Origin of the sequence: Kitasatospora sp. NPDC059827 (assembly GCF_042731675.1) — a bacterium.
Lineage (GTDB): Bacteria > Actinomycetota > Actinomycetes > Streptomycetales > Streptomycetaceae > Kitasatospora.
Window position 1 is genome coordinate 1 of record NZ_JBHWIV010000038.1, and the last position, 56,762, is coordinate 56,762.

At 73.8% G+C, this 56,762-nt stretch carries 50 protein-coding genes (1 of these 50 running past the window's edge); 34 read left to right on the forward strand and 16 right to left on the reverse strand.

The features are described 5' to 3' along the window. Positions 1-97 precede the first annotated feature (97 nt). Positions 98-484, reverse strand: a complete 387-nt coding sequence (locus ACFV8H_RS23300; RefSeq protein ID WP_380403073.1) for a VOC family protein — start codon at positions 482-484, stop codon at positions 98-100. 4 nt (positions 485-488) lie between these two features. Then, positions 489-656, reverse strand: a complete 168-nt coding sequence (locus ACFV8H_RS23305; protein WP_380403076.1) for a hypothetical protein — start codon at positions 654-656, stop codon at positions 489-491. 281 nt (positions 657-937) lie between these two features. Here ACFV8H_RS23305 and ACFV8H_RS23310 point away from each other — a divergent pair, with 281 nt between their 5' ends. From ACFV8H_RS23310 to ACFV8H_RS23320, 3 genes are read left to right on the forward strand one after another with little or no spacing between them, the layout of a single operon-like run. Continuing rightward, positions 938-1,705, forward strand: coding sequence for an SDR family NAD(P)-dependent oxidoreductase (locus ACFV8H_RS23310; protein WP_380403079.1), 768 nt, complete (start codon positions 938-940; stop codon positions 1,703-1,705). Between the two features lie 30 nt (positions 1,706-1,735). Further along, on the forward strand, positions 1,736-2,101 hold the full coding sequence (locus ACFV8H_RS23315; RefSeq protein WP_380403081.1) for a MerR family transcriptional regulator: 366 nt from the start codon (positions 1,736-1,738) through the stop codon (positions 2,099-2,101). A 51-nt stretch (positions 2,102-2,152) separates the two neighbouring features. Beyond that, positions 2,153-3,688 (forward strand): AMP-binding protein, encoded by a 1,536-nt coding sequence (locus ACFV8H_RS23320; RefSeq protein WP_380403083.1) that lies wholly within the window; start codon positions 2,153-2,155, stop codon positions 3,686-3,688. On the opposite strand, the gene ACFV8H_RS23325 is transcribed toward ACFV8H_RS23320, so the two are convergent. Next, positions 3,681-4,502 (reverse strand): LuxR C-terminal-related transcriptional regulator, encoded by an 822-nt coding sequence (locus ACFV8H_RS23325; protein WP_380403086.1) that lies wholly within the window; start codon positions 4,500-4,502, stop codon positions 3,681-3,683. The genes ACFV8H_RS23320 and ACFV8H_RS23325 overlap by 8 nt on opposite strands. A gap of 148 nt (positions 4,503-4,650) precedes the next feature. Here ACFV8H_RS23325 and ACFV8H_RS23330 point away from each other — a divergent pair, with 148 nt between their 5' ends. Both ACFV8H_RS23330 and ACFV8H_RS23335 read left to right on the forward strand, forming a co-directional pair. After that, positions 4,651-5,502, forward strand: a complete 852-nt coding sequence (locus ACFV8H_RS23330) for a TIGR03084 family metal-binding protein (RefSeq protein ID WP_380403089.1) — start codon at positions 4,651-4,653, stop codon at positions 5,500-5,502. Between the two features lie 65 nt (positions 5,503-5,567). After that, positions 5,568-6,125 (forward strand): Uma2 family endonuclease, encoded by a 558-nt coding sequence (locus ACFV8H_RS23335; protein ID WP_380403092.1) that lies wholly within the window; start codon positions 5,568-5,570, stop codon positions 6,123-6,125. 23 nt (positions 6,126-6,148) lie between these two features. Here ACFV8H_RS23335 and ACFV8H_RS23340 read toward each other — a convergent pair whose 3' ends face one another. Genes ACFV8H_RS23340 through ACFV8H_RS23350 form a run of 3 tightly spaced genes read right to left on the reverse strand, consistent with a single transcriptional unit; the run spans position 6,149 to position 12,146 of the window. Beyond that, positions 6,149-9,430: an error-prone DNA polymerase gene (locus tag ACFV8H_RS23340; protein WP_380403095.1), complete on the reverse strand. Its 3,282-nt coding sequence runs from the start codon at positions 9,428-9,430 to the stop codon at positions 6,149-6,151. A 60-nt stretch (positions 9,431-9,490) separates the two neighbouring features. Then, entirely contained in the window at positions 9,491-11,245 is a 1,755-nt protein-coding gene (locus tag ACFV8H_RS23345) for a DNA polymerase Y family protein (protein ID WP_380403098.1), read from the reverse strand. Between the two features lies 1 nt (position 11,246). Further along, the gene (locus tag ACFV8H_RS23350; RefSeq protein ID WP_380403101.1) at positions 11,247-12,146 is read right to left on the reverse strand and encodes a hypothetical protein; all 900 of its coding nucleotides are present in this window, start codon (positions 12,144-12,146) and stop codon (positions 11,247-11,249) included. Positions 12,147-12,314: 168 nt separating this feature from the next. On the opposite strand from ACFV8H_RS23350, the gene ACFV8H_RS23355 reads away from it, so the two are divergent. From ACFV8H_RS23355 to ACFV8H_RS23390, 8 genes are all read left to right on the forward strand, one after another. After that, on the forward strand, positions 12,315-12,971 hold the full coding sequence (locus ACFV8H_RS23355) for an ArsR/SmtB family transcription factor (protein WP_380403103.1): 657 nt from the start codon (positions 12,315-12,317) through the stop codon (positions 12,969-12,971). Continuing rightward, positions 12,968-13,714, forward strand: coding sequence for an SRPBCC domain-containing protein (locus ACFV8H_RS23360; protein WP_380403105.1), 747 nt, complete (start codon positions 12,968-12,970; stop codon positions 13,712-13,714). Before ACFV8H_RS23355 ends, ACFV8H_RS23360 begins: the two co-directional genes overlap by 4 nt. Positions 13,715-13,825: 111 nt before the next feature. Further along, on the forward strand, positions 13,826-14,398 hold the full coding sequence (locus tag ACFV8H_RS23365; protein ID WP_380403108.1) for a dihydrofolate reductase family protein: 573 nt from the start codon (positions 13,826-13,828) through the stop codon (positions 14,396-14,398). A gap of 110 nt (positions 14,399-14,508) precedes the next feature. Further along, positions 14,509-14,817: a DUF6191 domain-containing protein gene (locus ACFV8H_RS23370; RefSeq protein ID WP_375891202.1), complete on the forward strand. Its 309-nt coding sequence runs from the start codon at positions 14,509-14,511 to the stop codon at positions 14,815-14,817. 101 nt (positions 14,818-14,918) lie between these two features. After that, positions 14,919-15,509 carry a DinB family protein gene (locus ACFV8H_RS23375; protein ID WP_380403110.1) on the forward strand — a complete coding sequence of 197 codons (591 nt, stop codon included), beginning with the start codon at positions 14,919-14,921 and terminating at the stop codon, positions 15,507-15,509. A 143-nt stretch (positions 15,510-15,652) separates the two neighbouring features. After that, the gene (locus ACFV8H_RS23380; protein ID WP_380403113.1) at positions 15,653-16,093 is read left to right on the forward strand and encodes a hypothetical protein; all 441 of its coding nucleotides are present in this window, start codon (positions 15,653-15,655) and stop codon (positions 16,091-16,093) included. Positions 16,094-16,422: 329 nt separating this feature from the next. Then, on the forward strand, positions 16,423-17,595 hold the full coding sequence (locus ACFV8H_RS23385; RefSeq protein WP_380403116.1) for an SUKH-4 family immunity protein: 1,173 nt from the start codon (positions 16,423-16,425) through the stop codon (positions 17,593-17,595). A 55-nt stretch (positions 17,596-17,650) separates the two neighbouring features. Further along, positions 17,651-18,031, forward strand: a complete 381-nt coding sequence (locus ACFV8H_RS23390; RefSeq protein ID WP_380403119.1) for a hypothetical protein — start codon at positions 17,651-17,653, stop codon at positions 18,029-18,031. On the opposite strand, the gene ACFV8H_RS23395 is transcribed toward ACFV8H_RS23390, so the two are convergent. Both ACFV8H_RS23395 and ACFV8H_RS23400 read right to left on the reverse strand, forming a co-directional pair. Beyond that, positions 17,946-19,469 carry an MFS transporter gene (locus tag ACFV8H_RS23395; RefSeq protein ID WP_380403122.1) on the reverse strand — a complete coding sequence of 508 codons (1,524 nt, stop codon included), beginning with the start codon at positions 19,467-19,469 and terminating at the stop codon, positions 17,946-17,948. The two genes, ACFV8H_RS23390 and ACFV8H_RS23395, sit on opposite strands and share 86 nt — an antisense overlap. Next, positions 19,462-20,451, reverse strand: a complete 990-nt coding sequence (locus ACFV8H_RS23400) for a DMT family transporter (protein WP_380403249.1) — start codon at positions 20,449-20,451, stop codon at positions 19,462-19,464. The genes ACFV8H_RS23395 and ACFV8H_RS23400 overlap by 8 nt, the downstream gene beginning before the upstream one ends. Positions 20,452-20,619: 168 nt before the next feature. Between ACFV8H_RS23400 and ACFV8H_RS23405 the strand changes: the two genes are divergently transcribed. Together ACFV8H_RS23405 and ACFV8H_RS23410 are read left to right on the forward strand one after the other, a co-directional pair. Next, a complete protein-coding gene (locus tag ACFV8H_RS23405; RefSeq protein ID WP_380403252.1) occupies positions 20,620-21,510 on the forward strand; it encodes a LysR family transcriptional regulator in 891 nt (296 codons plus the stop codon). A 223-nt stretch (positions 21,511-21,733) separates the two neighbouring features. After that, the gene (locus ACFV8H_RS23410; RefSeq protein ID WP_380403125.1) at positions 21,734-22,498 is read left to right on the forward strand and encodes a MerR family transcriptional regulator; all 765 of its coding nucleotides are present in this window, start codon (positions 21,734-21,736) and stop codon (positions 22,496-22,498) included. A 187-nt stretch (positions 22,499-22,685) separates the two neighbouring features. On the opposite strand, the gene ACFV8H_RS23415 is transcribed toward ACFV8H_RS23410, so the two are convergent. Both ACFV8H_RS23415 and ACFV8H_RS23420 read right to left on the reverse strand, forming a co-directional pair. Further along, positions 22,686-25,076 carry an FtsX-like permease family protein gene (locus ACFV8H_RS23415; RefSeq protein WP_380403127.1) on the reverse strand — a complete coding sequence of 797 codons (2,391 nt, stop codon included), beginning with the start codon at positions 25,074-25,076 and terminating at the stop codon, positions 22,686-22,688. Beyond that, entirely contained in the window at positions 25,073-25,798 is a 726-nt protein-coding gene (locus tag ACFV8H_RS23420; RefSeq protein WP_380403129.1) for an ABC transporter ATP-binding protein, read from the reverse strand. The genes ACFV8H_RS23415 and ACFV8H_RS23420 overlap by 4 nt, the downstream gene beginning before the upstream one ends. A 271-nt stretch (positions 25,799-26,069) precedes the next feature. Between ACFV8H_RS23420 and ACFV8H_RS23425 the strand changes: the two genes are divergently transcribed. From ACFV8H_RS23425 to ACFV8H_RS23440, 4 genes are all read left to right on the forward strand, one after another. Continuing rightward, the gene (locus ACFV8H_RS23425) at positions 26,070-27,521 is read left to right on the forward strand and encodes a histidine kinase (RefSeq protein WP_380403132.1); all 1,452 of its coding nucleotides are present in this window, start codon (positions 26,070-26,072) and stop codon (positions 27,519-27,521) included. Then, positions 27,473-28,120: a response regulator gene (locus tag ACFV8H_RS23430; RefSeq protein WP_375891184.1), complete on the forward strand. Its 648-nt coding sequence runs from the start codon at positions 27,473-27,475 to the stop codon at positions 28,118-28,120. The genes ACFV8H_RS23425 and ACFV8H_RS23430 overlap by 49 nt, the downstream gene beginning before the upstream one ends. 429 nt (positions 28,121-28,549) lie before the next feature. Then, positions 28,550-29,596 (forward strand): isopenicillin N synthase family dioxygenase, encoded by a 1,047-nt coding sequence (locus ACFV8H_RS23435; RefSeq protein ID WP_380403134.1) that lies wholly within the window; start codon positions 28,550-28,552, stop codon positions 29,594-29,596. Between the two features lie 261 nt (positions 29,597-29,857). Further along, positions 29,858-30,664, forward strand: a complete 807-nt coding sequence (locus ACFV8H_RS23440) for a MerR family transcriptional regulator (protein WP_380403136.1) — start codon at positions 29,858-29,860, stop codon at positions 30,662-30,664. 121 nt (positions 30,665-30,785) lie between these two features. Here ACFV8H_RS23440 and ACFV8H_RS23445 read toward each other — a convergent pair whose 3' ends face one another. From ACFV8H_RS23445 to ACFV8H_RS23460, 4 genes are all read right to left on the reverse strand, one after another. After that, positions 30,786-32,999: a 3-hydroxyacyl-CoA dehydrogenase NAD-binding domain-containing protein gene (locus ACFV8H_RS23445; RefSeq protein WP_380403139.1), complete on the reverse strand. Its 2,214-nt coding sequence runs from the start codon at positions 32,997-32,999 to the stop codon at positions 30,786-30,788. Between the two features lie 39 nt (positions 33,000-33,038). After that, positions 33,039-34,253: an acetyl-CoA C-acetyltransferase gene (locus tag ACFV8H_RS23450; RefSeq protein ID WP_350508193.1), complete on the reverse strand. Its 1,215-nt coding sequence runs from the start codon at positions 34,251-34,253 to the stop codon at positions 33,039-33,041. 130 nt (positions 34,254-34,383) lie between these two features. Then, entirely contained in the window at positions 34,384-35,526 is a 1,143-nt protein-coding gene (locus tag ACFV8H_RS23455) for an acyl-CoA dehydrogenase family protein (RefSeq protein ID WP_380403142.1), read from the reverse strand. 2 nt (positions 35,527-35,528) lie between these two features. Next, positions 35,529-36,671 carry a CaiB/BaiF CoA transferase family protein gene (locus tag ACFV8H_RS23460; RefSeq protein WP_380403254.1) on the reverse strand — a complete coding sequence of 381 codons (1,143 nt, stop codon included), beginning with the start codon at positions 36,669-36,671 and terminating at the stop codon, positions 35,529-35,531. Positions 36,672-36,986: 315 nt separating this feature from the next. Between ACFV8H_RS23460 and ACFV8H_RS23465 the strand changes: the two genes are divergently transcribed. The 9 genes from ACFV8H_RS23465 to ACFV8H_RS23505 all read left to right on the forward strand — a co-directional run bounded on the left by ACFV8H_RS23465 (position 36,987) and on the right by ACFV8H_RS23505 (position 46,965). Then, positions 36,987-37,460, forward strand: coding sequence for a hypothetical protein (locus ACFV8H_RS23465; RefSeq protein ID WP_380403145.1), 474 nt, complete (start codon positions 36,987-36,989; stop codon positions 37,458-37,460). Between the two features lie 21 nt (positions 37,461-37,481). Beyond that, complete coding sequence (locus ACFV8H_RS23470) at positions 37,482-39,599, forward strand: hypothetical protein (RefSeq protein WP_380403148.1); 2,118 nt, start codon at positions 37,482-37,484, stop codon at positions 39,597-39,599. Between the two features lie 4 nt (positions 39,600-39,603). Further along, the gene (locus tag ACFV8H_RS23475) at positions 39,604-40,650 is read left to right on the forward strand and encodes a hypothetical protein (protein ID WP_380403151.1); all 1,047 of its coding nucleotides are present in this window, start codon (positions 39,604-39,606) and stop codon (positions 40,648-40,650) included. A gap of 74 nt (positions 40,651-40,724) precedes the next feature. Further along, complete coding sequence (locus ACFV8H_RS23480; RefSeq protein WP_380403153.1) at positions 40,725-41,264, forward strand: GNAT family N-acetyltransferase; 540 nt, start codon at positions 40,725-40,727, stop codon at positions 41,262-41,264. An 87-nt stretch (positions 41,265-41,351) separates the two neighbouring features. Beyond that, positions 41,352-42,398: a hypothetical protein gene (locus tag ACFV8H_RS23485; protein WP_380403156.1), complete on the forward strand. Its 1,047-nt coding sequence runs from the start codon at positions 41,352-41,354 to the stop codon at positions 42,396-42,398. Then, on the forward strand, positions 42,395-43,669 hold the full coding sequence (locus ACFV8H_RS23490) for a sensor histidine kinase (RefSeq protein ID WP_380403159.1): 1,275 nt from the start codon (positions 42,395-42,397) through the stop codon (positions 43,667-43,669). The genes ACFV8H_RS23485 and ACFV8H_RS23490 overlap by 4 nt, the downstream gene beginning before the upstream one ends. Beyond that, positions 43,666-44,391 carry a response regulator gene (locus ACFV8H_RS23495; RefSeq protein ID WP_380403162.1) on the forward strand — a complete coding sequence of 242 codons (726 nt, stop codon included), beginning with the start codon at positions 43,666-43,668 and terminating at the stop codon, positions 44,389-44,391. The genes ACFV8H_RS23490 and ACFV8H_RS23495 overlap by 4 nt, the downstream gene beginning before the upstream one ends. 159 nt (positions 44,392-44,550) lie before the next feature. Then, entirely contained in the window at positions 44,551-45,204 is a 654-nt protein-coding gene (locus ACFV8H_RS23500) for a Pr6Pr family membrane protein (protein ID WP_380403165.1), read from the forward strand. Positions 45,205-45,438: 234 nt separating this feature from the next. Then, positions 45,439-46,965: a S41 family peptidase gene (locus tag ACFV8H_RS23505; protein WP_380403167.1), complete on the forward strand. Its 1,527-nt coding sequence runs from the start codon at positions 45,439-45,441 to the stop codon at positions 46,963-46,965. A gap of 9 nt (positions 46,966-46,974) precedes the next feature. Here ACFV8H_RS23505 and ACFV8H_RS23510 read toward each other — a convergent pair whose 3' ends face one another. Continuing rightward, positions 46,975-48,582: an ABC-F family ATP-binding cassette domain-containing protein gene (locus tag ACFV8H_RS23510; RefSeq protein ID WP_380403170.1), complete on the reverse strand. Its 1,608-nt coding sequence runs from the start codon at positions 48,580-48,582 to the stop codon at positions 46,975-46,977. Positions 48,583-49,133: 551 nt separating this feature from the next. Between ACFV8H_RS23510 and ACFV8H_RS23515 the strand changes: the two genes are divergently transcribed. The 4 genes from ACFV8H_RS23515 to ACFV8H_RS23530 all read left to right on the forward strand — a co-directional run bounded on the left by ACFV8H_RS23515 (position 49,134) and on the right by ACFV8H_RS23530 (position 53,570). After that, positions 49,134-50,339, forward strand: a complete 1,206-nt coding sequence (locus ACFV8H_RS23515; protein ID WP_380403173.1) for a trypsin-like serine peptidase — start codon at positions 49,134-49,136, stop codon at positions 50,337-50,339. A 113-nt stretch (positions 50,340-50,452) separates the two neighbouring features. Next, positions 50,453-52,090 (forward strand): ABC-F family ATP-binding cassette domain-containing protein, encoded by a 1,638-nt coding sequence (locus tag ACFV8H_RS23520; protein ID WP_380403176.1) that lies wholly within the window; start codon positions 50,453-50,455, stop codon positions 52,088-52,090. An 83-nt stretch (positions 52,091-52,173) separates the two neighbouring features. Continuing rightward, on the forward strand, positions 52,174-52,848 hold the full coding sequence (locus tag ACFV8H_RS23525) for a nitroreductase family protein (RefSeq protein WP_375891153.1): 675 nt from the start codon (positions 52,174-52,176) through the stop codon (positions 52,846-52,848). A gap of 119 nt (positions 52,849-52,967) precedes the next feature. Beyond that, on the forward strand, positions 52,968-53,570 hold the full coding sequence (locus ACFV8H_RS23530; RefSeq protein WP_380403180.1) for a GNAT family N-acetyltransferase: 603 nt from the start codon (positions 52,968-52,970) through the stop codon (positions 53,568-53,570). Between the two features lie 37 nt (positions 53,571-53,607). On the opposite strand, the gene ACFV8H_RS23535 is transcribed toward ACFV8H_RS23530, so the two are convergent. Next, entirely contained in the window at positions 53,608-54,561 is a 954-nt protein-coding gene (locus ACFV8H_RS23535; protein WP_380403183.1) for an aldo/keto reductase, read from the reverse strand. 425 nt (positions 54,562-54,986) lie between these two features. On the opposite strand from ACFV8H_RS23535, the gene ACFV8H_RS23540 reads away from it, so the two are divergent. Then, positions 54,987-55,598, forward strand: coding sequence for a choice-of-anchor C family protein (locus ACFV8H_RS23540; RefSeq protein WP_380403186.1), 612 nt, complete (start codon positions 54,987-54,989; stop codon positions 55,596-55,598). Between the two features lie 228 nt (positions 55,599-55,826). Beyond that, a protein-coding gene (locus ACFV8H_RS23545; protein ID WP_380403189.1) for a carbohydrate binding domain-containing protein crosses the window boundary here: on the forward strand, positions 55,827-56,762 show its 5' portion. The gene runs 561 nt beyond the window's last position; 936 of the gene's 1,497 nt are visible here — the first part of the coding sequence; the start codon lies at positions 55,827-55,829; its stop codon lies beyond the right edge, outside the window.

Consider the following 56,762-nt stretch of genomic DNA (forward strand, 5'->3'; position numbering starts at 1 on the left):
GTCCCGCACGGGGCGCGGAACCACCCCCGGGCCGTACCCGGCCCGTACGTGACCCGGGCCGGGTACGGGGCGGTCGGCTCAGGCGGGGGCGGTCGGCTCAGGACGCGCCGGTGGCGATGCGCTCGGCCTGGCTGCGCTCGACGCACAGTTCGTTGCCCTCCGGGTCGGCCATGGTGACCCAGCCGGTGCCGTCCGGGCGGCGCTGGTCCGACACCACCGTGGCGCCCAGGGCGAGCAGGCGCTCGACCTCCTCGTCACGGCTGCGGTCCTGCGGCTGGAGGTCCAGGTGGACCCGGTTCTTCACCGTCTTGCCCTCGGGCACCTGGATGAACAGCAGGTCGGCACCGGCGGACTTCACCAGCGCCTCCGGGTCACCCGGGTTGTCGTCCTCGGCGAGGGTGCCGTCCAGCACCTTCGCCCAGAAGTCCGCGAGGGCGAACGGGTCCGCGCAGTCGATCGTCACATGTCGTACCAGAGAAGCCATGGGCTCACTCTGGCCGGTGCCGTTCGGACGTGTCCAGCCTTTTCCGGCAGTGCCGGTGCCCGTCCAGCGGGTACGACGGCGGGAAGGCCGGGACGATCTCCGCGAACGCGTAGCCGCTCTTCTCCGCGACCCGGCAGGAGGCGTCGTTGTCGCCCTCGTGCAGCAGCTCCATCCGGACCAGGCCGTCCGCGGCGAAGACCTCGAAGGCCCAGACGGTGACGTGCCGTCCCGGTAGGCCTCGATCAGGGCCGGGGCGTCGGCGTCCTCGAAGGGACGCCGCAGCAGGCCGTCCGCCGTCGGGAAGGTGGTCAGGGCCGGGTCGGGTCGGTGGTGGTTCATGGTGCTCTCCCCCTGGGTTCGAACCGCTGCACGATCTTCCTGACGGACGGCCGACCACCGGTCGACGGTTGCGGCTTGACCTTGACGCTGGCGGCAGGGTCGGAGAGTGCTCCCATGAGCGAACAGAACGAAGCGGGGACGGGTCGGGTCGTGGTGGTCACCGGGGCCGGGACGGGCATCGGGCGGGAGACCGCGCGGGCCTTCGCGGCCGAGGGCGCCCGGGTGGTGGCGGTCGGGCGGCGCCCCGGGCCGCTGGCGGAGGCGGCGGCCGCGTACCCGGGACTGATCGAGCCGCTGGTCTCGGACGTCACCGGACCGGACGCCCCGGAGCGGATCGTCGGAACGGCCCTGGAGCGGTACGGGCGGCTCGACGTACTGGTGAACAACGCCGGCATCGTGCAGAACACCCAGCGCCTCGGCGACTTCCACCAGAACGGCATCGAGACGCTGTTGGCCACCAACCTGGTCGCCCCGGTGCTGCTCGGCCAGGCCGCGCTGCCCGCACTGGCCGAGAGCCGGGGAGTGGTGGTCAACGTCAGCACCGCCGTCGGACAGCGCGGCGGGCCGACCAACTCGGTGTACGCGGCGGGCAAGGCGGCGCTGGAGACGATCACCCGCAGCTGGGCGGTCGAGCTGGCGCCGCGCGGCATCCGGGTGGTCGCGGTGGCGCCCGGGGCGATCGACACCCCGATCGGCGAGCACTCCGGTTTCAGCCCCGAGCTGTCGGCGGCGATCCTGGAGTGGCAGTTGAGGCTCACCCCGCTGGGCCGGATCGGGCGGCCCGCCGAGGTGGCCTGGGCGATCACCCAACTCGCCTCGCCGCAGGCCTCGTTCGTGACCGGCGTAGTGTTGTCCGTGGACGGGGGCGCGCTGGTGGCCTGAGGAACCGACGGACGGGCGGGCGGGGCGGCGGTGCGGATCGGTGAACTGGCGCGGCGGACGGGCAGTACGGCCCGGGCGCTGCGGCACTACGAGCAGGCCGGGCTGATCGACTCCGAGCGGGCGGCCAACGGCTACCGGGAGTACCGGGATTCGGCGGTCCCGCGGGTACGCAACATCCGCGCCCTGGTCGCCGCCGGGCTCACCATGGAGGACCTCCGGCCGATGCTCACCTGCCTGGACGGGGACGTCCTCGCCCGGCCGCCGTCCGAGCGGGTGCTGGGGATCGTCCGGGAGCGGCTGGCGGCGCTGGAACGCCGGATCGCCGCCCAGACCGAGGCCCGGGACCGGCTGCTGGTGGCGCTGACGGCGGCCGAGCGGCTGGGTTCGAACGGGTGACACCCCCGATCGGGGGTGTGCAGCGGGCGTGCGGGATAGGACAGTGGGCGCATGCAGATTCCACTCTCCGTGATGGACTTCCTCGACCGGGCCGAGCTGGTCTACGGCGACCGGGTCGGCATCGTCGACGAGCCGGTGCAACCGGCCGAATCCTGGGGCGAGCTGAGCTACCGGCGGATCGCCGAGCTCGCCCGGGCCCAGGCCGCCGGGCTGGACCGGCTCGGCGTCGGTCCGGGCGAGCGGGTCGCGGTCGTCTCGCACAACTCGGCCCGGCTGCTCACCGCCTTCTTCGGGGTGAGCGGGTACGGCCGGGTACTGGTGCCGGTCAACTTCCGGCTGCGGGCCGAGGAGGTCGCGTACATCGTCGAGCAGAGCGGTGCCTCCGTGCTGCTGGTCGACCCCGAACTCGCCGACGCGCTGCACGGGGTGGTGGCCAAGCACAAGTTCGTGCTCGGCGCGGACAGTGACGCGCTGCTGTACGACTTCGACCACGCGCCCCGCCGGTACGCGATCTCCGAGAACGACACCGCGACCATCAACTACACCAGCGGAACCACCGCCCGCCCCAAGGGGGTTCAGCTCACCCACCGCAACGTGTGGCTGAACGCGACGCTGATGGGCCTGCACTACGGCGCGAACGACCGGGACGTGTACCTGCACACCCTGCCGATGTTCCACGCCAACGGCTGGGGCCTGCCGTTCTCGCTCACCGGACTCGGCGCCCGGCACATCGTGCTGCGCAAGGTGGACGGCGCCGAGATCCTGCGCCGGGTCGAGCGGCACGGGGTGACCTTCCTGTCCGGCGCGCCCGCCGTGGTGCAGATGGTGCTGGACGCGGCCGCCGACTGGGACGGCCCGGTGCCCGGCCGGGACAGGGTGCGGATGATCGTGGCCGGCGCCCCGCCGCCGACCTCGGTGGTGCAGCAGGTCGAGGAGCAGCTGGGCTGGGAGTTCATGCAGCTCTACGGCCTGACCGAGACCGCGCCGATCGTCACCGTCAACCGCTCGCGCGCCGAGTGGGACGCCCTGCCGGCCGCCGAACGGGCCGAGAAGCTGGTGCAGGCCGGCGCGCCCGCGCTCGGCACCCAGCTGCGGGTCGACGCCCAGGGCGAGGTGCTGGTGCGCTCCAACACCGTGCTGGACGGGTACTGGCAGCAGCCGGAGGCGAGCGCCGAGGCGCTGCGGGACGAGTGGTTCCACACCGGCGACGGCGGCACCCTCACCGACGGCCAACTGTCCATCTCGGACCGGAAGAAGGACGTCATCATCAGCGGCGGGGAGAACGTCTCCTCGATCGAGGTGGAGGACTGCCTGTACGGCCACCCGGCGGTGGCCGAGGTCGCGGTGATCGGGGTGCCGCACGAGAAGTGGGGCGAGACGGTCAAGGCCCTGGTGGTACTCCGGGAGGACCGGGCGGCCGTCACCGAGGCGGAGTTGATCGCGCACTGCAAGCAGCGGCTGGCCGGCTACAAGTCGCCGACCTCGGTGGAGTTCCGGGCCGAGCTGCCGCGCACGGCCACCGGGAAGCTGCAGAAGTTCCGGCTGCGCGAGCCGTACTGGAGCGGGCGGGAGCGCCAGGTCAACTGACGAGTCCGGTCTCCCTGGCCGCCAGGGCGAGTTCGGTCCGGTTGCGGACGCCGAGCTTGTGCATAGCGGACTTGAGGTAGCCGGTCACGGTGTTGCAGGTCAGGCCCAGGTGGGCGGCGATCTCCGGATTGGTCCGGCCGGTCGCCGCCCAGCGAAGCACCTCGTGCTCGCGCCGGGTCAACGGCCGTGCGGGCGGCACCGGTTCGGGCTTCGTACGGCTCCAGGCCGCCGCCCCGGCGAGCGCCCGGGCGGCCGTCGCCGCCAGTCGGCCGACGGCGGAGATCCGGACGTCCCCGAACGGGACGACGGTGCGCAGCGAGGCGTACACCACGCCGTGCACGGTGTCGCCGTCCAGCAGCGGGACGGTGAGCATCGCGTACAGGTCGTCGGCGGCCACGGCCGCGTCGTACTGGTGCGAAATGGTCGTGGCCGCACGGTAGTCGGGCACCCAGGTGGGCGCGCGCTCGGCGAGCGCCCGGCCGCCGAGGCCGAGGCCGGCCGGGACGGGCACGTCGTGCAGCAGGTCCGCCCGGGTGCCGGCCCAGTGGCGCAGCACCATGCCCTCGCTGCCGGGGCGGCGGCCGGGCAGCGGCTCGGGCACGCCGACCAGCCCGACATCGGCGCCGCACTCGGCCACCACCCGGCGGGCGAGGTCACCGAGCACCGCGCGGCGCACCAGCTCGGCGGCGCGGGCGGCGAGTTCGGGGTCGTCGGAGTCGGTGGGGTGGTGAAGGCGGTGGGGGCGCTCGGGGTGGTGGGGGCGCTCGGGGGCGCCGAACGGCACGGCAGTGAGGGGGTCCGCAGCCCTGGTCATCGCGGAATTGTCACACGCGGTGCGACCGGAGGCGAGAGTCCTGACGTGCGTGTTCCGTGGAGTGGCGGGCGTCGGCGCCGGTCGGGGCGTAGGGTGCGGCCGCGGGCTACCGACGAGTAGCAACCGCGCCGAGCGGAGGGAAGAACCGATGACCGACCCCGACACCCCCGACACCCCGGGCACGCCGGGCGCCCCGGGCCACGTCCTGCCCGGCCTGCTGGCCGACCTGCGGGCCGAGAGCGCCGTCCTGGACGGGCTGGTGGCCGGACTGTCGGCCGCGGACTGGGCCGCGCCCACCCCGGCCGAGGGCTGGACGGTCGCGCACCAGATCGCCCACCTGGCCTGGACCGACGACTGGACGGCACTGGCCACCCGCGACCCGGAGGGCTTCACCGCCTCCCTCGGCGGCCGCTTCACCCAGCTGCTGGCCGCCGGCGCCGACCCGGTCGAGGACGGCGCCCGGGAGGGTGCGGCCGCCGAACCCGCCGCCCTGCTCGCCCGCTGGCGGGCCGGGCGGGCGCAGGTACAGGCCGCCCTCGCCGCCGCCCCCGCCGACGTCCGGCTGCCCTGGTTCGGCCCGCCGATGAAGCCCGCCTCGATGGCCACCGCCCGACTGATGGAGACCTGGGCGCACGGCCAGGACGTCGCGGACGCGCTGGGCACGACCCGGGAACCCACCGACCGGCTGCGGCACATCGCCCACCTGGGCCTGCGCACCCTCGGCTTCGCCTTCGCGGCACACGGCCTGCCCGCGCCGCAGCGCCCGGTGCGACTCGAACTGACCGCACCCGACGGGGGTTCCTGGGCCTTCGGCCCGACCGACGCGATGGACGTGGTGACCGGCCCGGCCCTGGACTTCTGCCTCCTGGTCACCCAGCGCCGCCACCGCGACGACCTCGCCCTGACCGCCACCGGCCCGATCGCCACCATCTGGCTGCCGATCGCCCAGACCTTCGCCGGCCCTCCCGGCAAGGGCCGGCAGCCCGGCGCCGGAGCCTGACCGGCCCGGAGCGGGTCCGCGCATAGACTGCGAGGCGGCCGAACGCACTTACCGGAGGCGGCACCATGAGCTTCTACGAGCGGTACCGCGACTTCGTCGAGGAGGTGCTGCGCACGGCCCCCGACGGCGTCCGCGTCGAATGGTCCGGCGACACGCTGATCATGCAGGCAGCCCCTTCCAACATTCATCAGCTGGACCTCGGACTCGTCCAGCGGCAGTTCGAGCGCCATGCCCCGAACGGCTACATGTTCAGCGGCAACAGCGCGCTGACCACCCCCGACATGACGAAGGAGCGCTCCCCCGATCTGACCTGTCTTCCGATCGCCTCCCTGGCCCGGGAGGGCAACACCACTCCCGCTGAGGAGGCCCTCGTCGCGGTCGAGGTGGTCTCGCCGTCCAATGCGGGGAACGACTGGGTGGACAAGCTCCGCGACTACGCGGTGATGCGCGTCCCGCTCTACCTGATCATCGATCCGCGGGAGGGCACCGTCACGCTGTTCTCCGAACCGAACCACGACCGCTACCACGTGCGGCACGACCGGAAGTTCGGGGACAGCATGCGCGTTCCTGAGCCGTTCGACTTCGAGCTGGACCTGAGCGGGCTGGTGCGCTACCCCGACTGAGCGCGACCGAGTGGCACAAGGGCTCAGAGGCCGATCCGGAGTGGGGTGAGGCGGGTGGCGATCAGGTTGGTGGCGCCGCGGTCGCGTTCGATGTGGCCGTGCACCAGGAGGCCGGCCCGGTCCAGGGCGGTGCGGCGCTGGGACTCCCAGACCGGGCGGTTGCAGATCACGTTGATCAGGCCGGTCTCGTCCTCCAGGCTGAGGAAGAGCACCCCGCCGGCCGTCGGCGGGCGCTGGCGGTGGGTGACCAGGCCGCCGACCACCACGGCCGTTCCCGGTGGCACGTCCGGGAGTTGGGCGGCGCTGAGCGCGCCGCCGCGGTCCAGGTGGGCGCGCAGGTGCTGGAGCGGGTGGCTGGTGGCGGAGGTGCCGGTGGCCCACAGGTCGGCGATGGTCTCCTCGACCGGGCTCATCCCGGGCAGTTCCGGCGCCTCGGTACCGGGCGTGGTGCCGGGGAGCAGTTCGGCCGAGATCCCCGCGAACGCGCCCGCCGCCCACAGCGCCTGACGTCTCGTCAGGCCGAAGCAGTCGAAGGCCCCGGCCGTCGCCAGCGCCTCCAGGGCGGGCGCGGGCAGGCCGGTGCGGCGGGCGAAGTCCTCCAGGTCGGCGTACGGCTGCCCGGCCGCGATCAGCTCGGCCTGCGGGGTGCCGATGCCGCGCACCGTCTCCAGGCCGAGCCTGATGGCCGGTTGGGGCCGGCCGGCGGTCAGCGGCGGCGCGGGGGTCGGGCCCCGGTACGGCTCCAGGGTGGGGCGCGGCCCGCTGGCGTTGACGTCCACCCCGCGCACCCGTACGCCGTGCCGGCGGACGTCCGCGACCAGGCTGAGCGGCGAGTAGAAGCCCATCGGCTGGTTGGCCAGCAGGGCGCAGGTGAAGGCCGCCGGGAAGTGGTGCTTGAGCCAGGCGCTGGCGTACACCAGGTAGGCGAAGCTGATCGCGTGCGACTCCGGGAAGCCGTAGTTGGAGAAGGCCTCGATCTTGCCGTAGACGTCCTCGGCGACCTCGGCCGGGATGCCGCGCTCGGCCATCCCGGTGAGCAGCCGGTCGCGCAGCCGGGCGACCCGCTCGTGCGAGCGCTTGGCGCCCATCGCCTGGCGCAGCCGGTCGGCCTCGGCGGGCGTGAACCCCGCGCAGTCGATGGCGAGTTGCATCATCTGCTCCTGGAACAGCGGCACCCCGAGGGTCTTGCCGAGGGCGTTCTCCATCAGCGGGTGCGGGCAGCCGGGCGGCTCCGCCCCGGCGCGGCGGCGCAGGTACGGGTGGACGGAGCCGCCCTGGATCGGGCCGGGGCGGATCAGCGCGACCTCGACCACCAGGTCGTAGAAGTGGTCCGGCTTGAGCCGGGGCAGGGTGGCCATCTGCGCCCGGGACTCGACCTGGAACACGCCCACGGTGTCGGCACGGCGCAGCATCGCGTACACGCCCTCGTCGTCGCCCGGGATGCCGGCCAGGTCGTAGCGCAGGCCGTGGTGGAGCGCGATCAGGTCGCAGGCGTCGTGCAGCGCGGCGAGCATGCCGAGGCCGAGCAGGTCGATCTTCACCAGCCCGGCGCCCGCGGTGGACTCCTTGTCCCACTGGAGGACGGAGCGCCCGGGCATCCGGGCCCACTCGGTCGGGCAGATCTCCCCGATCGGCTCCCTGGTGAGCACCATGCCGCCCGAGTGGATGCCCAGGTGGCGCGGCAGGCCGTGGAGTTGGGCGGCGAGCGAGAGCACGTCGGCGGGGATGACGGCGTCCGCGCCGGGGGCGGAACGGAAGTCGGTCTGCCGGCTGAAGGCGTCCACCTGCCCCTGCGGGTAGCCGAGCACCCGGGCGGCGTCGCGGATCGCCAGCCGGGGGCGGTAGGTGATCACGTTGGCGACCTGGGCGGCGTGCTCGCGCCCGTAGCGGCGGTAGACGTACTGGATGACCTCCTCGCGGCGGCGGTTCTCGATGTCCAGGTCGATGTCGGGCGGGCCGTCCCGGGCGGTGGACAGGAAGCGCTCGAACAGCAGCTTGTAGTGGATCGGGTCGACGGCGGTGATCCCGAGGGCGTAGCAGACCGCCGAGTTGGCGGCCGAGCCGCGGCCCTGGCACCAGATGTCCTGGCTCCGGCAGAAGTCCACGATGTCGTGGACGATCAGGAAGTAGCCGGCCAGGTCGAGGTCCTCGATCACGTTCAGCTCCTTGGCGAGCTGACGGCGGGCGGCGGCGTTGCCGGGGCCGAAGCGGGCCGGGCCGCCGGCCGCGACCAGGGCGCGCAGGTGGCCGATCTCGGTCTCCCCCTCGGGGACGGGGTAGCCGGGCAGTTCCGGGTCCAGCTTGGCGAAGTCGAAGGCGCAGGCCCGGCCGAGTTCGGCGGTGGCCCGCCGCACGCCGGGGAAGCGGGCCAGCCGGGCGGCCATCTCCCGGCCCGAGCGCAGGTGCGCGGTGCCGGAGGCCCTCGTCCAGCCGGCCGCCTCCTGGAGCGTGCGGCGCCCGTGCAGGGCGGCCAGGCTCTGGGCGAGCCGGCCCTGGGCGGGGCCGGCGTGGTGGGCGTTGGTGGAGGCGACGACGGGCAGCCGCAGCTCTCCGGCGAGCGCGGCGAGGGCGTCGTTGCGCCGGTCGTCGCCGGGCAACCACTGGTCGATCAGCTCGACGTACACGTTCTCGCGGCCGAACGCCTCGGTGAGGGTGCGCAGTCGCTGCTCCGCCCCGCCGGTCGCGAGGGCCGCCGGGACCCGGCCGAGGCGGCAGCCGGTGAGCACCGCCCAGTGGCCGTCGTGCGCCCCGGCGAGCGCGGCGAAGTCGTACGCCGGACGGCCCTTGGCGCCGCCGGCCAGTTGGGCGGCGGCGATCGCGGCGGAGAGACGGCGGTAGCCGGCCGGGTCACGGGCCAGGACGAGCAGATGCTCGACGTCCTCGGCACCCGCGCCCTTCGCACCGTGACGGATCGTCAGCTCGGCACCGAAGGCGGTGGCCACGCCCGTCCCCCGGGCCGCCTCGGCGAGCCGGACCGCTCCGTACAGGCCGTCGTGGTCGGTGATCGCCAGGGTCTCCACGCCCAGCCGGGCCGCCTCGGCGACCAGGTCCTCCGGGTCGCTGGCGCCGTCCAGGAAGCTGAAGGCGGAGTGGACGTGCAGTTCGGCCCAGGGTTCGGTGGGGGGTTCGGTGGGAGCTTCCTCGGTGGGGGTCTCTTCGGTGAGGGTCTCTTCGGTGGAGGTCTCCGAGGTGGGGGCTTCCTCGGTGGGGCGGCGCAGCGGGACGACCGTGCGGTCCGGCGCGGCGCCGGTCAGCCGGCGGTGCAGTTCGCTCCAGGGGACGGTGGGGTGGCTGGTGAAGCCCATCGGGGTTGCCTTCGTCGTTCTCGTACTGGTCCTGCCCCCCTGCCGCGGGCCTTCGGGCCGCTAGTCGTAGCCGGCCTCCAGGTACCACGCACCCCCCTCCACGGTGAGCAGCAGCGCCCGGCCGCCGTCCACCACCACCTGGAACCGCGCCCGGCGGCGGGCGAGCGACTGGTCCCACCAGTACTCGACCGCCGGCCAGGGCCCGGTCCAGGCCGCCACCCGCTCCTCGCGGCCCCGGGCCACGACCAGGGCCGGGCGGCCCGACACCCCCGCCCGGCCGTCCACCGTGACCGGTCGGCCGGCCTCGTCCAGCACCCGGACCGGCGCCGGCTCGCGCAGCACCACGGCCGGCCAGAGGTCCGCCGACCGCTCCGCCAGCCGCCCCGGCCAGGGCGCGTCCGCCGCGGCCGCCGCCTCGTACGGCTCGCCCCACGGCACCCGGACCTGCTGCTCGCCCGGACCACGCCCACCGGCCGGCTCGATCCGGCGCAACCCGGCGTGCCCGAGCACCGCCTGCACCCGGGCCACCGCGCGCTCCACCCGGTCGTCCGCGACGGCCTGGCCCCACAGGGCGAGCTGGCGGCCCTGGTCCGGGGAGAGGCCGTCGGGGGCGAGGCGGAGCAGGGCGAAGCCCTCCTCGGCCCCGGGGCTGCCGGGGCTGCCGGGGTCGCTGGGGCTGCTGGGGCCGCTGGTGAAGGTGCCCATGCCCTGCCAGGCCTGGAGCTGCCAGCGGACCCGTTCGGCCAGGGCCGTCGCGGACAGCCGGCCCTCGTGCCGCCACAGCCGGGAGACCGTCCGGCCGTCCGCGCAGGCCACCTCGACCGCCACCCGACGGCAGGTCAGCCCGGCTCCGGCCAGCCGCCGGTGCAGCTGCTCGGCCAGCGTGCGGGCGACGAACACCAGCGGCTCGGTCGACGGCTCCGGCGGGTCGAAGCGCTGCTCGACGGCGAGGTCCGGTTCCTCGCCGCGCGGCACCAGCGGGCGCGGCTGCAGGCCGCGGGCCAGCCGGTGCGCGACCGTCCCGGTCGGGCCGAAGCGGTCCGCGACCGCCTCGGGCGGCAGCGCGGCGAAGGCCCCGACGGTGGGCAGGCCGAGCCGCCCCAGCAGCTCGGCCAGCGTCTCGTCACCCAGCGTGGCCACCGGGTAGGGGGCGAGGAACTCCGCCGTACGACCGGCGGGCACCAGCACCCCGGCGCGGGCGGCGAGCACAGCGGCGAACAGGCCGTCGGCGACGCCGATCCGGGCGCGGGGGGCGGTCGGAGCGGCGGGTTCGGTGGCGGGTTCGGTGGCCGGTGCGGCGGTGGGTCCGGAAGCCGGTGCGGCGGGCGGGCCTGGGGTGGCGGGCGGGTCGGGCGGGCCTGGCGTGGCGGGCACTGCCACCGCGCCGGGGACGGCATCCGGGACGGGCGGTCGCCCGAGGGCGTCCGCCACCGCCGCGCCGACCAGGGCCGCGAGCGCCTCCTCGCCGCCGAAGTAGCGGCCCGGCCCCTTCACCGGAATGGCGCACAGACCCGGGCGGATCACCTCCACCCGGGGCGTGAACGCCTCCACCGCCGCGACCACCGGCTCGAAGCGGCGGGTCTCCGCCTCCGGGTCGCGGTCGCGCAGCTCCAGTTCCGGGCAGAGCCGCTGGGCCAGCTTGAGCCGCTGCCCCTGCCGTACCCCGGCGGCCCGGGCGCCCGCGGAGCAGGCGAGGATCCGGCCGGCCTCGGTCACGGCCACCGGGTCGTCACCGGTGACGGCCACCACCGGCCAGTCCGGGCACCAGACCACCAGGACCCTGGGGGTCCGGTCGCCGTCGGGCGTCGTCGGCATGTCACACCACCGCCGCCACGAGCGGGGCCGCCGCGGGCACGGCGGGTACGGCGGGTACGGCGGCGGGGACGGCAGGAACGACCACAGGCACGACGGCGGGAACGGCGGGGACGGCTGCGGGGCCCGGGGGAACGGCGAGGGGCTGCGGCTGCTCCCGGACCGGGCGCACCGCGCCGTGCTCGTCCGGCAGCCAGAGCCGGGCCGTCCGGCCGCGCACCGCCGAACCGCGCCCCTCGGCCACCACCTCCACCTGCCGCCCGGCGAGCTGCCCGTAGCCGTCCCCCAGCCCGAACCAGCGCCCGGACCGCACCCCCAGCCGCAGCACCGCCCCCGGCCACGGCCCGGCCACCAGCAGCACGCAGCCGGTGCGCCGCAGCACGGCGGCCAGACGGGCGGCCAGCTTCGGGGGCACCGGCCCGTCCGGGCGCAGCATGATCAGTTCGACCGCGCCGGCCAGCACCGACACCACCTCGGGCCAGTGCCGCCCCGGGTCGTCGGCGACCAGCAGGCGGCGCAGGTCCAGCCCGTACCCCTCGGCGGCGGCGAGACCCAGCTCCGGCAGCCCGACCGCGGCCGCCCAGCCGCCCCCGGTCTCCCGGACCCCGGCGGCCAGCGCGAGCAGCAGTCCGGCCTCCCCGCCCGCCACCGACACCGCCGTCCCGCGCCGCAGTCCGCCGTCCGGCAGCACCTCGCGCAGGGCGGGCACCACTGGCACCAGTCCGCGCCCGGCCGCCTGCCCAGCCGTCGACCCGTCCGTCCGCCCGTCCGTCAACCCGTCCGTCAACCCGTCCGTCCGCCCGTCCTCGGACGCGGGCACGGCAGCCGGGAGCGCCACCGGCCGCAGCACGGGGCGTGCGGGCTGCTCGACGGTGGATTCGAAAAAAGGTTCGAAAACGGGCACAGCCCCAGGATCGAACATCCGTTCGCAAAGATTCAAGTCCACCTCACCACCCCCATCCATCACGCTCCGTGTCGGATGCGCCGAATGCCGGAGCCCCCTTGGCTCTTTCAGGTGACCGACAACCCTTTTTTCCTTGACAAATTTTTTTGTCGGTCGGATGCTGGAGGGGTGCTGGACGTAGCCGTCATCGAAGAACCCGCCGCGGCCGAGGCCTCCCTGGACCCGATCCGGTCCCGGATCCTCGCCGCCCTCGCCGAGCCCGGCTCGGCCGCCATGCTGGCCACCCGGCTGGAACTGCCCCGGCAGAAGGTCAACTACCACCTGAAAGAACTGGAACGGCACGGACTCGTCGAACTCGCCGAGGAACGACGCAAGGGCAACGTCACCGAACGGGTGTACCGCGCCACCGCCGCCTCCTACGTGATCTCCCCCAGCGTCCTGGCCGCCGTGAGCCCCGACCCCTCCCGCTCCCCCGACCAGCTCTCCGCCCGCTGGCTGCTCGCCCTGGGCTCCCGGCTGGTGCAGGAGGTCGGGGCCCTGCTCACCGGCGCCTCCCGGGCCGGGCGGCGGGTCGCCTCCTTCGGCATCGACGCCCAGGTGCGGTTCGCCTCCGCCGCCGACCGGACGGCCTTCGCCGAGGAACTGTCCCTGGCCGTGGCCACCCTGGTCAGCCGCTACCACGACGAGTCCGCCCCCGGGGGCCGCAGCCACCGGGTGGTCGTCGGACTCCACCAGATCCCCTCGGCAGCGCAACCCGAGGACGACCGACCGCAACCCGCGGACAACCGACCGCAGCCCGAGGCCGACCAGGAGAACCGGACATGACCCACCCCTTCGAGATCGAACTGGAGACGACCCTCCCAGCGAGCCCGGAACAGGTCTGGGAGGCCATCGCCACCGGACCGGGCCTCGACTCCTGGTTCATGGGCCGCAACGAACTCGATCCGCGCGAGGGCGGAACCGCCGGCATGGAGATCGGCGGCCACCGCACGGAGGCGGTGGTCACCGCCCACGAGCCCGGCAAGCGCCTGGCCACCCGCACGGCCACCGCCGAGGACGGCCGGTTCATGGCCTTCGAGTACCTGATCGAGGGCCGGGACGGCGGCAGCACCGTGCTCCGCATCGTCCACAGCGGCCTGCTCGGCGACGACTGGCAGGACGAGTACGACGCGCTGCGCCGCGGCTGGCCGTTCCACCTGCACACGCTCCGCGAGTACCTCACCCACTTCCCCGGCCGCACCGGCACCCCGGTCTTCGCCGCCGCGCCCGGAGGCGGACGCCCGGACCCGGAGGTCCGCGGCCTGCTCGCCGACGCCCTGTCACTGCCGCTCCCGGTCACCGTGGGTGCCCGGGCCCACGCCGAACCGGCCGGACTGGCCGGACCGGCCGCACTGGACGGGGAGGTGGTCTGGGCGGACGACGAACGCTTCGAACTCCGTACCGCCGACGGGCTCTACACCTTCCACCACGGCGCGGGGACGGTGCTGATGTTCCACCACCTCTTCGGGCCCGCGACGGACGGGGCCGAAGCCGCCTGGCAGCGGTGGCTGGCCGGGCTCCTCGCCTGACCGACGCGCACGCATCGCCCGTCCGACATCCGCAGGCCCACGAGAACCGCAGAGCCACAAGAACCGCAGAGCCACGAGAACCGCAGACCCACGAGAACCGAGGAACCACCCATGCGCACCCTGATCAGCACCGCCTTCGTCTCGCTCGACGGCGTCGTCGAGGCCCCCGGCGGCGAACCCGGCTACCGGAACTCCGGATGGACCTTCAAGGACGTCGAGTTCGTCCCCGAGGCCTACGAGATCAAGGGACAGGAGCAGGAGGAGGCCACCGCGATGCTGCTGGGCCGGGTCAGCTACCAGGCGTTCAGCCCGGCCTGGCCGGACATGCCGGAGTTCGCCCGCTACAAGACGCTGCCGAAGTACGTCGTCTCCACCACCCTCACCGAGGACGACCTGGTGTCGAACTGGGGCGAGACCACCATCCTGCGCTCGGTCGACCAGGTCGCGGCCCTCAAGGAGACCGAGGGCGGGCCGATCATCCTGCACGGCAGCGCCGCCCTGAACCACAGCCTCTCGGACGCCGGCCTGATCGACCGCTACCACCTGCTCGTCTACCCGCTGCTGCTCGGCGCGGGCAAGCGCCTGTTCAGCGCCACGGACAAGGACGCCCAGAAGCTGGAGCTGGTCGAGCACCAGGTCTACGGCAACGGCCTGCAGAAGCAGATCTTCGACGTCGTGCGCTGACCGGCGTTCCCGCCGCGCGTTCCCGCCGCGCGTTCCCGCCGCACGTTCCCGGCGCGCGTTCCCGGCGTCCGGGCCTGTTGCGAACCGCCGGGGACACGGATACTCGACCCATGGGACTCCTCGTCTTCGTCACCCTGCCCGGGCTGGTGGTGCTGCTCACCGTGCTGGCCCTGGTCGACCAGTTGCTGCTGCGCGCCGGACGGGCCGGGCTGCTGCCCTGGCGGACCCCGGCGCGACAGGGCCAGATCTCCGCCACCGGCTTCGAGCAGCTGCACGCCAGCTTCTCGGCGGGCAAGCAGCACGAGCTCAAGGAGCGGCAGTCCTCGCTGATGCAGCGCGACGACGACGAGAACGGCGCACCGCGCAACCCCACCGGGGTGGACCTCGCCCGGGGCACGGCGGTGATCCGGCGGGGCTGACCGGACAGGATGGCTGACGTCCCGTCAGGCTTGAACCGGTCGGACCCACGGGTCGGGCTCAAACCGGTGGACAGGTTCCCGGCCGTCACCAGACTGATCCCATGACGGCGAACGACGACAAGAACGACCTGCGGATCTACGTCCAGGACGCCCGCGACGCCCTGTTGTGGAAGCTGGACGGCCTCTCCGAGTACGACCTCCGGCGACCGCTCACGCCCACCGGCACCAACCTGCTGGGGCTGGTCAAGCACGTCACCGGGGCCGAGGCGCTGTACCTCGGCGAGACCTTCGGGCGCCCCTTCCCCGAACCGACCCCACTGTGGATCGTCGGCACCGACGAGCCGAACGGCGACCTGTGGGCCCGGGCCGAGGAGAGCACCGAGGAGATCCTCGGGCGCTACCGCCGGGTCTGGGCGCACTCGGACGCCACCATCGAGGCGCTGCCGCTGGACGCCGTCGGCCGGCTCCCGTTCGGCGACCGCCCGCAGCAGACCCTGCACCGGGTACTCGTCCACCTGATCGCCGAGACCCACCGGCACGCCGGCCACGCCGACCTGGTCCGCGAACTCATCGACGGCACCACCGGCCAGCGCTCCGACGGCGCCAACACGGCCCCCGGCGACGCATCGTGGTGGCGGGCCCACCACGACCGGGTGGAGCAGGCGGCCCGACGGGCCGGCGGACTCGCTTGAGCCCGGGGATGGGATCGGGAGCGGGAGCGGGGACAGAGGCGGAGGCGGACACGGGGCGGGGCGTCAGGACGTCCGTACGGTGCGCGCAGTGCGGGGGCTCCGCCGTCCGGAGCATCGGCCAGTTCCTGCACCAGGGGCGGGAGTTGTGGTGGGACGCCGAGCTGCACTGCCCGTCCTGCAACCTGTACATGTGCGAGCACTCCGGGCCGGAGGCGATGCCGGCGGACGTTCGGGCGGCACTGCTGGCCGCCCACGGTCCGGCCCGGTTGCGGCTCTCCGGTCCGCTCTCCGGTCCGCTCGGCGATCCGGTGGCGGCCCTGCGGGTGCTGCGGGACGGGGCCGGGGTCACGCTCCGCGAGGTTCGCGAACTGCTGGACGAGATCCGGGAGTTCGGGCTGAGCGGGACGGCCGTCGAAATGGCGTGGTGGCAGGTGCGGCTGGCCGAGCAGGGTGTCGCGGCGGAGGTCGAGGAGGGCTTCGGGCGGGCGTACCGCTATGTGGGGCCACCGGAGTTGTACCCGTCGGGGCCGCGGTCGGCGGAGTTGCGGCCAGCGGGGATGCAGCCGTCGGAGTTGCGGCCGTAGGCCCCCGGGAATCCGGGCGGCCGACCCGTACGCGCCGAGGGCGAGTTCGCCGCCTGGACGGGCGGGCGGTGCGGCATCGTCCGGGAGGGGCACCACGTCTGCGTCTTCTGCGACGCGGACCTGCCGGAGCGGTGGAACGTGGACGAGGTGGTGCACCCGTAGGCACTGGCACGAAGGGGTGGGTGCGGACTCGCAGCTCCGGGGGGCGGGCCCGGGGGTCGGCTGCCGGCGGCCGGGGAAACCGCCGTGGCGCTGTCGGGTCGGCCCGCTAGGGTCGGGTGGGACAGGGGGCGGAACGGGGAAGGGCGGGGCACGTGGAGTGTGTGCGGGTGGCCGGGGTGCCGGGTGGCGTGGTGCACGAGGGGAGCCGGGAGTTCCTGGTGCGGGAGGGGCTGCCGGCGGCCGGGGCGTTCCTGGACTTCCGGGTGCTCGGCGGCGGCTCGCTGAAGGCCTTCCCGACCGCCGGCGCGGAGCGGCTCTTCATCCTCGGGGAGACGGACTACTGCGCCCCCTTCGCCCCCGTCGGCGACCTGGTGCTGCTGGACGGGACCACCGGCGAGGTGCTCCTCGGCAACGGCGGCCCCCGGCGGGACCGGCTGGCCTCCGACCTGCCCGCGCTGGCCGCGCTGGTACGCGAGGTGGAGGCCGTGGGCGAAGCGGCCCGGCGCCCGGAGGCGCTGGACGGACGGCGCGGGCCCGCGGTGGTGGCCGAGGTGACGGCCGGTGCCGAGCGGCGGATGCGGGAGATCGACCCCGGGCTGTTCGGGCGCGACGCCACGCCCGCGCACTGGGGTACGGCCCTGCTGGTCCGCGCACTGGGCTGGGGCGCGCTGCCCGGCGGCCCGGGCGGCCCCGCGTACCGGGTCGGCACCGAACTGGTCGCCGAGCTCGCGGCGCTGACCGACGAGGACGGCGGGGCGGGCCGGGTGCACCGGTTCCGGCCGGAGTCGCTGCCCGCTGCCCTCACCCACGAGCCGACCCGCCGGCTGCTGACCGAGGTCGGCCTGCCGCTCGGCGGCGCGATGTTCGGGGTGTGCGAGGAGCCGCTGGTCACCATGGCGGAGGCGTACCCCGAGTACTTCGACGGCGAGGAGGAACGCCCGTACCAGCGGGACTACCTCGCGCTCGGGGACTGGCCGTCCGACCTCACCATCGCCCTGGACGGCGCCACCGGGCGGCTCGAACTGCCCGACTGGTACGACGACGGGCAGCCCGAGGCCTACCTCAACCGCGACCTGACCGCCCTGCTCTACGCCCTGTGGACGTACGAGCGGCTGCGCGCCGAGTGGGAGCGCTGGGAGCACGGCCGGGAGCGCGGCGGCGAGCACAGCGACGAGCACGGCCGGGGCCGGGACACCTGGGCGGTGTTCGACCCGCAGTCGCTGCTGAGCACCGTGGTGGACCGGCTGGTCGAGGGCGTCGACCCGGAGGCCTTCGCCTCGCCCGGGCGGTCCTGGCGGCTGCTCGCGGAGGACGGGCACCTGGGCGGGCTTCTCGGCTGAACGGCGGGGGACGCTCCTCCCTCGGCCGGTACCGCCGCGCCGGTACGCTGCCCCGGTGACGAACATCCGTACGGCGGCCGGGCGAAGACGGGTGGTGCTCCTCGGCATCGGCGCCGGCCTCTCCCTCGCCTCGGCGGGCGCGCTGTACGCCCTGCTGTACGTGCGGTCGTTGGACTACGGGGAGCGCTGCGAGCGCGGCCTGGTATCGGGCGGCGGGCGGCTGCTGGAGACGGGCGCCTCCTGGCTCCCGCCGGACGCCTGGTGCCGGTTCGAGGACCGGAGCCTGTCCACCACGCCGTTCTGGGCGCTGCTGCTGTTCTACGCGTTGCTGACCGTGGTGGTCTGGTCGGTCATCGCCCTGGTGCACACCGTCCGTCCGCGTCCGGACCCGGGACTGGACTGGCAGCCGAGGCACGGTACCGGGCCGGGCTGGTAGGCGCGCAGGTGGTTGTGCCGACGGCGGCGGCGGTGCCGGTGGGGGCGGTGCGGGTGAGGGCGGCGCGGGTGGCGGCCGCGCCGCTGTGGGCGGTGCGGGTGGGGGCCGTACTGGTGGCGGTGTCGGTGGCCGTGGTCACCGGCGCTGCGGACGGTCGGCGGCGGGTGCGCAGCGGGGACAGGTAGACCGGCAGGAAGGCCGTCGCGAGGACGGCCCCGCCGAGCCAGAGCGTGGTGCGCAGGCCGAGGAGTTCGCCGAGCAGCCCGGAGAGCGCGGAGCCGATCGCGAGCGCGCCGAAGAGCAGGAAACGGAAGGTGGCGTTCATCCGGCCGAGCAGGTGGTCCGAGGTCATCCGCTGACGCAGGCTCACCCCGAGCACGTTGTCCATGCCGGTCTTGAGCGAGACCAGCAGCCAGCCCGCCCCGGCCAGGAACAGCCCCGGCCCGCCGACGATCATCGGCACCAGCAGTCCGGCGGGCGCCAGGCACAGACCCGCCAGGGCGAGGGTGCGACCGTCACCGAACCGGGCGGAGACCGGGCGGGCGCAGCGCGAACCGAGCAGGATGCCGACCCCGCCGACCGCCCAGAACAGGCCCAACGCCCAGGCCGGGAGGTTCAGTTCACGGACGAACAGCACCGGGAGCAGGGTGTTGACCAGTTGCGAGCCGAGGTTGTTGAGGGAGGCGGTGGCGGCCAGGGCCCGCAGCTCCGGGTTGCCGAGGACGTGCCTCAGGCCCTCCGCGATCTGCGCGCCGAGGCCGGGGACGGGGATAACGGGGCGGGTGGCGGTGTCGGGGTGGGCGGCGGTGGGGAGGTGGGCGGCGGTGGGAACGTCATCGGCGGGGGTGCGGCGCAGCGCGGTGAGCCGCAGGGCGGAGCCGAGGTGGCTGAGCGCGGTCACCGCGATCGCCAGTGGCGCGGTGAGCAGCTGGACCAGCATCCCGCCCGCACCGCGTCCGGCGACGTTGCCGACCGCCATCAGCCCGACCACGGCGGAGTTCGCGTCCACCAGATGCTCCCGGCCGACCAGCCCGGGTAGCACACTCTGCGAGCCGACGTCGAAGAAGACCGTGGCACCGCCGGTGAGCAGCGCGACCGCGTACAGCTGCCCGAGGGTGAGCCCGCCGAGCCACCAGGCCAGCGGGACGGAGGCGTAGAGCGCGGCCTTCACCAGGTCGGCCACGATCAGGACGCGACGGTGGTGCATCCGGTCGACCCAGGCGCCGGCGGGCAGCCCGATCAGCAGGAACGCGAGGGTGCTCAGGGTGGCGAGCAGACCGGCCTGTCCGGGGCCCGCGTCGAGGGCCTCGACGGCGACCAGGGGGACGGCGACGTAGCCGACGTTGGTGCCGAGTTGGGTGAGAGCGGTGGCGGTGAAGAGGGTGCGGAAGTCGGGGATCCGCCAGAGGGAGTCGGGGCGCATGGTCCGTTCAGTCACGTGCGAGGTCCGGGAGGACGGGGGCGGGGGCGGGGCCCGTTGGTACGGGGGCGGAGGCCGGGGCGGAGGCGGAGGCCGGGGCGGGGGCGGGCTTCGGCCGGTGCTTCACGAGGAACACCCCGGCCAGGACGACGGCCATCCCGGCCACCGCCCGTACGGTCAGCTGCTCACCGAGGAACAGGGCGCCGAGCGCGGTGGACACGACCGGCAGCAGGTAGCCGACGGTGGCGGCACCGGTCGGGCCCTCGGTGGCGATCAGGCGGTAGTTGAGGTGGAAGGTCAGCCCGGTGCAGGCGATGCCGAGGACGGTGACGGCGGCCAGGCCGAGCGGATCGGCGCCAGCGAGCGGGTTCAGCGGGCCGACCGTGGGCAGGGCGATCACGCTCAGCCCGGCGGCGGCGGAGAGCTGGGCGGCGGAGAGGGCGAGCGGGGCGGTGTCCGTCCCGGCGAATGCCCGGGCCATGTAGGCGAAGGCGATGGCGTAACTCGCCGCCGCGCCGAGCAGGGTGAGCGCCCCGGGGATGCTGATGCCCCCGCCGGAGCCGCCGCCGATCCCGTCACCGATTCCGCCGCCATTGCGCCACGGGGCGAGGATCAGCAGCACTCCGGCGAAGCCGAGCAGCAGACCGACGAGGCGCAGTGGGCCCCGGGCGCGCTCGGTCCCGAGGGCGAAGCCGATCAGCAGCGACCAGAGCGGGGTGGTGGCGTGCAGCACCCCGGCCAGGCCGGAGCCGACGCTGCGTTCGCCGTAGGCGGTCAGCAGGAACGGCAGGGCGTTGCAGAAGAACGCGGCCACGGCGAGCCGCCGCCAGAGCGCGCCGCCGCGTGGCAGACGTTGCCCGGCGGAGCGGGCGAGCAACAGCAGGACGGCGGCGCCGAGGGCGGCGCGCAGCACGGTGATCTGCACCGGGGTGAGCCCGTGTTGCAGCGCGATCCTGATCCAGAGGAAGCCTGAGCCCCAGAGCAGGGCGAGGACAGCCATCCGCAGCACGGTCCAGCTCCTTGTCGGTGGTGGTGTCGGTCGGGTGTGGGTCGGTCGGGTTTCGGGGTGCCCGATGACGGTCGCGCGCGGTGATCACTTAGCACAAGCGAAAAGTTCTGAACCACCTTTAAGCTGCGCTGCATGATTGCCTCACTCGACGTCCGCCGGATGCAGGTGCTGCGCGCCGTGGTCGACCACGGCTCGGTGAGCGCGGCCGCCGGCGCGCTCGGCTACACCCCGTCCGCCGTCAGCCAGCAGGTGGCGACGCTGGAGCGGGAGACCGGGACGGCCCTGCTGGAACGGATCGGGCGCGGCGTGCGACCGACCGCCGCCGGACTGCTGCTCGCCGGGCACGCGGCAGCCATCGACCGGCAGGTCGCCGAGGCGGGCGCGGCACTGGCCGACCTGCGGGCCGGACGCACCGGCTGCCTGACCGTCCGATACTTCACCACGGCCGGCTCCGCCCTGGTGGCACCCGCGTTGGCCGTCTTCCGCCGCGAGTACCCGGGCGTGCGGCTCGACCTGGGCCTGACCGACCCCGTCGACCCGCTCATCGAGGTACGGGACGGCCGGGCCGACCTCGCGGTGGTGTTCCGGGCCGAGGACGCCCCGACCGGGCTGCGGTTGGTGCACTTGCAGGACGATCCGTACCGCGCTGTGCTGCCCCGGGGCCACCGGCTGGCCGGGCGGCGCGTGCTGGACCTGTCCGAGCTGGCGGACGAGCCCTGGGTCGGCGCCGAGCCGCCCGGCCCCTGTCGGAGCCTGGTGGAGGACGCCTGCGACGCGGCCGGGTTCCGTCCGGCACTCGCGGTGGACGGCGCGGACTACGTCACCGCGCAGGGCTTCGTCGCGGCGGGGCTGGGAGTGTCACTGCTTCCGGAACTGGGCCTGACGCAACGCCACCCGGGCGTCACGGTCTGCCGGGTGCGCGGCCCGGAGCCGGTACGGACCCTGCACGCCGCCGTACGGGAGGGCGCCTGGGGACAGCCGGTGCTCGGGGCGCTGGTGGCAGCACTCCGATCGGTGGCAGCTCCCGCGTCGGCGGTGCGGACGGTGTAGGCGGCGCGGGGTGGGTTGTCGGCGGCGCGGGCGGCGGAGGCGGCGCGGGCAGTGCGGGCGGCGGAGGCAGTGCGGGCGGCGATCGGGCTGTGGCGGTCGGACTTGAAGTTGCCGCAGCGGCAGCTCCTACGGTCGTGACCGGGGCCGGAGGAACCGGCCCCGGTCCGAGCGAACGTGCACGGTGACGGAACGGGGCGACAGCCCCGCAGGAGAGGAGACGGTGATGGCCTGGCCGATCGCGGAGGTCGCCCGGATGTCGGGCGTGACGGCCCGCACCCTGCGGCACTACGCCGAGATCGGGCTGCTGCCCCCGGCCTGGATCGGCTCCAACGGCCACCGCTACTACGAGGAGCGGCAGTTGCTGCAGCTGCAGCAGATCCTCGTTCTGCGGGCACTGGGCGTGGGGCTGACCGAGATCTCCCGGATCGTCGGCGCCCAGGTCGACGAGCTGGAGGCCCTGCGGGGCCACCACCGCCGACTGGTCGCCGAGCGCGACCGGCTCGACACCCTGGCCGCCACCGTCTCGCGCACGATCGCCGACCTGGAACGCTCCCGGAAGGACGGCACACCCATGACCAGCATCAACCGGCCCGAGAACCTGTTCGACGGCATCCAGCCCGCCGACATCGAGAGCAGCCTGCGGGACTTCCCCGAGCACATCGAGGCCACCCGGCTCGCGACCGCCGAGATGACCCCGGCGGAGATCGAAGCCGGCCAGCGCGAGCGGACCGCGCGGATGGTCCGCCTGGCGGAACTGATGGCCTCCGGCCACCCGGCCGAGGGCGAGCGCACGCAGCAGATGGTCGCTGAGGACTACCGAGTGCTCATCGGTCTGCGGACCGGTGTTCCGCTGGACGAGTACCTCGCCCTCGCCCGCTCGTGCACGGAGAACGAGCAGTGGAGTGCCGCGTACGAGGCCATCGCTCCCGGGCTGGCCGCCTACCAGCGCGCCGCCATGGAGGCGTACGCGGCGGCTCGGCTCTCCTGAGTCGAGGCACCGGGCTCGGGCCGACAGCCCGACCCCGCCCGGTGGGGTGGGGACGGCTCGGCGGAGCCGCCCCCACCGGGCAGTCCGCACGGCAGTCCCCCGCCCGGTGGCCACCCCGACCCTGGCCGGCCACCCCGGCCCGGGCCGGCCACCCCGCCGGAAACCGCTCCCCGGGGGCGCCCCGGCGTCACTCCGTCCGCAGGGCCGTGACCGTCCGGGTGCGGGCGGCCCAGGTCGCGGGCAGAAGGGCGCCGAGCAGGGCCAACGCCACCCCGCCGCATATCAGCGGCCCCACCACCGACGGGGCGAACACCGTGAGGTCCGCGTCCGGCACCCCGATGCCGGCGGCGCGGGCCATCGCCGGCATCACCAGGTGGTGCACCCCGATCCCGATCGGGACCCCGATCAGCCCGGCCACCAGTCCGCTGCCGCAGACGGAGGTGAGCACCATGCCGACGGTCTGCCGGGGCGACATCCCGAGGGCCTTGAACACCCCCAGGTCGTGCACCCGTTCCCGGGTGTCCAGCAGCACGGTGTTGAGCACCCCGAGCCCCGCGACCACCGAGAGCAGCAGGGTGAGCGTGCCCGCCAGGGTGTTCATCGCCAGCACCACGATGTTGAGGCGGCCCTCACTGGGGTCGGCGCTCAGCCCCATCGGCTTCACCACTGTGTCCAGTCCGTCGGCGTAGGACGGCGCGTCGGTGCCCGAGGTGAGGTCGATGTGGAAGGAGACCGCTTCGGCGTGGATCGCGCCGCCGAGTGGCTCCAGCGAGGCGCGGTCCACGAACACCACGTCCTGGGTGGTCATGACCTCCCCGGTGATCTTCGCCGGGGTGGTGCGCCCGTGGTCGGTGAGGGTGACGGTGTCACCGACCTTCTTCTGGTTGGCCCGCAGGAAGGCGGCGCTGACCACCGTCTCGCCGGGGCCGTGGAACCAGTGGCCCGTGACCAGTTGGAAGCCGCTCCAGGAGGCGTCTCCGGTGAAGGCGACCAGTTCGTAGCGATCGGTGGTCCCGGCCACAGTGGCCACGGCGGGCACGCTGCTGTACCAGGCCCTGGTCCCGGGACGGGATTCGATCGCCTTCACCACGGCCGCCTCGTCCACGTGGTCGACCGGGGCGGAGCCGTCGACCGGGACCTGGACCAGGACCTTGCCCGCGCCGTCCGCCGCCAGGCCGTCCTGGATCGACCCCAGGGAGAGCGTCAGCCCGACGCAGAGGGTGACCCCGGCCGTGCCGAGCACCACCGCGGCGGCGGTGGTCGCCGAGCGGCCCGGCCGGTTCAGCGGGGACGCCAGCCCGAGGCTGAGCGCCCGCGGCACCGGAAGCCGGCCGATCAGGTCCTGCGCCGCGGACAACAGGCCCGCCGGACCGGCCCGACCCGTCGTCCCCCCGGCTGCCGCCCGCTTGGCGCCGGGCGCCGTCCGGCCGACCGCGAGCGCCTCGACCGTGCGCAGCCGTCCGGCCCTCAGCGCCGGCACCAGCGCGGTGCCGACCACTGCGGCCAGGGCCGCGCCCGCGACCACCACGTCCACCCAGACCGGGATGCCGAGCAGACCGCCGCGCAGGGCCTTGCGGGCCACTCCCAGCACCGGTACGGACAGCAGGTTTCCCCCGAGCACACCGAGCGCGGTGCCGACCCCGGCGGGGATCAGCGCCTGGCCGACGTAGGCGCGCGCCACCTGGGCCGGGGTGAAGCCCAGGGCCTTGAGGATGCCGATCCGCCGGGTGGCGGCACTCACGGCGCCGCTGACCACCACGCCGATGATCAGCACCGACATGGCCAGGCCGAGCACTCCGAAGGCCGTGACGAACGGGACGAAGGTCGATGCCGTCCGGTTGGCCTCCTCCCGGGCGGGCCGGTAGGTGGTCGCCTTGGTGAGCGCACCGCTCGGCACCGCGGCGGCGATCGCCGCGTGGTCGGCGTCCACCTCGGCGTCACTGCCCGCGTGGGCGAAGCGGTAGAGGTACTGGGCGGCGGGCGTCGTACCGGGCGCCGTCAGCCCCGCCACCTGGTCGGGGGCGACCCAGCCGTCCGCGCTCCAGGAGACCGAGTCGGCCAGGCCGACGACCTTGAGCGTCGGGCGCCCGGGCAGGTCGGGGAACTGCGCGGTGTCGCCCACCGACAGCGGGGAGCGCCCGTTCAGGAACACCACCTCGCCGGGGCCCGCGATCCAGCGGCCCCTGGTGACCCGCAGGTCGTCCATCGGGCCGTCCTGGGCCCGGCCGACCAGCGTCATCGGCGGCAGCAGGCTGCCCGCCGGCGGGATCCTGCTGTCCTGGCCGGCCCGCGGCTGGAGGGTGACCGCTGGGTAGGGGCCGGCCGAGGCCGTCACCCCGGACACGTGCGCGGCCGGGGCGAGTTGAGCGGGGCTCGCCTTCGTCGGGTCGTACAGCACGTTGAGGTGGGCGCCGTGCTGGTCGGTGAAGGCGCGCTCGTACGGGCCCTGGGCGGCGACCACCAGCCCGAGGGCGAGGATGCACGCCGTCACGGACATCATCGTGGTGAGCACCATGACCAGGGTCTGCACCCGCTTGCGGCCCACCCCCGCCCGGACCACCTTGCCCATCACACTCATGCGCCCACCCCGCTCCGGTCGCCGGGGAGCGACGCGGCGGCCGTGTCCCGGACCAGGCGGCCGTCGAGCAGCTCGATCGTCCGGTCGGCGCAGGCCTCGGCGAGCGCGGTGTCATGGGTGACCAGCAGGATCGTCTGGCCCTCGGCGTTGAGCCCGCGGAGCAGCTCGCGGACGTCGGCGGCGGAGGCGGTGTCCAGCGCCCCGGTCGGCTCGTCGGCCAGCAGCAGCGGCGGACGGTTCATCAGCGCCCGGGCCACCGCGACGCGCTGGCGCTCGCCGCCGGAGAGCCGGCCGGGGAAGGCCTTGGCGTGCCGGGCCACCCCGAGCCGCTCCAGCAGCTCCCCCGCCCGGGCCCGGGCCGCCTCCCGCCGCATCCCGGCGAGTTGGGCCGGGAGCAGCACGTTGTCCTCGACGTTCAGGTCGTCCAGCAGGTTGAAGAACTGGAACACCATGCCGATCCTGGTCCGCCGGTACTCGGCGAGCGCGGCCTCGCCGAGTTCGTGGACGGCCACGCCGTCCACCTCGACGCCGCCCTCGCTCGGACGGTCGAGGCCGGCGACCAGGTTCAGCAGGGTGGACTTGCCGCTGCCCGAGCGGCCGAGCACGGCCACCGCCTCGCCGGCCCGCACCTCGAGGTCGAGCCCGGCCAGGGCGGGACGGGCTGCGTCGGATCGCTCGTACGTCTTGCTGACGCCGCGGATCCTGATGATCGGCGCGTTCACGGGCCCTCCACGGTTCGGGGTCCGGCTCCGGGGGACCCGGGACCGGCTGACGGAACATCACGCTACGAATCCGCGACCGGGCCCGGACAGCCGTCTGAACGGCCTCCTGGGGGTGTATCCAGATACACCCCGAACTGGGTGTTCAGGCCTAGAGCGCCGGACGATCACGCCGGGCAGACTGACTCCGCAGAAGATCGGGACGGACGCCCACCGAGGGCTCCGGCACACAGACTTCGGGCCCCGCGGGGCCCGGGACGGAAAGGGGGCCGACATGGGGGCGGGAGTGATCACCGGGGTGGCTCGACGGCTGGGCCGGTCCTGCGCGGACGGTGTGCGCGCCTGGTACGTGGCGACGATGGCCGTGACGGGGCTGATCTCGCTGCTGGCCGGGCCGATCGTGCTGGGTGCCGCGCTGTTCGGCCCGGACGAGTCCGGGCACTTCGGGCCGGGCGGGCCGCTGATCCTGACGGTGCCGCTGGGGCCGGTCGCCCTCTGGGCGCTCTGCTGGGCCACCGGCGGCTCCGGCCGGGCGGTGGGGGCCGTGCTGTTCGCCCCGGGCGCGCTCGCGGTGACGGCGACCCACCTGTACGGCGGCGCCGCGCCCGGCGGCCGGTCCGTCTCGCTCTGGCTGGCACCGTCGCTGCTGGTGCTCGGGCTGTTCGGCGCGCGCTGGATCGCCACCGAGAGCCGACGCGTCGTCGAGCGGTGGAGCGGGCGGCCGATCCCGGTGCCGTACCACCGCCCGGTCGGCGACGCCGGCGCCTGGCAACGGCTGCGGGCCGGCGGCTGGTTGGCCGACCCGGCGACCTGGCGGGACCTCGCCTGGACGCTCCTCACCGGATCCGCCGTGCTGCTGACGGCCGCGGTCGTGGTGCTGACACCGCTCGCGATGGAGGTCTTCGGCCGGAACGGGCTGCTGTTCCCGCTGATGATCGTCTACGGCATGGGCCTCTGGGTGGCCCCGTTCGCGCTCCTGTGGGCCGCACCGCCCGTCCTGCGGGTGCACGAGAGGGCGGCCAGGTCCCTGCTCGGGCCCTCCCGGCAGACCGAACTCGCCCGCCAGGTCAGCCATCTGGCGCGCACCAGGGCGGACACCATCGACGCCGGGGCGGCCGAGCTGCGCCGGATCGAGCGGGACCTCCACGACGGGGCGCAGGCCCGGCTGGTGGCGCTGGGCATGCTGCTGACCGTCGCCGAGCAGGTGAAGCACGACCCGGACGCCCTCGGGCCGCTGCTCGCCGAGGCGCGGACGTCCTCGGTGAAGGCGCTCAGCGAGCTACGGGACTTGGTCCGGGGCATCCATCCCCCGGTGCTGGCCGACCGAGGCCTGGCCGACGCGGTGGAGGCCACCGCGCTGGACCTGCCCCTTCCGGTCACCTTCACCGGCGGCCTGCCCGGCCGGGCGCCGGCCCCGGTGGAGTCGGCCGCCTACTTCGCAGTGAGCGAACTGCTGGCCAACGCGGTGAAACACGCCGGGGCCTCGCACTTGTGGATCGAGATAGGGCACAGTGACGGGCTGCTGCGGATATCGGTCACCGACGACGGGCGCGGAGGCGCGGACCCGTCCCAGGGCACCGGCCTCAGCGGAACCGAACGCCGACTGGCCGCCTTCGACGGGGTACTCGCGATCAGCAGTCCGTCCGGCGGACCGACCATCGTGAACCTGGAGATCCCGTGCGCGTTGTCATCGCCGAAGACCTCTTCCTCCTCCGGGACGGGCTGACCCGGCTGCTGGAGGCCAACGGCATGAAGGTCACCGCGGCGGTCGAGAACGGCGAGCAGCTGCTCGCCGCGATCGCCGCCGACCGGCCCGACATCGCCGTGGTCGACGTGCGGCTGCCGCCGAGCTTCACGGACGAAGGGCTGCGCGCGGCACTCGCGGCCCGGCAGGCCCACCCGGGACTCCCCGTACTGGTGCTCTCACAGTTCGTGGAGCAGCTCTACGCCCGTGAGCTGCTGGCCGGCAGCTCCGGCGGGATCGGCTACCTGCTCAAGGACCGCGTGCTGGACGGTGCCCAGTTCCTCGACGCCGTCCGCCGGGTCTCCCAGGGCGGTACGGCCATGGACCCGGAGGTGATCACCCGGCTGCTCACCCACAACTCCTCGGCCGGCCCGGTCTCCACCCTCTCCCCGCGAGAGCGGCAGGTGCTGGCGCTGATGGCCGAGGGCCGCTCGAACGCGGCGATCGCCCAGCAGCTGGTGATCACCGAGCGGGCGGTCGCCAAGCACACCGCGTCGATCTTCGTCCGCCTCGACCTCCAGCCCTCCGACGACGACAACCGCCGGGTCCTGGCCGTCCTGGCCTACCTCAACAACTCCTGAGGGCCTCGACGGCCCCGGAAGGAGATGTCCCCGAAAGAAGAGTCCCCGGAAGGACAGGAGCACGAGGGGGGAGGCGAGGCCGAGAGGCAGCGGGACCAAGCAGACAGGAAGGGTAGCAGCTATGATTGATTGAGCACGGACAAGTGAGGGGTGTCCCTCCGCGCCAGGGGGCTCGCCCTCCACCGAACGGGTCATCTACCCTGGTGAGGTGCTCATCCTTGTTCGCCGCCGCCACGTGGACCTGCTCCGCGTGACGACCATGTCCTGTCGACGCTCCGGCTGAACCTCGCGCCACCCACCCTCACGGCAGCCCCGACGCGGCCGCCACCACCTCCCGGCTACCCGGAGCACCCGCCGCACCAGGCGCGGCTCCGGCCTTCCCTGGTCGACCACCGGGACCAGCCGGGACGAGACCAGCGGATGTCACACATGACGCAGCAGTACACGCCCATATCCGGTACCGGCTCCACCCCGGAGGCGCACCCCGAGGCCCTCCCGGTGATCGACCTCTCGCTCGCCGACGGCAGCCCCGAGGACCGCCGCCGCCTGCACGACGAGCTCCGTACCGCCGCCACCGGCGTCGGCTTCTTCCAGCTCGTCGGCCACGGCATCACCCCGGAGGAGACGGCCGCGCTCACCGGAGCCATGCGCGCCTTCTTCGCCCTCCCCGAGGCCGACCGGCTCTCCGTGAGCAACCTCAACTCCCCCCACTACCGCGGCTACACCCGCACCGGTGACGAGCGCACCGGCGGCAGCCAGGACTGGCGCGACCAGCTGGACATCGGCGCCGAGCTGCCCCCGCACACCCCCGGAAGCGGCGAGCCCCCGTACTGGTGGCTGGAGGGCCCCAACCAGTGGCCGACCGCGCTGCCCGAGCTGCGCACCGCCGCGCTCGGCTGGATCGACCACCTCGGCGCGGTCGCCCGCCGCCTGCTGCACGAACTCCTCACCTCGATCGGCGCCCGCCCCGACTTCTACGACGACGCCTTCGCGGGCCACCCCCACCTGCGGCTCAAGCTGGTCCGCTACCCGGGCACCGCGCCGGACGGCGCCGGCCAGGGCGTCGGCGCCCACAAGGACTACGGGTTCATCACCCTGCTCCTCCAGGACACCGTCGGCGGCCTCCAGGTGGAGCGCCCGGACGGCACCTTCCTGAACGTCCCGCCGCTCGACGGCGCCTTCGTGGTCAACCTCGGCGAACTGTTGGAGGTGGCCACCGACGGCTACCTCAAGGCGACCAGCCACCGCGTGGTCAGCCCGGCCGGAGCCCGCGAGCGCTACTCCGTCCCGTTCTTCTACAACCCCCGCCTGGACGCCCACGTCGAGCCGCTCGACTTCCCCCTCGCCCACCACGCCCCCGGCGCCACCGAGGACCCGGCCAACCCCCTCTTCGCCGACTTCGGCTTCAACGAGTGGAAGGGCTACACCCGGGCCCACCCCGAGGTCACCCGCCGCCACCACGCCGCCCTCGCCTGACCCGCCGCCCGCGAGGGACCCACCTCCTGCGAGAACCCACAGGCGACCCGAAACCGGCGCCCGCCCCGACACCGAGGGCGGCGCCGGTTCGCCGTCCCCGGACCGCCACTCCCGGACCGCCACTCCCGGACCGCCGTCCCCGTTTCGCCGTCCCCGTTTCGCTGTCCCCCGGGCCGCCCACCCCGTCCGATGGACCTGATCGCACCGCACTGTCACACTGCAGCTGTCACAGCAGGAGTGTGCCAGCGCGGGAGGCAGCAGATGGGGGAGCACGGCGCCGGGGTGGGCGAGGTGCGGCTGACGGTGGACGAGTTGGCGGCGCGGGCCGGGGTGACGGTGCGGACGGTGCGGTTCTACGGGACGAAGGGGCTGCTCCCGCCGCCGGAACTGGGCCCGCGGCGGGTGGGGCTGTACGGGGCCGCGCACCTGGACCGGCTGGGGCTGATCGAGGAGTTGCAGCGGCAGGGGCTGACCCTGGCCGCGATCGAGCGCTACCTGGCCCGGCTGCCGGAGGACAGCACCCCGCTGGGCCTGGCCATCCACCGGGCGCTGGTGGCGTCCTGGACGCCGGAGACCGCCGAGGAGGTGGGCCGCGCCCAGTTGGAGCGGCGGGCCGGTCGGGGGTTGTCGGAGGAGCAGGTGGAACGCCTGGTCGCGATGGGGGCGCTGGAGCGCACCGCCGACCCGGAGGTGTTCCGGACGGATCCGGGCCTGCTGCCGCTGGGCGTGCGGATCCTGGACGTGCCGATCCCGCTGGAGACGCTGCTGGCCGCCCGGGCGGTGGTGGTGGAGCACAGCCGGGCGACCGCGCGGGAGTTGCAGCGGCTGTTCCGGGAGACGGTCTGGAAGCCGTACCGGGAGAGCGAGCCGGACCCGGCGGAGCTGGCCCGGATGAAGGAGCTGACCGACCACATCCAGCCGATGGTGGCGCAGGCGCTGGTCACCGCGTTCCAACGCTTCCTGCGCGAGGAGTTGGGCGACGAGCTGGGCGAGGAGCCGATCGAGAAGTCGGGCGAGAAGTCGGGCGAGAGGTCGGGCGAGGAGTCGGGCGAGGAAACCGGCAACTAGCAGGAGCCGGGTGGGGCCGTGCCCTCGCGCGCACGCCCCCACCCGGTCCACCCGCCCTGCCCCGGGCAGTCGGTGAAGACCAGTCAGTGACGATCAGTCGGTGACGATCCGTCGATGAGGATCAGTCGGTGAAGGTCCGCCCCTCCGCCGCGATCCGCTCCAGCAGGGCCGGCGGCGCGAACCGCTCGCCGTAGGCGGCGGCGAGCTCGCGGGCGCGGGCCGCGAAGCCGGCCGGGCCGCCCGGGTAGCCGTTGATGTACTGGAAGACGCCGCCCGTCCAGGCCGGGAAGCCGATGCCCAGGATGGAGCCCACGTTGGCGTCGGCGACCGAGGTGAGCACGCCTTCCTCCAGACAGCGCACCGAGTCGATCGCCTCGCTGAACAGCATCCGCTCCTTGAGGTCCTCGAACGGGACCTCCGCGGGGTCGACCGGTCCGGCGCCACCGGCACCGTCGACACCCTCGACGCCACCGGCGAAGTGCTCCAGCAGCCCCGGCCAGAGCCGGCCGCGCTTGCCGTCCTCGCCGTACTCGTAGAAGCCCGCGCCGCCGCTGCGCCCGGGGCGGCCGAACTCGTCGACCATCCGGTCCACCACCGCGTCCGCCGGGTGCGGGGTCCAGGTGCCGCCGGCGGCCTCGACCGCGCGCCGGTACTCGTCGCGGATCTTGCGCGGCAGGGTGAGGGTGAGCTCGTCCATCAGGGAGAGCACCTTGGCGGGGTAGCCGGCCTGGGCGGCGGCCTGCTCGACGGAGGCCGGGTGGATGCCCTCGCCGACCATGGCGACGCCCTCGTTGAGGAACTGGCCGATCACTCGCGAGGTGAAGAAGCCCCGGGAGTCGTTGACCACGATCGGGGTCCTGTCGATCTGCCGGACCAGGTCGAAGGCGCGGGCGAGCGCCTCGTCGCCGGTCTGCGGGCCCCGGATGATCTCGACCAGGCGCATCTTGTCGACCGGCGAGAAGAAGTGCAGGCCGATGAAGTCGCCGGTGCGCCGGACGCCTTCGGCGAGCACGCCGATCGGCAGGGTGGAGGTGTTGGAGCAGAGCAGCGCGTCGGGGGCGACCACGCCCTCGATCTCCTGGAACACCTTGTGCTTGAGCTCGGTGTTCTCGAAGACGGCCTCGATCACCGCGTCGCAGCCGGCCAGGTCGGCGGCGTCGCCGGTGGGGGTGATCCGGGCCAGCAGCTCGTCGCGCTTCGCCTCGGTGGAGCGGCCGCGGGCGATCGCCTTGTTCAGCAGGCCCTCGGAGTAGGCCTTCCCGCGCTCGGCGGCCTCGGTGCTGACGTCCTTGAGCACGACCTCGATGCCGGCCTTGGCGCAGGCGTAGGCGATGCCGGCGCCCATCATCCCGGCGCCGAGCACCGCGACCTTGCGGACCAGCTGCTTCTCGACGTCCTTGGGCCGCCCCGCTCCGGAGTTGACCGCCTGCATGTCGAAGAACAGCGCCTGGATCATGTTCTTGCTGGTCTGCCCGCAGGCCAGCTCGGTGAAGTAGCGGGCCTCGATCACCATCGCGGTGTCGACGTCGACCTGGCTGCTCTCCACCGCGGTGGCCAGCACGTTGCGCGGGGCCGGGTAGGGCGCGCCGTTGAGCTGCTTGCGCAGGTTGGCCGGGAAGGCGGGCAGGTTGGCGGCGAAGGCGGGGGTGGCGGGGGTGCCGCCGGGGATCTTGTAGCCCTTGACGTCCCAGGGCTGGACGGCGGTCGGGTTGGCCTCGATCCAGGCCTTCGCCCGGGCCGTCAACTCCTCCGGGGTGTCGACCAGTTCGTGCACCAGTCCGTGCTCCAGCGCCTGCGCCGGGCGGTACTGGCGGCCCTGCAGCAGGAACTTCAGCAGGGCGTCGGTGATGCCGAACAGCCGCACCGTGCGGACCACGCCGCCGCCGCCCGGCAGCAGCCCGAGGGTGACCTCGGGCAGGCCGATCCGGCTGGCGGGGGTGTCCAGCGCGATCCGGTGGTGGCAGGCGAGGGCGATCTCCAGACCGCCGCCGAGCGCGCTGCCGTTGACGGCGGCGACGACCGGCTTGCCGAGGGTCTCCAGCTTGCGCAGCGAGCGCTTGATCCGCATGGACTTCTCGAAGACGGCCTCGGCGTCCTCGGGGCGGGCGGCGGACAGCATCCGCAGGTCTCCCCCGGCGAAGAAGGTCTTCTTGCCGGAGGTGACCACCACGCCGCGCAACGCGTCGCCGAGGCCGGCCAGCCGCTCGACGGTGGCCTCGAAGTCGGCCGTGAAGGCCTCGTTCATGGTGTTGACGGACTGGGTGGGGTCGTCGAGGACGAGGGTGACCACGCCGTCCCGGTCCTGCTCCCAGCGGATGGTGGTGGTGTCGCTCATGGGTTCAAGGTCTCCAGGTCTACCGGGGGGAGAGGGGGATCAGACGCGCTCGACGATGGTGGCGACGCCCATGCCGCCGCCCACGCACAAGGTGATCAGGCCGTAGCGCAGGTCGCGCCGCTCCAGCTCGTCGACGACGGTGCCGAGCAGCATCGCGCCGGTCGCGCCGAGCGGGTGGCCGAGCGCGATCGCGCCGCCGTTGACGTTCACCTGGTCGTGCCGGAAGCCGAGTTCGCCGATGAAGCGCAGGGCGACCGCCGCGAAGGCCTCGTTGATCTCGACCAGGTCGATGTCGGCGGCGGTGAGCCCGGCCTTGGCGAGGGCCTTGCGGGTGGCCGGGGCGGGGCCGGTCAGCATGATGGTCGGCTCGGAGCCGGACACGGCCGCGGAGACGATCCGGGCCCGCGGGCGCAGCCCGTACCGCTCGCCGACCTCGCGGTTGCCGATCGCGACGAGGGCGGCGCCGTCCACGATGCCGGAGGAGTTGCCCGCGTGGTGGACGTGGTCGATGGCCTCCACCCAGTGGTACTTCTGCAGGGCGACGGCGTCGAAGCCGCCGGCCTCGCCGATCGCGGCGAAGGAGGGCTTGAGGCCGGCCAGGGTCTCGACGGTGGTGCCGGGGCGGATGAACTCGTCGCGCTCCAGCACGACCAGGCCGTTGCGGTCGCGCACCGGGACGACCGAGCGGTCGAACAGGCCGTCCGCCTGCGCCTTGGCGGCGCGCGCCTGGGACTCGGCGGCGAAGGCGTCCACGTCGGTGCGGGAGAAGCCCCCGATGGTGGCGATGAGGTCGGCGCCGATGCCCTGCGGGGCGAAGTTGGTCTCGTACGAGGTCATCGGGTCGGCGAACCAGGCGCCACCGTCCGAGGCCATCTTGACCCGGGACATCGACTCCACGCCGCCCGCCAGGATCAGGTCCTCCCAGCCCGAACGGACCTTGGCGGCGGCCAGGTTGACGGCCTCCAGACCCGAGGCGCAGAAGCGGTTCTCCTGGACGCCGGCCACCGTGTCGGGCAGGCCGGCCGCGATGGCGGCGATCCGGGCGATGTCGGAGCCCTGGTCGCCGATCGGGCTGACCACGCCGAGCACGATGTCGTCGATCGCCGCCGGGTCCAGCTCGGGGTAGCGCCGGCGGATCTCGTGGATCAGGCCGACGACCAGGTCGATCGGCTTGGTGCCGTGCAGCGAGCCGGTGGCCTTGCCGCGGCCGCGCGGGGTGCGGATCGCGTCGTAGACGTACGCTTCGGTGGTCACGATGGGGATGCCTTTCGGGGCGGGGCCTGGCGGAGCGGAGCGGGGTTGGCGGGGCGGAACGAAGTGGGCCGGAGCGGAGCGGGGTTGACTGAACGGGGCGGGACGGGGCGGAGCGGGCTCGGCGGAGGGGTCAGCCGAGGATGGAGCGGCCGACGATCTCCTTCATGATCTCGGTGGTGCCGCCGTAGATCGTCTGGATGCGACCGTCGGTGAACGCCCGGGCGACCGGGAACTCGCTCATGTACCCGTAACCGCCGTGGAGTTGGAGGCAGCGGTCGGCCGTGCGCTTCTGCAGTTCGGTGGCCCACCACTTGGCCATCGAGGCGTCCGCCGGGGTGAGCGCGTAGCGGTTGTGCTCGGTGATGCAGCGGTCGACGAAGGTCCGGGTGATCGCGCACTCGGTGGCCAGTTCGGCGATCTCGAAGCGCACGTGCTGGAGCTTGGCCAGCGGCCGCCCGAAGGCCTCGCGCTGCTTGACGTAGTCGGTGGTGATCTCGACCAGGTACTCGGCACCGGCGATCGCCGCGGCGGCGATGGTGAGCCGCTCCTGGGCGAGGTTCTGCATCAGGTGGACGAAGCCGCCGTTGAGCTCACCGAGCAGGTTCTCCTTCGGCACCCGGACGTCCTCGAAGAACAACTCGGCGGTGTCCTGGGCCTTCTGGCCGATCTTGTCGAGGTTGCGGCCGCGCTCGAACCCGGGCGTCCCGCGCTCGACCACCAGCAGGCTCAGCCCGTGCGCACCGCCCTCCGGCGTGGTCCGGGCGACCACGACGACCAGGTCGGCCAGGATGCCGTTGGAGATGAAGGTCTTGGCACCGTTCAGCACGAAGTGGTCGCCCCGGTCCACCGCCTGGGTGCGGATGCCCTGGAGGTCGGAACCGGTGCCGGGCTCGGTCATCGCGATCGCGGTGATCAGCTCACCGCTGCAGAAGCCGGGCAGCCAGCGCCGCTTCTGCTCCTCGGTGGCGAGCGAGGTGAGGTACGGGCCGATGATGTCATTGTGCAACCCGATCGCCAGCCCCGACGCACCGGCCCGGGCGAACTCCTCGGCCACCACGGCGGCGTAGCGGAAGTCGGGGGCGCCGCCGCCACCGAACTCCTCGGGCACCGCGATGCCCAGCAGGCCCTGCCGGCCCGCCGCCAACCAGACCGAGCGGTCGACGATGCCCGCCTTCTCCCAGCGGTCGTAGTGCGGCAGCACCTCCTTGGCGAGGAAGGCCTTCACGGTGGCCCGGAAGTCCTCGTGCTGCTCGGTGAAGATCTCGCGCTGCAACGCTACTCCCCTTGTTCGGTCGCGGAGTTGAGAGGTTCGGTGGTGGCGGCCGGCGGGTGGAGCGCCGGCAGGCCCCAGTCCCGGGCCACCTCCGCGGTGTCCGCGCCCGGGCGGGCCGGCGGGCGGCGCAGCGCCCCGGGGGTGACGGAGAACCGCGGGGCGGGGGCGGGTTGGGTGACGCCACCCGCCTCGACGTAGGTACCGCGCGCCAACAGGTGCTCCTCGGCAGCAGCCTGACGCATCGTCAGCACCGGCTCCACACAGGCGTCGGAGCCCGCGAAGACGGCCTCCCACTCGGCCCTGGTCCGAGTGGCGAAGCGGGCGGCGATCAGGGCCCGCAGTTCGGGCCAGCGGGCGAGGTCGTACTGGCCGGGCGCGTCCGGGCCGAGCTCCAGCAGGCGGGCGAACTCCGCGTAGAACCGCGGCTCCAGGGCGCCCACCGCGAGGTGCCCGCCGTCGGCGGCCCGGTAGAGCGCGTAGAACGGGGCGCCGCCGTCCAGCAGGTTGACGCCCCGGCGGTCCTGCCAGTGGCCGGCCGCGAGCAGGCCCCAGAGCATGCTGCCCAGGTGCGCCGCGCCGTCCACGATCGCGGCGTCCACCACCTGCCCGGCACCGGTGGCTCGGGCGTGGTGCAGCCCGGCGAGCAGCCCGACCACCAGGTAGAGCGAGCCGCCCGCGTAGTCGCCGAGCAGGTTCGCCGGGATCCCGGGCGGCGCCTCGGCCCCGCCCTCCGCGGCGACCAGCCCGAGCACCCCGGCCACCGCCGCGTACCCGAGGTCGTGCCCGGCGGTGGCGGCCCGCGGACCGTGCTGGCCCCACCCGGTCATCCGCCCGTACACCAGGGCCGGATTGCGCGCCAGGCACGCCCCGGGGCCCACCCCGAGCCGCTCCGCCACCCCCGGCCGGTAGCCCTCGATCAGCAGGTCGGCCCGCTCGACCAGGTCCAGCACCAGGCCGGGCCCCTCCGGCGACTTGAGGTCCACCAGCACCGACCGCTTGTTCCGGTTGGTCAGGTCGTACGCCGGGTCCGTCCCGAGCGGCGAGGGCTCCGGGCGGTCCACCCGCACCACGTCCGCCCCGAGGTCGCCCAACAGCATGGCCGCGAACGGCCCCGGCCCGATCCCGGCGAGCTCGACCACCCGCACCCCTGCCAACGGGCCGGAGCCGGCGGCCGTACTGGTTGTGTCACGCACTGGCTGCAGACCCTCCGGGGTTTGACAGTAAAGCTGTAACACTCGCGATGATAGGGAAGCGACCGGCCGGTAACAAGCCCTCGCCCCTGCGGCCGTGTCGCCGATTCCCCGCCAATTCCCCCTGACGAAACCTTGATGGAGCCGATCACGCCCGGTGCAACCGACGGCACGGAGGGTGCGTCGGTGTACTGACGGAGCCGACCTGTACGGTCGTCATGCCGAAGGGGGTGTGCGAACCCCCGCCGACCAGGGGAGGAACACGCAGACATGGGCAGCCCGTACTTCACCACCGGACCGGTCGCCCCGGCCACGGACCCGATGCCGAGCACGACGGCCAGGAAGTCGCCGTACGCGAACCCGGCGGCCCCGGGCGACGGCGGCAACACCGTGCCCCCTTTCCCGCTCATCCCCCCGGGCAAGCCGACCACCCAACTGGACACCCCGTACGAGCTCACCGCCTCCGCCGGACTGGCCCGCCAGATCGCCACCGACCTCGACGGCGCCAACAGCAAGGCCGGGCCCGGCGCGCACAGCCTCACCGAGTACGCGAGCACCGCGTCGACCAAGATCCGCGGCTTCTCCTTCGGCGGCGCCCTCACCGGCAGCACCGAACGGTGGCTGCAGCAGTGCAAGACCTTGCACGACAAGGTCACCGGTGCCGCCAACAGCCTCGACCGGACCCGCGAGTACTACCACGGCAACGAGATCACCACCGTCGCCGACCTCCGCGCGGCCCGCTAGAAAGGCAGGGGGAACAGAGAGATGGTGTCCTTCAAGGAACTTCACGAGGCCGAGTTCTCCGCGGTCTCCGACGCCGCCGAGGCATGGGCCGGGGTCGCCAAGGCCCTCACCGCCTTGGACGGCCGGGTCACCAAGGACCTCACCAGCACCCCGCAGCGGGCCGGCTGGAAGGGCGCGGCCGCTGACGAGGCGACCAAGGTGATGCAGGGCATCGACGGCGACTTCAAGCAGGCCTCGGCCGTCGCCACCGCCCTCGCCGCGATCATGAAGACCGCCGCCGAGGACTTCGCCGCCGCCCGCCGCGACCTCGACACGGCACTCCACGACGCCCAGACGCAGGACCTGACGGTGTCGGCCGACGGCACCGTCAGTTGGACGCTGCCGAAAGAGGCGAGGAACGATCCGGACAGCAGGCTGCTGGCCCAGGACCTGGACGCCAAGGCCAAGGCCATCTCGGCCCGCCTGACCAAGGCCGTCCAGAAGGCCACCGCCGCCGACCAGCGGGCCTCGGTCGACCTCCAGGCCGACATCGGCACCAGCACCACCGCCTTCAACCCCACCCCCGGCGGCAGCGGCCCGGTCGCCGATGCCAAGCGCGCGACCGACCTGATGTCCAAGGGCGGCAGCCTCTCCGACGACCAGCTCAAGCAGTTGCAGGCCCTGATGGCCGCCAACGCGGAGAACAAGGACTTTTCCACCACCCTGCTCAACGGCCTCAACTACGGCGGCAAGACCGGCCCGGAAGCCCTCCTGGGGTACAGCAAGGCCTACGGCGGCCTCGCCCACGGCAACCACAACGCCAAGGGCTACCAGGACGTCTACGGCAACCTGTCGGTGGTCCTCGCCACCGCCACCCGTGACGGCGGCATGGGCAAGGGATGGGAGGACGGCCTGCTCGCGGCCGCCCGCCGCCCGGGCGGCTCGGCAGCGGGCTGGAACGACAACTACCCGGCACTGACGGCGCTGATGGGAGCAGGCGGCAGGTACGACAAGGCCTTCCTGGTGAAGGTGAGCGACGACCTGGTCGACTACGAGCGCAACAGCAAGACCAAGGGCAGTGACCTATGGGGGCCGAACTGGTCCGCCAGGGAAGGCGATCCACTGGGCCCCCTGATGAAGCAGCTGAGGACCGACCCGGCGGCGGCCGGGGAGTTCCTCGACCCGGGCCGCAACAAGAACCTCACCTACCTGCTCAAGGACCGCGCGTGGCCCGATGCCGACCTGGAGGGCAAGCTGTCCGCCGACGAGCTGCGCAACAGCTCCCACGGACTGTTCGGCCAGGTGCTGGAAGCGGCTACGACCGGCCGCGAACCCGGCAGCCCGCAGCCGCCGGTACGACTGCACGACGCGACGATGACGCGGATCATGGACTCCGCGCTCTCGACGCTCGGTGGCGACAGAGCCGGCCACGAGAACGACCTGTCCCCCGCCCTTCGCCGGCCGCTGGCCGACATGGTCAGTGACTACGTGGCGGACACCCACGACATCCTCAGCAAGGACCTCCCCGGCCCGTCCCAGCCCGGAGGACTGAACGCCACCCGGGAACAGCTCCTCCGGGTGATCCGCGGCACCGCCGAGGACCCCGACTCGTACGCCCTGATCCACCTGGCCGAGACCCACGAGGTGGCTCGACGGATGGCCGAGTACGGACCGGAGGCGTTCAAGGACGTCAACGGCCGACCGGATCCGAGGTTCGAGAGCTTCGTGAACGAAGCCGGAAAGGCCTTCGGCGCGCTCGACGCCGTTCAGGCGGACACCATCTCGGACCACAAGTCCGACGAGCAGTTCAAGGTCAACTGGAAAGCCAAGATGGACTACCACTACGTCGGCACGCTCGCCAACATGCTGCCGGGCAAGGACTGGCTGCCGGTCGGGGACATCGCCCAGCGGTACGTCGACGTCGCCACCTCCGAGTGGGCGAACAAGGTCAACGCGGCGCTCGACACCAAGGCGCAGGGTGACCTCAGCAGCCTCTACACCACCGGGCAGTCGCAGATGCAGGTCATGCTCAAGCAGAAGGCCGATGACTTGGGTGTGCCGGGTCGTGATGTCCTGCTCGCCCAACTGACCGACTCGGCCAACATCCACTACTACACGTCGATCACCCAGGCCCACAACGCCGCCTTCGGGAAGGGCTGATCCCGTGACGACAGGACAGCACGGGACTGGCGGCAGGCCGGACGGCAGTGGCGACGCAACCCCGGACCGGCGCGGGTTCACCACCTGGCCGCTCCGAGTCCGGGCGGCGGTCGCCGTCACGGGGGTGGCGGCGGTGGTGGCCGGTGCGGGGGCGTTCCTCGCGAACAACCTGAGCAATGCCTTCGGGCCGGACAGCGTGTGCGGTGGTGCCGTGAGTGCCGACGCGCTCACCGCCGCACTCGGATCGGGCAGGGTCGGCGAGCACACGTACGGCAACGGGCAGCTGCGCAACGGCACCGCGTTCTGCGTGGCAACGGTGAGTCGTGGAATCTTCGGGAGCGACCGGTCCGTCACGGTGGAACTCCGCGAGAACACCGGCCTCTCCGCCCTCACGGACGACTCGGAAGCCCGGCTGTTCGCCGCTTCGGCCAACGGAGGTGCGGCCGGCGCGGCCTCCGACCACCGGGCGTGGGCACTGCTCCCCGAGGGTTGCGGCAGCGGGCTGCGGGTCACGGTCAGTTCGAGTGGCGACGACGGACGCGGGGCCCGAAACCTCGCAGAGCTCTCCGTGACGGTGGCCAATCGGATCGCGGGCCAGCGAACCTGCGGATCGACGCCGATGCCGGCACCGCACGTCCTGTCGGAGGCCGGAACGGACCACGACCTCAACCTCGACGCCGTCTGTGGCCTGCCCGGGTTCACCCTGCCCGACGTGCCGGGGAACCACGGTCTCCGGGAGACGGCGACCACCGCCACCGACCCCCTGTGGGCCTGCCGCATCCACACGGACGCGAACCCCGGCCCCTCCGTCTCCCTCACCATCGGCACCGAGCCGCGACTCCTGACCTCGACCGCCCCGAAGGACGAACCGGGGCTCGGCCGGGCCCGCTGGGTCGGACCGGACGAGATGGTGACGTCCTGCCAGGGCAAGTCCACCGTCTTCCGGTTGAGCTGGGACGGTGCCCAGAAGCTCATCCCCAACGGCGACGAGACCTGGAAGCAGTTCCTCGTCGCCGGGGGCAAGGCGATCGGGTGTGAGCCGATCCTGTAGGAAATGGACGGGCGGGTGTGGGCGTAATGGTCTATCGTGCCATCGGACCATTACGCACCACAGGGGGAGCCTCCATGACCACCACTGATCTGCCCGCCGATGCCCGCACGGTCGTCGCCGTGTCCGAGCGGCTGGTGTTGAGCCGGCCGCAGGAGGGGGACGCGGAGGCGATGTTCGCGATCCACGGGGATCCGGAGACCAACCGGTACAACCCGGACGGGCCGCAGCGGGACCTCGGGGCGGCACGGGAGCAGTTGGCCGGCTTCATCGCGGACTGGCCGCGGGACGGGGTGGGGTACTGCATGGTGGCGACCCGGGAGGAGCCGGGGGTGGTGATCGGGGTCGCCGGGCTGTTCCTGCACTCGCTGGACGGGGAGCCGGTGTTCAACCTGTACTACCGGTTCCGGCCGTCGGCGTGGGGCAAGGGGTACGCGGCGGAGGCGTGCCGGGCGGCGATGGCGGAGGCGCTGCCGCGGTTCCCCGGGATTCCGGTGACGGCGCTGATCAGGGCGGACAACCTGCCGTCGCGCCGGCTGGCCGAGCGGCTCGGGCTGGTGCCGGACCCGGACGGGCGGGTCGACCAGGAGGACCGGCTGATCCACCGGATGGCGTAGGGAGGGCCCGAAGATCCCCCGCCGGGGGGAGGGGGATCGCACCCCGGGCCGAGGCCGCGGCCCGGGGTGGGGCGGCAGCGTAGGGGCATGAGGCGCAAGGAAGACGTGGTGCGGGGGGCGGCGGCCGGGATCGCGATGGCCGCCACGGTGCCCTATCTGACGCTGAAACTGCTGTGGCTGTCCGGCTCCCACGTGGGCGCGCGCGACGCGAAGGCGCTGGACGGGCTGTGGACGCTCAACCTCCTCACCTTCGGCATGGAGGTGGTCGCGCTGCTGCTCGCGCTCGCCTTCGTCCGGCCGTGGGGGCGGCGGGCCCCGGCCGCGCTGGTGGCGTTCCCGATGTGGGTGGCGACCGGCCTGCTGGGGACGATCCTGGTGGTCGTCCCGCTGGACCTGCTCGGCTCGCTGGTGTTCGGGGCGAAGCACCGCACGGCGGCGCAGCAGGCCGACGACGGCCTGGCGGGGTGGGTGTACGCCGTGGTCTACGGGGGCTTCGGGGTGCAGGGCGCCGCCCTGTTCACCGCATTCGCGCTGTACGCCCGCCGACGCTGGACGGGCCTGCTCCACGACCGGATCGGCGACCTGCCCGACTCCCCCACCCGCAACGTGCAGCGGGCCTTCGCCGCGGTGGCCGCGCTGGTCGCGCTGGGGGTGGCGACGGCCCGGGCGTACTGGGCGGCGGGCGGGACGGTGGGACTGCCGCTGCGGATGGCCGAGGAGTACGACCGGTCGATGGCGACGATGGACGCGGCCACCGCCGTGACCGCCGTCGCCGCGGCCCTGGCCCTGCTGGTGCTGGTCTTCCGGATCGGGCCGCGGCGGCGGCTGCGGGTGCCGCTGCTGGTGGCCTGGACCGGCGCGGGTTCGCTGTTCGGCTGGGGCGGCTTCCTGCTGGTGGCGTTCGGGACCTCGACGACGGTACCGGACCTGCCGCGGGCCGTACCGGGGTTCATGGCCCTGGTGGAGGCCGGGCAGTTCACGGCCGGGGCCCTGATGCTGGCCGCGGGCGCGGTGGCCCTGACCGAACGGGGGGCCGCGCCCGGCCGGGGAGCCGGACCCGACGGCACTGACGGCCCCGACGGCCCCGACGGCACTGACGACCCCGGCGGCGCTGACGTAAAGTCGCCCGGGTGAGCACGGGGAGCGGGGGCGGCCGGATCCGGCGGGCGGGCGAGGTGTTGTTCGGACGGCGGGCCCGACTGCGCTGGGTGCACCTGGTGCTGGGCGGCGCGCTGCTGATGCCCTACTACCTGTTGTCGACGGTGGGGCTCGGGGCGCTCAACCCGAACCAGGGCCATGCCCGCCAACTGCTTTTGCAGATGCTGTCGTTGTTCACCTCGCTGCCGATGGCCGCGGTGACCGCGCTGGTGCCGACCGTCCGGGGGCTGGAGGGCGCGGCCGCCCGGGCGCTGTGCGCGGTGGCCCGGCCGGAGGAACTGGCCACCGGGCCGTCCCGGTCCTGGGCCGCCCGGTGGCGGACCGCCGCGTTCTTCGTGCTGCACCTGTTCACCGGCGGGGTGGTCGCCGGGATGACGCTGGCCGGGGCGCCCTTCGCGGTGGTGCTGATGTTCGGCCTCATCGGGTCCGAGGATCTCTCCGGCTACTGGACGGACCGCTTCCCCGGCTGGATGCTCACCGGCCCCGCACTCGGCCTGGCCGTTCTGCTCCTGATCGTCGTCAGCAACGCCGGCTGCGGTGCGCTGCTGGCCCGTTGGGCGCCCAGGCTGCTCGGCCCCACCCCGGAGGAGCGGCTGGCCGCCGCCGAACGGCGCGCCACTGTGCTCGCCCAGCGCAACCGGCTGGCCCGGGAACTGCACGACTCGGTCGGGCACGCGCTCAGCGCGGTCGGCATCCAGGCCTCGGCCGCCGCCCGGGTGCTGCGCACCGACCCGGACTTCGCCGCGGAGGCGCTGCGCGCGATCGAGGAGACCGCGCGCGGGGCCGTCGCCGAACTGGACACCGTGCTGGGGCTGTTGCGCGAGGAGGAGGACGGCGGCACCGCACCGGCCGGGCCCACGCTGGCCGGGCTGGACGACCTGCTGCGCCAACTCGCCCGCACCGGCGTGACGGTGGACGCCGAGCTGGCGCCCGGCCTGGGCGCACTGCCCGTCGGGGTCTCCCGCGAGGCGTACCGGATCGTCCAGGAGGGCCTGACCAATGTGCTCCGGCACGCCGGGCCCGCCCCGGCGGGACTGCGGGTCGCAGTGGACGCGGGCCGACTGGAGATCGAACTGACCAACCCGCTCGGCGCGGCCCGCCCGAGCCGCCCCGGCGGCGGGCGCGGGCTGCGCGGGATCGGGGAACGGGCGGCGGCCCTGCGCGGCGGGAGCGCCGTCGGGCCGAGCGAGGACGGGACGACGTGGCGGTTGGCCGTATGGCTGCCGCTGGGAGGGACTGGGGGATGAACGACGGCAACGGCGCGGGGGGCGGCACGGGCGACGGCGCGGCGGGCGGCACGGAGGGCGGGCCCATCCGTGTGGTGATCGCGGACGACGAGCGCCTGGTCCGGATGGGCCTGCGGGTGGTGATCGACGCCGAACCGGACCTCTCCGTGGTCGGCGAGGCCGCCGACGGCGCCGAGGTCGTACCACTGGTGCGCGAACTGCGCCCGGACGTGGTGCTGATGGACGTCCGGATGCCCGGCATCGACGGGATCCGGGCCACCGAGCAGCTGGTCCGCGGGATGGCCGAGCCGCCGCGGATCCTGGTGGTCACCACCTTCGAGCACGACGACCACGTGTACGACGCGCTGCGCGCGGGCGCGGCCGGCTTCCTGTTGAAGCGGGCCCGGGCCGAGGAGATGGTGCAGGCGGTGCGACTGGTCGCACGCGGTGACTCGCTGCTGTTCCCGGCGGCGGTGCGCGAACTCGCGCTGCGGCACCGCGCGGAGGGCTGCCGGGAGGCCGCCGCGGACCGGGGGCCGATCGGGCGGCTGACCGAACGGGAGGGCCAGGTGCTGCGGTTGATGGCCACCGGACTCAACAACGCGGAGATCGCGCGGCAGTTGGTGGTGAGCCAGGAGACGGTGAAGACCCACGTCGGCAGCGTGCTGGCCAAGCTGGGCGCCCGGGACCGCACCCAGGCCGTGATCGCGGCCTACGAGTCGGGCTTCGTCCTGCCGGGGTGACCGAAGGGGGGTCCGCGGCGGATCGGCGACGGTTCAGCGACGGATCGGCGGCGGAAGTTCGTACACAAGTTCCCTCGATGGGTACCACCGAGTAGAGTGCGATCTTCCCCTCCGAACGTCCGATACCTCCCGTATCGCCTGGAACGAACTGGTGGCCGCATGACCGTCCGGACCCGTCCCGCGCTGTGGTGGCGCATGGGCATCGTGCTCTCGGCCGGCCTCGGCCTGACCCTCGGGGACGCGTCGCTGGTGTACTTCACCGTGCAGAGCAACGTCATCGTGCTCGGCTACTTCATCGGCGCGGTGTACTGGATGCTCCAGCGCGACACCGTGGACGCGCCCGCCCCCCGGCTGCGCGGGGCCGCCACGCTGTACATCCTGATCACCGGACTGGTCTCGCACGTCCTGCTCCAGCACGGCGCCAGCCCGCTGCCCGGACTGGTCGAGGGGCCGGACCGGCTGGCGCACTGGTCCTCCTTCTTCCTGCACTACGTCACGCCGGTGATGGTGCTGGTCGACTGGGTGGCATTGAAGCCGCGCAACGCGTCGGCCTGGAAGAACCTCCCGCTCTGGCTGGCCTTCCCGCTCGGCTACGCGGCGATCGTGCTCGCCCGCAACGCGCTGTTCGCCGACTTCCCGAGGCCCTACCCGTACTTCTTCTTCGACCCGACGACCAAGGGCTACGGCTACGTCTGGGGCCAGATAGCCCAGCTGACGGTCGAGTTCATCGTGCTCGGCGCGGCCGTCGTCGGGCTGGACCGGCTGGGCACCCTGGTCGCGGGCAGGTGGAAGCGGGAAGAGGCGCAGGAGTAGGAGAGGCGGACGCGGCCGGCCTCGGATCCGCCACGACGGATTTCCACCCGCCGTCAAAAGGGTTTGCCGTCCATCCCTCCCGAGGTGGTTCGACCGGGCAGGCGAGTGGGCCCGGAGGAGGGGGCGGGAGCGACGCGTCGGATGACGACCGGGCCGCGCGGGCGACCGTAGCGTCGTGGGGACGGTGGCGGAGGGGTTCCGCGGGGGAGGCCGGACACTCGGCGGAGGCCGAACATGAAGCAGAGTCGGCGGGGGTCGAACATCGAGCAGGGTCGGCGGGGGCCGAGGACGAGGTACCGGAAGGTCGGCAGGGCGGCGGCCACCACCACGGCACTGGCGACGGCACTGGTGCTAGCCACGGCGATCGGGCCGGTGGCGGCGGGGACGGCGGCCGCCGCCGAGGGACGGCCGGGGAGTCCGCCGACCGGCGTCTGGCGGATGGACGGCTACGGCACGGTGGTCGCCGTCGACGGGGGCAAGCTGACCACCTACGACGTGACCGCGCACAGCTGCGTGCCCGGCTGGATCACCGCGACGCAGGCCGGCCCGCCGGGACCGGACGGCACCGTCCGCTACGTCGTGGGCAGCAACGCGGTGACCCTCACCCCGAAGGGCCGTGACCGGCTGGTCGACCGCGAGGAGGGCGGGGTCGGCACCAAGGACCTGTACCGGCTCCCCGCCCTGCCGGCGCTGTGCGCCACCCCCGCACCGAACGACCCGCTCGCGGTCTTCGACCGGTTCTGGGAGGACTTCGAGGAGAACTACCCCTTCTTCGCGGCCAAGGGGATCGACTGGCACGCCGTCCGGGACGAGCAGCGGCGACGGATCACGCCGACGACGACCACCGACCAGTTGCAGGAGGTGTTCGTCGACATGCTGCGGCCGCTCGGCGACGCCCACACCGGGCTGGCACGGATCGTCGACGGGCAGCCGACAGGGGTGTTCGGCGGGCGGCGGCCCGGCTCGACGGTGCGCACCAAGGAGCTGACCACCCGGGCCGGGGAGGCCGTCGCCGCCCAGCTCACCGGGCCGGAGCAGCTCTTCGCCGGCGGGAAGCTCGGCGTGGGCCGGCTTCCCGACGACGTCGGCTACCTGCGGGTGGGCAGCTTCGACGGCTACACCGGCGGCGACTACCGCAGCCAGGTCGCCGAGCTGGACAGGGCGCTGGACGCCCTGCTCGCCGACCCGGACGGGCTCACCGGGCTGGTGCTCGACGTCCGGCTGAACGGCGGCGGCTCGGACGCGCTCGGGCTGCACATCGCCGCCCGGCTCACCGACCGCCCGTACCTCGCCTACCGGAAGGTGGCGCGGAACGACCCGGCCGACCCGACGAAGTTCACCCGGCCCGTGCCCGTCCCCGTGGAGCCCTCGGACGGCGAGCACTTCACCGGGCCGGTGGCCCTGCTCACCTCCTCGATCTCGGCCAGCGCGGCGGAGACCTTCACCCAGGCGCTGATGGGCCGCTCCCCGCACGTGACCCGGATCGGCGAGAACACCCAGGGCGTCTACTCGGACGTCCTGATCAAGCCGCTCTCGCCGGACTTCGCGGTCGTCCTGCCGAACGAGGAGTACCTCACCCGCAGTGGCAGCACCTTCGACGGCCCGGGCATCGCGCCGGACCTCCGGACCCCGGTGTACAGCCCCGAGGAGCTGGCCGCGCTCAAGGACTCCGCCCTGAGCGCGGCCCGCCGGGTGCTCGCCGAGGACGCCCAGGACGCCCGGAGTCACCAGCGCGACCAGGGCCCCCTGCGGCAGCGGTAGCAGGAGCCGCTACATCGGATCCACCGCCCTCAGTTCGCCGTCCAGCTCCAGCCACCTGGTCAGGCCCAGGCCGCGCAGGAAGGGCAGGTCGTGGCTGACCACGATCAGCGCGCCCCGGTAGGCGGCCAGCGCCTGGGTGAGCTGGTGGACGCTGGCGAGGTCCAGGTTGTTGGTCGGCTCGTCGAGCAGCAGCAGCTGCGGCGGCGGGTCGGCCAGCAGCAGGGCGGCCAGCGTCGCCCGGAAGCGTTCGCCGCCGGACAGCGTGCCGACCGGCTGCTCGGCCCGGGCGCCCCGGAACAGGAAGCGGGCCAGCCGGGCGCGGATCGCGTTGTCCCCGGCGGCGGGCGCGAACCGCTTGACGTTCTCCACGACGGTGAGTGCGTCGTCCAGCAGGTCGAGCCGCTGCGGCAGGTGGCGCAGCCCCTCCGGGGTGGTGATCTGCCCCTCCAGCGGGGAGAGTTCGCCCGCGATGGTGCGCAGCAGCGTGGTCTTGCCGGAGCCGTTGCGCCCGACCAGGGCGATCCGCTCGGGGCCGCGCAGGTCGAGGTCGACGGTGGCACCGAAGGGCAGCCGGACCTTCTGCAGGGTGAGTGCGGTGCGCCCGGCCGGCACCTCGGTGCGCGGCAGGTCGATCCGGATCTCGGCGTCGTCGCGCACCGCCTCCTCGGCGGCGGTCAGCCGCGCCCTGGCCTCCTCCAGGCGTTCGGCGTGCATGCCGGTGAGCCGGCCGGCCGTCTCCTGGCCCTTGCGTTTGAGCATCCCGGCGAAGATGTGCGGGTCGTTGCGGGTGACCGCGCGCTTCTTGCCGTAGCTGGCGCTGCGGTCCAGCCTGGTGCGGGCCTCGGCCAAGTCCCGCTTCTGGCGCTGGACGTCGGCCTCGGCGTTGCGCAGCAGCCGCTCGGCCGTCTCCTGCTGGGCGGCGAGGGTGCGCTCGTAGTCGTCGTAGTTGCCGCCGTACCACGTCACCCCGCCGTCCCGGAGGTCGGCGATCTGGTCGACGTGCCGGAGCAGTTCGCGGTCGTGGCTGACGATCACCATGGCGCCCTGCCAGCCGGCCACCGTCTCGTAGAGCCGCTCGCGGGCGGCCCGGTCGAGGTTGTTGGTGGGCTCGTCCAGCAGCAGCACGTCGGGGCGGCTCAGCAGCAGGGCGGCCAGTCGCAGCAACACCGCCTCGCCGCCGGAGAGTTCGCCGGTGGTGCGGTCGAGGCCGAGGCGGCGCAGGCCGAGCTTGTCGAGGGTGGCGCGGGCGCGCTCCTCGACGTCCCAGTCGTCGCCGACGGCGTCGAAGTGCCGCTGGTCGGTGTCGCCCGACTCGATGGCGTGCAGGGCCTCGCGGGCGGCCCGGATGCCGAGCGCCTCGTCGACCCGCAGGCCGGTGTCGAGGGTGAGGCCCTGCGGCAGGTGGCCGAGTTCGCCCTCGACCCGGACGGTGCCGCCGGTGGGGGTGAGTTCGCCGGCGATCAGCCGCAGCAGGGTCGACTTGCCGACCCCGTTGAGGCCGATGAGTCCGGTGCGGCCGGGGCCGACGGCGAGGTGGAAGCCGTCCAGGACGGACTTGCCGTCGGGCCACTCGAACGCGAGGTCGGTGCAGAGGACGGCGGTGGTGGGTTGTGCCATGCAAGGCCTCCCGGGTGGTTGCTGAAGGGGTGACGAGCAACACGGGGAGACACCGCAGGTGCGGAACCGGGACGGCCGGAGGGCAGGACGGCGCGATGACGCGCCACGGGCCGTGACTGAGGTCGCACACTCGCACACCACGCGGCAAGGGCTACAGCAACAGCTACAGCTATGACTACGGCTGCAGTTCCGGCTGCGGCGACAACTGCGGCCGTGAGAACGACAGCGGCAGCGGGGCCTGCGTGGCGGGGGCGGTGTCCCTGGACCTCAGTAGAGCAACGGCCTTCTCCTTGTCTGGCGGATGACGCGAACCACGCTAGGCACGCCGGCGAACGGTCGCAACCGGTTTTCCGGGCCGCCCGCGAGCCGGGCCGAACGCGGCCCCGTGCCGATCCGGTGCCGATCCGGTGACGGCCTCGTACCGGCCGGGGGCGCCTGTAAGGAGTTCCTTATCCGCATGGCAGACTCCTCACCTGCCATACCTGCGGCCCTGGTCGGCCGTACCCGAGGACCGGGCCGTATGGCGGTAGTCAACAGGGGGATTTGAACTCATGTCACCGATATCCAGGCCGAGCCGTGCCGTCCTCGGCGCCACCGTCGCCGCGCTCACCATGGTGGTCGCCAGCGGCTGCGGCCCGGACAACAGCGACCCGGCCGGCGCCCAGACCTCCGCGCCGTCGGTCGCGGCCAGTGCCTCCGGGAAGCCGGGCGCGGCTCCGATCAAGCTGCCGACGGTCGAAGAGCTGAAGACCTGGAAGCTCGACGACTGGGACAAGTGGGCCCAGGCCAACGTGATCACCCCGGCGGCCAAGGGCTACTGGACCCTGCAGAAGCTGCTGAACGCCAAGCCGAAGCCGCTGCCGCAGGCGCCGGCCCAGCCCACCGGGCAGCCGACCGCCCAGCCGACGAGCGCGGCCCCGGCCCAGCCCACCGCCGCCCAGCCGCCGACCGGCCCGGACCAGCTGCCCTCGGTCGTCGCCGCCAAGCCCGTGGCGCACCCCTTCCCGAAGAACATGCACGTCAACGGCAAGATCTTCTTCAAGGACGGCAGCGAGGACTACGTCTGCTCCGGCACCGTCGTCTCCGACCCGGCCAACCCGGGCAAGAGCAACCTGGTGTGGACCGCGAGCCACTGCCTGCACGGCGGCAAGGGCAACAAGTACTACACCGACATCACCTTCGCCCCCGCCTTCAACAGCAACGGCGTGCTGAGCAACGGCAACAAGCAGAAGTCCAAGCTGGACGACGCCGAGCCGTACGGCGAGTGGGGCGCGACCGCCGGCATGGTCTCCCCGCAGTGGACCCAGGAGGCCGACCCGGAGAAGGGCGGCCCGTGGAGCCAGTACGACTTCGGCATCATCAAGGTCACCAACCCCGACCCGAACGGCAAGTCGCTGGAGGAGACCGTCGGCGGCTCCGTGCCGCTGTGGTTCAACGCCCCGCGCGACCAGCTCGCCTCCGTCGCCAACTACGGCTTCCCGGAGGGCAAGCCCTTCGACGGCGTCGAGCTGGAGCACTGCGACGGCGGCAAGCCGGCCGCGAAGCCCGGTGACCCGAGCCGCCCGGCGATGCTGATGATCGGCTGCAACATGACCGGCGGCAGCAGCGGCGGCGGCTGGTACACCACCAAGGACGGCAAGCCGGCCCTGGTCAGCGACACCTCCGTCGGCAACGGCGCCAACACCTACGAGGCGGGCCCCTACCTGGAGGACGTCGCGGCGCACATGTTCGACTACTTCTCCAAGAAGGCCAAGTGATCGGCGGCTGAGCACCGCCCCGGTCCCGTGCGGGGCCGCGACTGCCGGAAGGCAGCCGCGGCCCCGCCGCCTTTTCCGGCTCGGGGCCCGGTCCTCCTACAATCGGCTCCATCATGAGCGCGACACTCGTAGTCAAGGACCTCGCCGCCGGCCACGGCGAACGCACCCTCTTCACCGGCCTGGACCTGGTCGTCGCCCCCGGCGACGTGATCGGCCTGGTCGGCGTGAACGGCGCCGGCAAGTCGACCCTGCTGCGGCTGCTGGCCGGGCTGGACACCCCCGAGGGCGGGTCGCTGCGGCTCAGCCCGGCCAGCGCCAACGTCGGCCACCTGCCGCAGGAGCCGGAGCGGCGCGAGGGCGAGTCGGTGCGCGACTTCCTGGCCCGGCGCACCGGTGTGGCGGCCGCCCAGGCCGAGCTGGACGAGGCCACCGAGGGCCTGGTCGAGGGCCGCCCCGGCGCCGACGACGCGTACGCGGCGAGCCTGGACCGCTGGCTGGACCTCGGCGGCGCCGACCTGGACGAGCGGGCCGAGGAGGTGGCCGACTCGCTCGGCCTCAAGGTCTCCCTCGACCTGCCGATGACGGCGCTCTCCGGCGGCCAGGCCGCCCGCGCGGGCCTGGCCTCGCTGCTGCTCTCCCGCTACGACGTGTTCCTGCTGGACGAGCCCACCAACGACCTCGACCTGGACGGCCTGGAGCGGCTGGAGGCCTTCGTCAAGGGCCTGCGCGCCGGCACCGTGCTGATCAGCCACGACCGCGAGTTCCTGGCCCGCACCGTGACCAAGGTGCTGGAGCTGGACCTGCACCAGCAGCAGGTCAACCTGTACGGCGGTGGCTACGAGGCGTACCTGGAGGAGCGGGCGGTGGCCCGCCGGCACGCCCGCGAGGAGTACGAGGACTACGCCGACACCAAGTCCTCGCTGGAGGCCCGGGCCCAGATGCAGCGCAACTGGATGGAGCACGGGGTCCGCAACGCCCGCCGCAAGGGCGGCGACAACGACAAGAACGCCAAGGCGAAGCGCACCGAGTCCACCGAGAAGCAGGCCTCCAAGGCCCGGCAGACCCAGCGGATGATCGAGCGGCTGGACGTGGTCGAGGAGCCGCGCAAGGAGTGGGAGCTGCGGATGGAGATCGCCACCGCGCCGCGCTCCGGCTCGGTGGTGGCCACCCTGCGGGCGGCCGTCGCCAAGCGCGGCGACTTCGCCTTCGGCCCGGTGGACCTGCAGATCGACTGGGCCGACCGGGTCGCGATCACCGGGGCCAACGGCGCGGGCAAGTCCACCCTGCTGGCGGCCCTGCTCGGCCGGCTCGAACTGGACTCCGGCAGTGCCGTGCTGGGCTCCGGTGTGGTGGTCGGCGAGGTCGACCAGGCGCGCGGGCTCTTCCTCGGGGGCGAGCCGCTGGCGGACGCCTTCGCGGCCGCCGTGCCGGAGCTCACCGAGGAGGAGGTACGCACCCTGCTGGCCAAGTTCGGCCTCAAGGCGGTACACGTGCTGCGCCCGGCGGGCACCCTCTCCCCCGGCGAGCGCACCCGGGCCGCGCTGGCGCTGCTGCAGGCCCGCGGGGTCAACCTGCTGGTGCTGGACGAGCCCACCAACCACCTGGACCTGCCCGCGATCGAGCAGCTGGAGTCCGCGCTCGGCTCGTACACCGGCACCCTGCTGCTGGTCACCCACGACCGGCGGATGCTGGACACGGTGGCGGTGAACCGGCGGATCGAGGTCCGGGGCGGCCGGGTGCACGAGCTCTAGGCTCCTTCGAAGCGCGGACGGCCGCTCCGGGAATTGGTCTCTACCTCTTCCCGGAGCGGCCGTCATGTGCTGTGCTGTCGGCCATGGTTGACAGCGCAGTGGCAGGGACGCCCCACCCGACCGTCCCGCTCACCCCGATGACGGTGCCGGCCCACCAGGCCGAGGCCCGCAGCAAGGCATTCCACGACGTGATGGCGCAGCGCCGGACCGTCCGCGACTACTCCACCGAACCGATCCCGGACGGGGTGGTCGAGTGGGCCGTCCGCACCGCGAGCACCGCGCCCAGCGGCGCCCACGTCCAGCCCTGGCGGTTCGTGGTGATCACCGACCCGGAGCGCAAGCGGCTGCTGCGCGAGGCGGCCGAGGCGGAGGAGCGCGAGTTCTACGGCCACCGGGCGTCCGAGGAGTGGCTGGCCGCGCTGGCGCCGATCGGCACCGACTGGCACAAGCCGTTCCTGGAGGACGCGCCGGCCGTGATCGTGGTCTTCGAGGTGCACAAGGGCCCCGACTCGCCGCGCCCGTACTACACCAAGGAGTCGGTGGGGATCGCGGTCGGACTGCTGCTGGCCTCGCTGCACCAGGCCGGGCTGGCCACGCTGACCCACACGCCGAGCCCGATGCGGTTCCTCAACGAGGTGTGCGGGCGCCCGGCGGAGGAGCGGGCCGCGTACGTGATCCCGGTCGGCTACCCCGCCGAGGGGGCGCGGGTGCCGGACCTGCGGCGCAAGGAGCTGGACGAGGTGATGGTCCGGCTCTGACGCGCCGGAGGCCGCCCCCTCCCGCCCCCTCCCGCTCCCGCCCGCCCCCGCCGGTCGGCGGGACGGGATGCGCCCCCGTCCGGATGTGGCAGGTCCGGGCCAAGGACATAATCGCCGCCATGAGCCCCGCACTGCCGCAGTCCTGCGAGCCCGTCCGGGCGGCACCCGAGGTGACCACCGGGCGGCCGCCCGAACTGCTGCGGCTGCCCGGCGGCCTCTCCCTGCACCGCCGCCGCAGCGCCCACGCACCCGCGCTGCACCGGGCCGTCCGGGCCAACCTGGAGCACCTGCGGCCCTGGCTGGACTGGGCGGCCGAGGTCCCCACCCGGGCCCGGACCGCCGAACGGACCAGGGCCGGCACCGCCGCCTGGGAGGCCGGGACGGACTTCATGTACCTCGCCGACCTGGACGAGGCCCCCGGCCGGGTGGTCGCCGCCCTCGGGCTGCACGCGCGGCTCGGCCCGGGGGCGCTGGAGATCGGCTACTGGGTCGCGGCCCGGCACGTCGGCCGCGGCATCGCCACCGCCGCGGCCGGGGCGCTGACCCGGGCCGCGCTGGCGCTGCCCGGGATCGCCCGGGTGGAGATCCGCTGCGACCGGGCGAACACCGCCAGCGCGGCCGTCCCGCGCAAGCTCGGCTACCGGCTGGACCGGGTCGCCGAGGCCGCCGTCCGGGCCCCGGGCGAGACCGGACGGCAGCTGGTCTGGGTCATGGAGCGGTGACGCCCCGGGCCCTCGGGGCGGGCGACGCCCGGGGCGCTCAGTAGCGCCCGCCCTCCGGGGCCGGCAGCGCGTCCAGCTCGGCCAGGTCGGCCGCCGAGAGCTCGACCGCGGCCGCGCCCACGTTGTCCTCCAGGTAGCGCGGCGTCTTGGTGCCCGGGATCGGGAGGACGTACCGGCCCTGCGCCAGCACCCAGGCCAGCGCGACCCGCGCCGGGGTGGTGCCGAGCCGCTCGGCGATCTCCCGGACCCTGCCGACCAGCGCCAGGTTGGCCTTGAGCGCGTCCTGCTGGAAGCGCGGCAGGCGGCGGCGGAGGTCGTCCTCGGGCAGCTCGTCGAAGGAGGAGATGCTGCCGGTCAGGAAGCCCCGGCCGAGCGGCGAGAAGGGCAGGAAGGCGATGCCCTGCTCCTCGGTGTACGGCAGCACCTCGGCCAGCACGTCCCTGGTCCACAGCGACAGCTCGGACTGCACGGAGGCCACCGGGTGCACCGCCTGGGCGCGCCGGATCTCCTCGACGCCGACCTCGGAGAGCCCGATCCGGCGGGCCTTGCCGGCCCGGACGGCCTCGGCGAGCGCGCCCCAGGTCTCCTCGATCGGGACGGCCGGGTCGACCCGGTGCAGCTGGTACAGGTCGACGTGGTCGGTGCCGAGCCGGCGCAGGCTGTCGTCGATCGAGCGGCGCACGTGCTCGGGCCGGCCGTCGCGCACGTTCGGGCCGCCGCCGCCCGGGACGATGCCCACCTTGGTGGCGAGGAAGGCGCGCTCGCGGTGCGGGCCGGCCAGGGCGGCGCCGACCACCTCCTCGTTGCTGTACGGGCCGTAGACGTCGGCGGTGTCGATCAGGGTGACGCCGAGGTCCAGGGCCTGGTGGATGACCCGGACGGACCTCTCGTCGTCCCGGCTCCGGACGTCGTAGGCGTGGGTCATCCCCATGCAGCCGAGGCCGATCACGCCGACCTCCGGGCCGCCGCTGCCGAAGAAGGCGCTGCGCATGACGGTGCTCCGTTCTGTGGTTCCGCTCGGTGGTTCCGCTGAGCCGAAGTGGATCAACGCGGCCAGCTTCCCCCTTGGAGTGCACTCAAGGTCAAGCCTTCCGAGGTCAACCCCCGGCTCCGGTAGGGTCATCCGACCGCGATCGGGCGTGAACGGGGCGCGCGCCTCCGGTTTCACCACCGGGCTCCCGCACCCGGCCGTCGGCCCGGGCGTTCGTCCCCGGACGGTCCGCCCGGGCCCGGCGGACGTCCGCCCCGCCAAACCGGCGCGCGGGGGCCCGGTCGCGGCCCCACCGCGCCACCTGGCGCCGCCGGTCCGGTCTTGGCACGGCTCGCCGCGACGGTCGACGCTCGGTCCGCGGCCGGTCGACCCGGCCCGCCGCCACGGAGGCGACCGCTGACGTCGCCCGCCTCGGGGAGGAACCCATGCCGCTCTCGCGCACCCGCACCGCCGCCCTCGCCCTCACCCTCGCCGCCGCCACCGCGCTGACCACCGCCGGCCTCGCGACCCCGGCCCAGGCCGCCGGCCACCGCACGCTCAGCCGCTTCGACGACGGCAGCTTCGAGTCCCCCAAGATCGCACCGAACACCTTCACCGAGCCGGTGGCCGGCCAGAGCATCGGCCCGTGGCTGGTCACCAGCGGCAGCGTCGACCTGATCGGCGCCGGCTTCTGGCAGGCCGCCGAGGGCGACCAGTCGGTGGACCTGAACGGTGCCGACAGCGGCACCATCGCCCAGACCTTCACCACGGTCCCCGGCGCCACCTACTCGGTGAGCTACGCACTGGCCGGCAACCCCGGCGGCGGGCCCGCCCTGCGGACCGGCCGAGTGCTGATCGACGGACAGGACTTCCAGGACTTCTCCTTCGACGTCACCGGCAAGACCCGGGCCGCCATGGGCTACGTCGGACGGCAGTTCAGTTTCGTCGCGTACAACTCCTCGACCACGCTGGCCTTCGAGAGCACCGTGCGGGGGGCCTTCGGGCCGGTGCTCGACGACGTCCAGGTGAAGGAGTGCAAGCCGTGCTGCGGCGGCTGACCGACTGACGGACCGTCACTGACCCACCGGTCTCCTTAAACCCTCCCTAAAACCTGCTCTCGGAAGGCTCCCGAACGCCGGGAAGTGCTTGACGTGCACAGCTGGTCTAGTCCAGTTTGATCCTCAGCACCGCGCTCCTCCCGCACCGGAACAGCCCCCATGCTGCCGCCCGCCCCGCGTCTCCCCCCTTCGCGGCGCGGGCGGCCCCACGCTCCGAGAGGCACCCCCATGCCCAGCGCGCCCCAGCACGCCCCCACCCGCCGCCGCCCCGCCGGCCGGACCACCCTGCTGAGCCTCGCCGCCGCCACCGCGCTCGCGGCCGGCGGCCTCGCCACCCTCGCCGGGAACGCCGGCGCCGCGGACGCGAACCTGCTCGCCAACGGCGGCTTCGAGAGCGGCACGCTCGCCCCGTGGAGCTGTTCCGCCGGCACCGGAAGCATCGTCACCTCCGGCGCCCACAGCGGAACCGACGCCCTCAAGGGGGCGGTGAGCGCGAGCGACACCGCGCAGTGCGGCCAGACCGTGAGCGTCCAGCCCAACACCACCTACACCCTGAGCGCCTGGGTCCAGGGCCAGTACGTCTACCTCGGCGCCACCGGCAGCGGCGTCACCGACCCCGCCGTGTGGACCCCGGGCGGCGCCAACTGGCAACAGCTGTCCGCCAGTTTCACCACCGGACCGAGCACCACCAGCGTCAACGTCTACCTGCACGGCTGGTACGGGCAGGGCGCCTACCTCGCCGACGACGTCACCCTCACCGGCCCCGGCGGCGGCGGACCGACCACTCCCCCGACCACCCCGCCGACCTCCACCCCGACCGGCGGACCGACCACCCCGCCGCCGAACGTCGCCCTCCCCGTCGCCCCGTACATCGACATGGGCGCCTGGCCCACCCCGTCCATGCCCGACATGGCCAAGGCCGGCGGCGTCAAGGGCTACACCATGGGCTTCGTCACCGGCGTCGGCTGCAAGGCCAGCTGGTTCAACGCCTACGACCCGCGCACCGGTTGGGCCAAGGACCAGGTCGACGCGCTGCGCGCGGCCGGCGGCGACGTCAAGCTCTCCTTCGGCGGCGCCAGCGGCACCGAACTCGCCGCCGCCTGCACCTCGGTGGACTCGCTGTTCAACGAGTACGACGCGGTCGTCAACGCCTACAACCTGCGC

Bases quoted from the DNA above. Each gene is read 5' to 3' on its own strand.
- ACFV8H_RS23300 (WP_380403073.1), bottom strand. From the start codon at position 484: ATGGCTTCTCTGGTACGACATGTGACGATCGACTGCGCGGACCCGTTC.
- ACFV8H_RS23305 (WP_380403076.1), bottom strand. From the start codon at position 656: ATGGAGCTGCTGCACGAGGGCGACAACGACGCCTCCTGCCGGGTCGCG.
- ACFV8H_RS23310 (WP_380403079.1), top strand. From the start codon at position 938: ATGAGCGAACAGAACGAAGCGGGGACGGGTCGGGTCGTGGTGGTCACC.
- ACFV8H_RS23320 (WP_380403083.1), top strand. From the start codon at position 2,153: ATGCAGATTCCACTCTCCGTGATGGACTTCCTCGACCGGGCCGAGCTG.
- ACFV8H_RS23325 (WP_380403086.1), bottom strand. From the start codon at position 4,502: ATGACCAGGGCTGCGGACCCCCTCACTGCCGTGCCGTTCGGCGCCCCC.
- ACFV8H_RS23330 (WP_380403089.1), top strand. From the start codon at position 4,651: ATGACCGACCCCGACACCCCCGACACCCCGGGCACGCCGGGCGCCCCG.
- ACFV8H_RS23335 (WP_380403092.1), top strand. From the start codon at position 5,568: ATGAGCTTCTACGAGCGGTACCGCGACTTCGTCGAGGAGGTGCTGCGC.
- ACFV8H_RS23340 (WP_380403095.1), bottom strand. From the start codon at position 9,430: ATGGGCTTCACCAGCCACCCCACCGTCCCCTGGAGCGAACTGCACCGC.
- ACFV8H_RS23345 (WP_380403098.1), bottom strand. From the start codon at position 11,245: ATGCCGACGACGCCCGACGGCGACCGGACCCCCAGGGTCCTGGTGGTC.
- ACFV8H_RS23360 (WP_380403105.1), top strand. From the start codon at position 12,968: ATGACCCACCCCTTCGAGATCGAACTGGAGACGACCCTCCCAGCGAGC.
- ACFV8H_RS23365 (WP_380403108.1), top strand. From the start codon at position 13,826: ATGCGCACCCTGATCAGCACCGCCTTCGTCTCGCTCGACGGCGTCGTC.
- ACFV8H_RS23370 (WP_375891202.1), top strand. From the start codon at position 14,509: ATGGGACTCCTCGTCTTCGTCACCCTGCCCGGGCTGGTGGTGCTGCTC.
- ACFV8H_RS23375 (WP_380403110.1), top strand. From the start codon at position 14,919: ATGACGGCGAACGACGACAAGAACGACCTGCGGATCTACGTCCAGGAC.
- ACFV8H_RS23400 (WP_380403249.1), bottom strand. From the start codon at position 20,451: ATGGCTGTCCTCGCCCTGCTCTGGGGCTCAGGCTTCCTCTGGATCAGG.
- ACFV8H_RS23405 (WP_380403252.1), top strand. From the start codon at position 20,620: ATGCAGGTGCTGCGCGCCGTGGTCGACCACGGCTCGGTGAGCGCGGCC.
- ACFV8H_RS23410 (WP_380403125.1), top strand. From the start codon at position 21,734: ATGGCCTGGCCGATCGCGGAGGTCGCCCGGATGTCGGGCGTGACGGCC.
- ACFV8H_RS23415 (WP_380403127.1), bottom strand. From the start codon at position 25,076: ATGAGTGTGATGGGCAAGGTGGTCCGGGCGGGGGTGGGCCGCAAGCGG.
- ACFV8H_RS23425 (WP_380403132.1), top strand. From the start codon at position 26,070: ATGGGGGCGGGAGTGATCACCGGGGTGGCTCGACGGCTGGGCCGGTCC.
- ACFV8H_RS23435 (WP_380403134.1), top strand. From the start codon at position 28,550: ATGACGCAGCAGTACACGCCCATATCCGGTACCGGCTCCACCCCGGAG.
- ACFV8H_RS23440 (WP_380403136.1), top strand. From the start codon at position 29,858: ATGGGGGAGCACGGCGCCGGGGTGGGCGAGGTGCGGCTGACGGTGGAC.
- ACFV8H_RS23445 (WP_380403139.1), bottom strand. From the start codon at position 32,999: ATGAGCGACACCACCACCATCCGCTGGGAGCAGGACCGGGACGGCGTG.
- ACFV8H_RS23465 (WP_380403145.1), top strand. From the start codon at position 36,987: ATGGGCAGCCCGTACTTCACCACCGGACCGGTCGCCCCGGCCACGGAC.
- ACFV8H_RS23470 (WP_380403148.1), top strand. From the start codon at position 37,482: ATGGTGTCCTTCAAGGAACTTCACGAGGCCGAGTTCTCCGCGGTCTCC.
- ACFV8H_RS23480 (WP_380403153.1), top strand. From the start codon at position 40,725: ATGACCACCACTGATCTGCCCGCCGATGCCCGCACGGTCGTCGCCGTG.
- ACFV8H_RS23485 (WP_380403156.1), top strand. From the start codon at position 41,352: ATGAGGCGCAAGGAAGACGTGGTGCGGGGGGCGGCGGCCGGGATCGCG.
- ACFV8H_RS23495 (WP_380403162.1), top strand. From the start codon at position 43,666: ATGAACGACGGCAACGGCGCGGGGGGCGGCACGGGCGACGGCGCGGCG.
- ACFV8H_RS23500 (WP_380403165.1), top strand. From the start codon at position 44,551: ATGACCGTCCGGACCCGTCCCGCGCTGTGGTGGCGCATGGGCATCGTG.
- ACFV8H_RS23505 (WP_380403167.1), top strand. From the start codon at position 45,439: ATGAAGCAGAGTCGGCGGGGGTCGAACATCGAGCAGGGTCGGCGGGGG.
- ACFV8H_RS23510 (WP_380403170.1), bottom strand. From the start codon at position 48,582: ATGGCACAACCCACCACCGCCGTCCTCTGCACCGACCTCGCGTTCGAG.
- ACFV8H_RS23515 (WP_380403173.1), top strand. From the start codon at position 49,134: ATGTCACCGATATCCAGGCCGAGCCGTGCCGTCCTCGGCGCCACCGTC.
- ACFV8H_RS23520 (WP_380403176.1), top strand. From the start codon at position 50,453: ATGAGCGCGACACTCGTAGTCAAGGACCTCGCCGCCGGCCACGGCGAA.
- ACFV8H_RS23525 (WP_375891153.1), top strand. From the start codon at position 52,174: ATGGTTGACAGCGCAGTGGCAGGGACGCCCCACCCGACCGTCCCGCTC.
- ACFV8H_RS23530 (WP_380403180.1), top strand. From the start codon at position 52,968: ATGAGCCCCGCACTGCCGCAGTCCTGCGAGCCCGTCCGGGCGGCACCC.
- ACFV8H_RS23535 (WP_380403183.1), bottom strand. From the start codon at position 54,561: ATGCGCAGCGCCTTCTTCGGCAGCGGCGGCCCGGAGGTCGGCGTGATC.
- ACFV8H_RS23540 (WP_380403186.1), top strand. From the start codon at position 54,987: ATGCCGCTCTCGCGCACCCGCACCGCCGCCCTCGCCCTCACCCTCGCC.